We start from the raw sequence: 57,462 nt of genomic DNA, 5'->3' as shown, positions 1-57,462 counted from the left end.
GCCGGCGGTCAGCCGAGGCCCGCAGCGAGCCAGTCGACCACCTCGGCGGCCGCGTACGGCCGTGCGCCCGGTGACAGTTCCGGCAGGAAGGAGAGGCCCTTGCCGATCGTCACCAGCGGCGGTTCCACCCGGCCGCCCGGGTCGCCGGTCTGGAGCACCCGGGGCCAGGACGACGTCGAGGGCGGTGCCCGAGACCACGCCCAGCCGGCCGGTCCGTGCCACGGCACGGGCGAGCCGCCGGCCCGAGACGGCGACGCCCATCCCGCCCTGGATCAGATGGGGCGGCTCGGCAGCGGATCGGTTCTCGGGCTTGGCGCATCCTCCGGTCACCCGAACCCACCGGTTCCGTAGGTTCGCTCGGTCCGGTCTCCCGCCGCAGCGGGCGGACCGAGCCGAAGGTCCCGGGCACACGGGCGGAACGGCCCGGGGACGAGGGTCCCCGGGCCGTTCCGCTGGTGTTCCGGCTTGCTACCGCTGTCGGTTCACCCGTGGATCAGAAGGTGAGCTTCCAGCTGTTGATGTAGCCGGTGTCGGCGCTCGCCGTGTCGCGGACCCGGAGCTTCCAGGTGCCCTGGGCGGCCTCGGAGGAGGCGTTCACCGTGTACGACTTCACGACGTTGTCGGCGCTGTCGCTGTTCGTGATGTCCTCCAGGAGGTACACCGTGCCGTCGGGGGCGACGAGCGAGAGCACCAGGTCACCGCGCCAGGTGTGGACCACGTTCACGTCCACCTTGAGAGCGCTCGGGGCGTTGCCCGCGCGGTTCACGGCGATCGGCGAGTCGGTGGTCGCGTTGTCCGAGATCGCGTAGTCCGTGGTGTTCTCGAAGACGTTCCCCTGGGTGCCGACCGTCCACGAGAAGGACGCCGTGCCGGTCTGGCCGGCCGAGTCGGTCACCGTGACGGTCACGTTGTACGTGCCCGCGGTGTTCGCGGTGCCGGTGATCAGACCCGTGGAGGAGTTGATCGACAGTCCGGTCGGCAGGCCGGTGGCCGCGTAGCTCAGCGCACCCGCGTTGCTGCTGCTGGCCTGGATCTGCAGGCTGACCGCGCTGCCCGTGATGGTGCTCTGCGGGCCCGGGTTGGTCACCGAGACGCCGTTCGGGATGCGGGCGCCGACGTTGATGGCCGCCCAGGCGTTGGCCGCGTTGTTGTACGTGGCCGAGCCGGCGCCGTAGAGGTCCGCGGCCGCCTGCAGGGTGGCGACGCGGGCTGCGGCGTAGTTGGTGTTCGACTTGAACAGACCGGTGGTCAGCGCGCGGAACCAGATCTTCTCGGCCGCGGCGCGGCCGATCGGGGTCACGGGCAGACCGTCGGAGGTCGGCGAGTCGTAGCTGACGCCGTTGACGACCTTGGGGCCGCTGCCCTCGGAGGCCAGGTAGAACCAGTGGTTGGCCGGGCCCGAGGAGTAGTGGACGTCGATGCTGCCGATGCCGGAGTACCAGGCGTCCTTGGAGGAGCCGTCGCGGCTCGGCTTGTCCATGTAGCGCAGCGGGGTGCCGTTGCCGCGGATGTCGATCTTCTCGCCGACGAGGTAGTCGCCGACGTCCTGCGGGTTGTTGGCGTAGAACTCGACCGCGGCGGCGAAGATGTCGGACGTGGCCTCGTTGAGGCCGCCCGGCTCACCGCTGTAGGTCATGTTGCCGGTGACCGAGGTCAGGCCGTGGGTCATCTCGTGGGCGGCCACGTCGATGGACGTCAGCGGCTTGTTGTTGCCCTCGCCGTCGCCGTAGGTCATGCAGAAGCAGGAGTCCTGCCAGAACGCGTTGACGTAGGCGTTGCCGTAGTGGACCCGGGTGTACGGGGCCACACCGTCGTTGCGCAGGCCGTTGCGGCCGTGCACGTTCTTGTAGTAGTCCCAGGTCAGCGCGGCGCCGTAGTGGGCGTCGGCGCCGGCGGTCTCCAGGTTGGAGGGGCTGCCGTTGCCCCAGATGTCGTCCGGGCCGGAGAACAGGGTGCCGGTGCCCGACGTGCCCCGGTTCAGGTTGTACGTCCTGTGGTTGCCGCGCGCGGCGTCGGTCAGCGTGAAGTTGCTGCCCGAGGCCGAGGTGCCCAGCGTGACCTGGCCGCTGTACATGGTGTTGCCCGTGCCGGTCTCGACGGCCTGCCACTCGGTGATCTTCGCGCCGGTCTTGGCGTTGGTGACCACGTGCAGTTCGTTCGGGGTGCCGTCGTGCTGGAGTCCGCCGACCACGGTCTCGAAGGCGAGGACCGGGGTGCCGGTGGCGGCCCAGATCACCTTGCGGGCGTTCCGCGAGGCCTTGGTGTTCTTGGAGCCCTCGGCCTTGGCCGCGGACAGGGCCTGCTTCTCGGCGCTGGCCGGGGTGACCGCCGGGCTGGTGTCGGCGACCTTGATCGTGTGCTGCGTGGCCTTCGTGACGGACTGCGTCACGCCGCCCTTGGCGTGGACCGTCAGGTCACCGCCGAGCACGGGCAGTCCGGCGTAGGTCCGCTCGTACGTCGTGTGCGTGGTGCCGTCGGCGTCCTTGGAGACGTCGCGGACGACCAGCTTCTCCTGGCTGCCGAGCCCGAGGCCCCGTGCGGCCTGCGCCGTGGTGGCCGTGGCGCCGGCTATGAGGTCGGCGCGCTGGGACGGGGTGAGCTTGACCAGGGTCTTGCCCGGGTCGGCCTTCGGTGCGGGTGCGGCGACTGCGGCCTGTGACGCGGTGGCGTCGGCGGTGGCCGTTCCGGTCTGGATGCCTACGGCGAGCATGGCTGCGGCGGCAACGAGGGCGCCGGCCGCGGTGGCACGCCGCTGGGGGGTGGCTCTCAACGCAGACTCCTTCTGCAAGGGGGGTTCCGGACGGCTGGGTGGGCCTCCGGGCAGAACAGGGCTGGTGCGATGAACGGACTGAGAGTGCCACCCGACTTGACCGGATGTCAGGGCCGCGTCAAATGATTGGCCGGAAATGGTCCGTTGTCCGAAGATGCATGTCCGATATACGAACAATTCATCTGGGTGTGCGAGAGGGGCGTCCGGGATCCGGAACGAGAGGTACCGCCCGTTAACGAACGAGCAACGAGGGATCTCGTTCCCGTAAACGTGGCTAACCGTACGGGTGTTTGTCGTACTGTTTCCCGGTGCGTCAGTCGCACGTCGCCAGGGGAAGCGATGAGCACGCCGCACGGTCCACCAACCAAAGTGCCAGGGGGGCCCATGAGGCATGTCCATCTTCCCGCTCCACAAGTGGCCAGATCAGGCCCTGTGTCAGATGTGATCCGGCGTGGCCTGGGTGACAAGGCCCGCTGGTACCTGCCCACGGCCGTCGCCGCCGACCTCGTCGGCGCGGGCGTACCGGTGGCGCTCGTCTTCGAGGCGGCCCAGCAGGCGAGGCCCGTGTACTGCGCACTCGGCGCCGCGCTCGCCTGGACCGGCGTCCAGGCACTGCGCCGCCGCTACGCGTCGCGTTCGCTGGGCGAGTCCCGCGGGGTCCTGCCCGTCCTGCACGACTGGCTGATTCTCATCGGCGTACTCGCCGTGGCCCGTGCCGCGATCGACGAGAGCACCCCGCGACTGGCCGCGCTGGGCGCCCTCCTGCCCGCCCTGCTGATCACCGTCGCCTGCCACAAGCTCACCTACCGGCACCTGAGCGCCGCCCGCCGCGAGGCCCAGGCGGTCAGCCGGGTCCTCGTCGTCGGCGAGCCCGGCGCCGCCGAGAGCGTGATCGGCCACCTCGCCGCACGGACCGACCACCCGTACGTCGTCGTGGGCGTGATACCGGTCGGCTCCGGCGCCCTCACCAGCGGCGTGCCCGAAGCCGCGCGGATCGCGGGAGCGATGCCGGCGGCCCCCGGCGACGACACCGTGCCCGTCCTGGCCGCCGCCGCCGACTACCACGCCGACCTCGTGCTGGTCGCACCCGGCGCACGGATCGCCGGGGAGCGGCTGCGGCGCGTCGCCTGGGCCCTGCACGACGAAGGGCTCGAGCTGGCCGTCTTCCCGGGACTGGTCGAGGTGTCGCCCAAGCGGCTGGAGACCGTGTCCGCCGGCGGCCTCGCCGTGCTCCGGGTCGCGCCCCCGGTCAGCCGCGGCATACAGCCGGTGCTCAAGTCCGTGCTCGACCGCGCCGGAGCCGGCCTGGGCCTGCTCGTCCTCGCCCCGGTCTTCCTGGGCATCGTCGCGGCGATCCGGCTGGGCTCGCCCGGTGCCGCCTTCTACCGGCAGCGGCGCATCGGCCGGGGCGGGGTGCCGTTCACGATGTGGAAGTTCCGCACCATGGTCGTCGACGCCGACAAGCTCAAGTCCGATCTGGCCGGAGCGAACGAGAACGACGGCCACATGTTCAAGATGCGCCGCGACCCGCGGATCACCCGGGCCGGCCGGCTGCTGCGCCGCACCTCGCTGGACGAGCTGCCGCAGCTGATCAACGTCCTCACCGGCGACATGTCGCTGGTCGGCCCCCGCCCGCCGCTGCCCGAGGAGGTGGCGCAGTACGACGAGGTCGAACTGCGCCGGCTCACCGTGCGTCCCGGCATGACCGGGCTCTGGCAGATCAGCGGCCGGTCCGACCTGTCCTGGGACGAGACGATCCAGCTCGACCTGCAGTACGTCGACAACTGGTCCTTCACCAGCGACGTCGACGTCGTGGCCCGTACGTTCCGCGCCGTCGTCGACGGCCGCGGAGCGTACTGAGGGGCCACGCGTGAGATCAGCCCTGCTCGCGCCACCACCGGTAGGTGGCGGCGATCCCGTCCCGCAGGGGGATGCCCGGCTTCCAGCCGAGGGAGGTCAGCCGGGACACGTCCAGCAGCTTGCGGGGCGTCCCGTCCGGCTTGCTCGTGTCCCAGGCCAGCCGGCCCTGGAAGCCGGTCACCTCGGCGACCGTCTCGGCGAGCTCCCGGATCGTGAGGTCCTCGCCGCAGCCGATGTTCACCGGCTCGTCCCCGTCGTACGAGTTCAGCAGCGTCACGCAGGCCGCCGCGAGGTCGTCCACGTGCAGGAACTCCCTGCGCGGGGTGCCCGAGCCCCACAGCGTGACCTCGTCGCGGCCCTCGGCCGCCGCCTCGTGGAAGCGGCGGATCAGCGCGGGCAGCACGTGCGAGGTCTCCAGGTCGAAGTTGTCGCCCGGCCCGTAGAGGTTCGTGGGCATGGCCGAGATGTACGAGGCCCCGTACTGCTTCCGGTACGACTGGACCTGTACGATGCCGGCAATCTTCGCAAGCGCGTACGCCTCGTTGGTCGGCTCCAGCGGACCGGTCAGCAGGGCGTCCTCGCTGATCGGCTGCGGGGCCAGCTTCGGGTAGATGCACGACGAACCGAGGAACAGCAGCCGGCCGACCCCGGCAGCGTGTGCTCCGGCGATCACGCTGAGCTGGATCTTCAGGTTGTCCTCGAGGAACTGCACCGGGTAGGTGCTGTTCGCCATGATGCCGCCGACCTTGGCGGCGGCGAGGACCACCGCGTCGGGGCGGACCTCCGTCAGGAAGGCCTCGGTGGCCGCGGCATCGCGGAGGTCGAGGTCTTCGCGGCCACGGGTGATCACCTCGTGGCCCTCGGCGGTGAGCCGCCGGGCGACCGCGGATCCCACGAGGCCGCGGTGGCCCGCGACGAAGACGCGGGCATGCGTGGGCAGGTACGGCAGCGATGCAGTCATGACCCGGATCATGCCAGGCCTGCTCCGACCGCAGGGGACGAACCCCGCAATTCTGTACGAATCACACACTCTCCCTGGGGGAAGAGCCCATGAGCAAGACAGCACTGATCACCGGAGTCACCGGACAGGACGGCTCGTACCTCGCCGAGCTCCTGCTCTCCAAGGGCTACACGGTGCACGGGCTCGTGCGGCGCTCGTCCAGCTTCAACACCGAGCGCATCGACCACATCTACCAGGACCCGCAGACGGCCAACCGGTCCCTGGTCCTGCACCACGCGGACCTGTCCGACGGCGTCGCGCTGGTGAACCTGCTGCGCGACATCCAGCCCGACGAGGTCTACAACCTGGGCGCCCAGTCGCACGTCCGCGTCTCCTTCGACGCCCCGCTCTACACCGGCGACGTCACCGGCCTCGGCGCGCTGCGGCTGCTGGAGGCCATCCGGGCCAGCGGCGTGGACACCCGGATCTACCAGGCCTCGTCCTCGGAGATGTTCGGCGCCACCCCGCCGCCGCAGAACGAGCACACGCCGTTCCACCCGCGCAGCCCGTACGGCGCCGCCAAGGTCTTCGCGTACTGGACCACGGTGAACTACCGCGAGGCCTACGACATGTTTGCGGTCAACGGCATCCTGTTCAACCACGAGTCCCCGCGGCGCGGCGAGACCTTCGTGACCCGCAAGATCACCCGCGCGGTGGCCCGCATCAAGACCGGCCTCCAGGAGCACCTGTACCTGGGCAACCTCGACGCCGTCCGTGACTGGGGCTACGCCCCCGAGTACGTCGACGCCATGTGGCGGATGCTCCAGCAGGACGAGCCCACGGACTACGTCGTCGCCACCGGCGTGCCGGCCACGGTGCGGCAGTTCCTGGAGGCGTCCTTCGCCCACGCGGGCCTGGACTGGAACGAGCACGTGCGCTACGACGCCAAGTACGAGCGCCCCAGCGAGGTCGACGCCCTCATCGGGGACGCGAGCAAGGCGAACGAACTGCTCGGCTGGAAGCCGACGGTCCTGGTGGACGAACTGGCCCGGATCATGGTCGACGCGGACATCCGCCAGGTCGAGGACCAGTTGGCCGGGGTCGCGGTACGGATCGACCGCTGACCCCATAGAGTTTGCATGTTCCGGTCACCACTCACCCGTGGTGGCCGGAAAATGCCGCCGTATGTCCGCAGTGCGCCGATTCGCTGGAGCCCATTGGTATGCAATGGGTCAAGCGGGGTGACCGGGCCCTCGCTTGAGCCCTACTCTGCGCCAGTACATATGGCTGTTCGGATGTTTCCAGCCATTTTTCAAACCGGGCACTGTGCCCTGGGGGGCTCATGCGTAGATCCAGAGGGCTGACTGCCGCCCTCGTCCTCTCCCTCGCCGGTGCGGGTACCGGCATCGGTCTGATGGTGATGCCCGAGGCGTCCGCCATCACCTCGCCGGTGGCCTTCACGGCCGACGACCTGCCCACCTGGCAGCCGAACGGCATCGTCTTCGCCATGGCCGAGGCGAACGGCACGGTCTTCGCCGGCGGCACCTTCTCGGCGGTCACCCCGCCGCAGGGCTCCGCCGGGACCGAGCAGGAGGCCGTGAACTTCGTCGCGCTCGACGCCGCGACGGGCGCCCCGACCTCGTGCAAGCTGTCCTTCACCGTCAGCGAGGGCTCCGCGACCGTGCGCGCCCTCGTGGTCTCCGAAGACAAGAAGACGCTCTACGCGGGCGGCTACTTCGGCGCGGTCAACGACGTCCCGGTCAGCAGCGTCGCCGCGATCGACATCGCGAGCTGCGCCCCCAAGGCATCGTTCCACCCGAGCTTCCCCGCCACCGTGCGCGCGCTGGCCCTGGGCAACGGCGCCCTCTACGCGGCCGGCGACTTCGGCACCGTCGAGGGCCAGAACCGCGAGCGCTTCGCCGCGGTCGACGCCGAGACCGGCGCCCTGAAGCCCTTCACGGCGAACGCCGACGAGCCGGGCCGTGCCATCGAGGTCACCCCCGACGGCAAGAACGTCGTCCTCGGCGGCGACTTCTTCTCGGTCAACAACGCCAACACGCACGCCCTGGCCGTGGTGAACGCCACCACCGGCGCGCTCACCAAGACCTACCCGAACGGCTATTTCCCCACCAACTCGGTCGTCAAGGACATCTCGACCGACGAGACGGGCATCTACACCGGCAGCGAGGGCTCCGGCGGCGGCGTCTTCGACGGCCGCACCGGCCTCAACCTCGACTTCACCGAGAAGTGGCGCGACCGCTGCCTCGGCGCGACCCAGTTCGTGCTGCCGTACCAGGGCGTGCTCTACAGCTCCTCGCACGCGCACGACTGCTCCACCGAGGACGAGTTCCCCGACGGCAAGCGCCACTTCCTGCTGGCCCAGCCCACCGACCACAAGGGTGCACCCCCCGCGCCCAACGGCGGTTACGTGCGCGGCCCCGGCAAGCTCGGCTGGCACCCCACGGCCAACGACGGCATCGGCGAGGGCATCGGCCCGCGCGTGATGGCCGTATCGGAGAAGAACGACGTCCGGTACATGTGGGTCGGCGGTGAGTTCACCTTCATCAACGGCAAGGAGCAGCAGGCTCTGACCCGTTTCGCCTCCACCGGCGACGTCGGCGCCCCGACGACCCCGGTCGGCAGCGCCGCCAGCGTCAAGCCCGGCGAGGCCCAGGTCCGCTGGCGCACCTCGTACGACGCCGACGACAGCAAGCTGACCTACCGCATCTACCGCAACGGCTCGGCGACCCCGATCGCCACCGTCAGCGCCAGTTCCCTGGAGTGGGAGCGTCCGCAGGCCTCCTGGACCGACACCACCGTCCAGGCCGGCCAGTCGTACACCTACCGGGTGCGCGCCACCGACGCGGCGGGCAACAACAGCGCCCTGTCGGCGACCGCCTCGGTCACCGTCCCGAGCACGGTCCAGTCGTACCCGAACCAGGTCCGCGCCGACGGCGCCTCCCTGTACTGGCGCTACGACGACACCGTCATCCCGTACGCCGCCGACTCCTCCAAGGACGGCAACCACAGCGGCGTGCACCTCAACGCCCCCGGCCTGCGCCAGTCGCCCGGTGCCGTCACCGGTGCCAGCACGGCCATCGCCTTCAACGGCACCAGCCAGCAGGTGTACAGCTCCCGCCGCACGACCGTGGGCGCCAGCTACACCCTGGAGACCTGGTTCAAGACCGGCACCTCGCGCGGCGGCAAGCTGATCGGATTCGGGAACAACACCACCCGGAACAGCAGCACGTACGACAAGCAGATCTACATGACCAACACCGGTCGTCTGATCTTCGGCGTCTACAACGGCTCCACCCGCACGATCAGCACCGGCCTGTTCGACACGTACAACGACAACAAGTGGCACCACGTGGTCGCCACCCAGGGCCCCGCGGGCATGGCGCTGTACGTCGACGGCCAGAACAAGGGCACCCTGAACGCCACCACCCACCAGGCCTACACGGGCTACTGGCACGTCGGCGGCGACAACCTGTCCAGCTGGCCGACCCGTCCGACGAGCAACTACTTCGCCGGACAGATCGACGAGACGGCCGTCTACCCGACCGCGCTCACCCAGGCACAGGTGCAGAACCACTTCAACCTGGCCAAGGCCCCCTCCGACACGGTCTCCGAGGTCTCCGCGACCGAGGACACCTACATCAACCAGGGAGCCCCGAGCGCCGCCTACGGCACGTCCAGCTCGCTGGCCGTCCGCGGCAGCGGCTCGCTCTACCAGTCCTACCTGCGCTTCAACCTGCCGGCCGCCCCGGCCGGCCAGGTGCTGAAGGGCGCTTCGCTGCAGATCAAGACCTCGACCCAGGCGAACTCCGGCACCGCCGACACCGTCTCCGTGGTCCCGGTCACCGGCAGCTGGAGCGGGGCGAGCACCTACACGACCCGGCCGACCGTCGGCACCACGCCGCTCGGCTCGGTGAACGGCATCGCGGAGGGCTCGGCGGTCCACAGCGTGGACCTGAACACCGCGACCGTCGCCGCGGCCCTGGGCACGAACTACAGCCTGGCGCTCGTCAGCAACGGCAGCGACCCGCTGTGGCTGTGGTCCTCGGAGTCCACCGCCTCGGAGGGCACTCCGCAGCTCATCCTCACCTTCGGCCCGCAGTAGCGGACCGGTGAACGCAGGTGCGGGGCCCGGCCGGACCGGCGGGCCCCGCACCCGTATCCGGATTCCCCGGTACGGATGAGATCCGCAGTCCGCACCCACACCGAATGACCCAGTACCACTGGAGCCACCTGATGCGTCCCCTGAACCGGCGCTCCTCGGCCGCGGTCCTCCTGGCCGCCGCCCTCACCCTCACCGCCTGCAGCTCCGACGGCGAGGACACGAAGAAGTCCGTGGCCGGCGCGCACGCGGCGGCCCCCTCCGAGGTGGCCGAGCCCGGCACCGACCCCTCCGCCACCCCGGCGGCCAAGACCGCGCCGCCCGCGGCCAAGCCGAGCGGCCCGGTCGTCGCCGACGGCGACCTCAAGCCGGTCACCGGCACCTTCACCGAGGAGGAGAAGGAGTACCTGAGCGGCCGCGTGCCCAAGAAGACGGACCCGGCCGCGGTCCTGCAGACCGGTCAGGAGGCCTGCCAGCGCGTGGCCCGGACCGCCAAGCGCGACAAGGACGCCGCCATCGCCGCGATCATCGCGGGCGAGATCCTGGCCGCCAAGGGCGCGATCCCGCACCTGTGCCCCGAGCTGAAGCCCGTCCTGGCCACGGCCGAGCAGGGCTTCACCGACGGTGTGCTCGAGAACCCCGACGCCGGCAGCTACCGGGCGCTGACGCCGGGCCCCGCCTGCACCTGGCAGGCCAAGGGCAGCGGCGGCAAGAGCCTGGCCGCCGGCCCCGGGATGGGCTCGAAGCCCGGCGCGGAGATCGTCGCCAAGATCCCGTCCGGAACCGCGGAGTTCGTCTCCAGCGGCTGCTACGCCTGGATCCCCGCTTCCTGACGCGCCCCTCGCGCGGCCCGGCGCCGGAGCGGTCGGCACCCGTTGTCAGACCGCTCCGCTACGGTCCGGATCATGACGGATTTCGTACTGGTTCCCGGCTCCTGGCTCGGCGCGTGGGCATGGGACGAGGTGGTCCCGCAGCTGCGCGCGGCGGGCCACGGCGCCCATCCGCTCACCCTGTCCGGTCTCGCGGAGCGGCAGGGTGAGCCGGCCGGGCAGCAGACCCACGTCCGGGACATCGTCCGCGAGGTGGAGCGCCTCGGCCTGCGGGACGTCGTCCTCGTCGGCCACAGCTACGCCGGGATCCCGGTCGGGCAGGCCGCCGAGCGGATCGGCGACCGGCTGGCCCACGTGGTGTTCGTGGACTCCAACGTCCCCGCGGACGGCGAGTCGTTCTTCTCCGCCTGGCCCGAGGGCCGGGCGATCGCAGAGGCCCTCATCGCCGCCAACGACGGCTTCTGGCTGCCCCTGACGGCCGAGGAGTACGACGGCCAGGGACTGACCGGCGAGCAGACCGCCCGCCTCGTCGGCGGCTCGACCCCGCACCCGGCCGCCACGCTCACCGAGCCGGCCGCGCTCGCCCGCCCGCTCGGCGGGCTCCCCGCCACCTACGTGAAGTGCCTGCTGGACGGCGCCGAGCCGAACCCCGACGTGGCCGCGCTGCTCACGAGCGAGCGGTGGCGGCTGGTCACGATGGACACCGGCCACTGGCCGATGTTCTCCCAGCCGCGCGAGCTGGCGGGGATCCTGCTCGACGCCGCGGCGCGCGGCCGCGGTCAGCGGCCGCCGGCCAGCGTCGCGTAGGTCGCCAGCAGGGTGTCCAGGACCGCGTCCATCGAGAAGGACTCGGCCGCCAGCTTCCGGGCGGCCGTGGACGCGGCCTGGTTCGCCTGCTCGTCCAGCAGCTCCAGTACCGCCGCGGCGACGCCCGCGGCACCCGGCTCCACGGCCCGGCCCGCACCCGCCGCCGCGATGTCCTTCGCGAGCCCGTTGGAGTGCGTGACCACCGGCGGGACGCCCACCGACAGCGCCTCCAGCACCGACATCGGGAACGGCTCGTCCACCGACGGCAGGACGTAGACGTGCGCCCGCCGCAGCTCCTCCAGGACCCGTTCGCCGGGCAGCGCGCCCGTCACCGTGACCCGGTCCGCGAGCCGAAGGGTGTCGATCCGGTGCCGCACCGCGCCGAGCTCGCCCTCGTCCGGCCCGGCCAGCACGAACTGCGCGTCCGGGCGGGTCCGCAGGACCTCCGCGGCCGCGTCGACGAAGTCCACCGGCCGCTTGCGGGCCTGGAGCCGGGCCGCGAACAGGATCCGCGGCGGCCCCGACAGCGGCGGCCGCTCCTCCTGCGCGGGGGTGCCGTTCACCAGCCTGACCGCCGTGGCGAGCGGGTGGCCCACCACCGCGTCCAGCCCGGCCCGCTCGTGCGGGGTCAGGTACAGCACCGCGCCGGCGCCGCGCAGCAGCCGGCGTACGGCCACCGCGTCCAGCACCTTGGCGAGCAGCTTCTCGCTGGGGTCGACCATGCCGTGGGTCTGGAGCACCAGCGGCTTCCCGGCGCGCAGCGCGGCCAGCGCGACGGGCAGGGTCACCAGGTCCCGGGCCAGGTGGACATGGACCAGATCGGCATCGCGTACGAGCTTCCCGGCCCGTGCCAGCAGCGCGGGCGAGGTCATTCCGCTGAAGCCTAGGGGCAGCAGCCGCCGGGCCGGGTAGAGCTTCGCGGGCACTCCCTCGACCTCGGTGGGCCAGGGGCCCTCGAAGCCGTCGCCGAGCGCCAGCAGGGCGGCCTGATGGCCGCGTGCCCGCAGGCCCTTGGAGAGGTTCAGGGCGACCCGCACGGGCCCGCCGAAGGCGTGGGTGGGGGAGTGCAGGGTGACGGCGTGCAGGACTCTCACTTGGGCTCCTCCACGGGCCGGCGGGTGCCGTCGGCCGTCTGCAGGGTCAGTTCGGGCAGGTCCTTGTGGACGACGGACCCGGCCCCCGCGACGGCGCAGCGGCCCACGGTGACGCCGGCCAGCACGGTTGCCCGGGTGGCCACCCAGGCGCCGTCCTCGACGGTGATCGGGGCGTTGCGGTAGCGGAAGTCGGCCGCGCGGTGGTCGTGGCTGCCCGTGCACAGCAGGGCCTCCTGGGACACGCACACGTGCGCGCCGAGGGTGACGGGCTCCAGGTTCAGCAGCCAGGCGCCCTCGCCGATCCAGGTGTGGTCGCCGACCGTGAGCTTCCACGGCCACAGGACCCGCACCCGGTGCCGGATCAGCACGCCGGTGCCGATCTGCGCCCCGAAGGCGCGCAGCAGGGCGACCCGTACCCGCGCCGGGCAGAACCAGGCCATGAAGACCGTGTTCATCACGGCGAACCACAGCGCCTGCGTCAGCAGTCCGCGGCCCTTGTCGTATCCGGCCAGCGTGAAGGCCGGGAGATCACGCATCTTTCACCCCCACCGGCACCACCCCGGGCGCCGACCGCTCACATTATCGGTTTACGGCGCACTAGACTGCGGCCGAACTCATGGCACGGGCGGGGGCACGGTTGGCAACGGACACACGCAGGCCGGCACCCGCGCCCGCTCGCGTTCCAGGGATCGGGCCCGAGGCTCCCGGTACGGACGCGGGCGCCGCACAGTGGGGCAAGGTCACCACTCCGCGGACCCTGCTCTCGCGCGCCCTGTCGGTGCCGCTCGCCCTCGGCTTCACGGTCTTCCTGCCGCTGATGGTCGCGGTGCAGGCCGGGGCGGGTGCCAAGGACGGCGCCTTCTACCTCCAGCTCGCGCTCGCCATGTACTCCGGAGCCCGGCTCTCGGCGATGGTCCTCACCAGCCGCCGCAAGCTGCTCCAGGGCTCCTTCTGGCTGTTCGTCTACATGGCGATGGGCGTGGCCCCGCTGGCGCAGGCGGTGCTGGGGCAGGTGCCCACCCCGGTCGTCGGGCCGCGTACCGACCTGACCGCCGCGATCGCCCTCGTGCTGCTGGGCTGCATCTGCTTCGACGTGGGCGCGCTGCTGGCCCGCCACCGGCCCTCCGGGCGGGCGCAGGGCGGCCGTGCGGAGCCGAAGCCGATGATGGTCCACAAGCGGCGGCTCCAGCTGCTGACCCTGATCGCCTTCCTGTGCAGCGGGGTGTTCGTGATGAAGCTCGGCGGTCCCGCCGTCTTCTTCAGCAGCCGCCAGGAGATCATCGCGGGCATCGCGGAGGCCGGTGTCTCGGCCGACGACGGCCAGGCGGGCCAGGCCTTCCTGCGCGGCTTCGGCACCGTGCCGGCCCTGCTCGCCCTGCTGATCTACACCCGCTGGCTGGTCACGTCCGTCCACGCCCGCCGGACGCCCTGGGTGATCGCCACGTGGGCCGCCCTCGCCGCGCTCAACATGGTCGTCAACAACCCGATCTCGAACCCGCGGTACTGGTTCCTCACCGTCATGTTCGCCATGCTCTTCACGGTCTTCCCGGTGAGCGCGGCGATGTACCGGGTGGCGCTGTCCATGGGCGTGGTCGTGGCTCTGGTGATCTTCCCGTTCGCGGACCGCTTCCGCTACGACGAGAAGAACTACAAGCCGGTGGAGACGACGTCCGTCCTGGAGCCGATGGCCCTCAAGGACTACGACCAGGTCGGCATGTTCGCCAACACCATCACCTTCGTCGAGTCCGGCCCCGGCCACTTCTACGGTCGCCAGCTCGCCGGTTCGGTCTTCTTCGCCGTCCCCCGCTCGGTCTGGCCCGACAAGCCTCGCGACACCGGCGTGATGGTCGGCCAGTGGATGGGCACGGTCAACACCAACCTCTCCTCCCCGATCTGGGCGGAGCTGTGGATCGACTTCGGCCCCGTCGGCATGGGCGGAGGCCTCCTCGGCCTGGGCTACGCGGCCTCCCGGGTGGACCGCCGCTACGCCAAGCGCGCCACCCGCCGGACCCCGCCGGGCAGCCTGATCTCCGTCGTGGTGCCGCTGGTGGCCGGGTACTCCTTCATCCTGCTCCGCGGCCCGCTGCTCCAGGCCTCGGGCCGGGTGGCGATCGCGATGCTGTGCCTGGCGCTAGTCGCGACCTACCGCACCGACAGGAGCAAGGTCCTGCGCTGAGGCGTCCTGCGGCCGCAGGCGGGCGACCTTCCACCAGGCGGCGAGCGCCTTGAGGGCCGAGCCCGCGGCCAGGCCCCAGGCCGCGCCCGCCACTCCCCACAGGGCGTACCCGGCGAGCAGGAGGGCCACCGAGAGCAGCGAGAAGACCACCTGGACCGACAGGGTGGCCTTCGGGGCCAGGACGCGCAGGGTGAGCAGCGCGCAGGTGCCCAGGCCCATCACGGCGTACTGGGCGCCCGTCGCGGGCAGCAGGGCGGCGGCGGAGGTCCAGGTCTCGCCGAGGAGTTCGCGGCCGGTCCGGGCGGGCAGCGCGTACAGGACGGCGGCCCAGGAGGCGCCGACGGCGGAGAGGAACAGGCCGAGGGCGGCGGTCGCCCGGACCACGCGCCGCTTGCCGCCGAGCCTTCCGAGGAAGGGCGGGCCGAAGGCGCCGGCGGAGTTGAACAGGACGTTCAGCGGCCCGAAGAGGGTGGTCGCACCGCGCAGCGCGCCGACCGCGAGCGGGGTGGCGAAGAGCCCGAGGCCGAGGACGGCGAGCTGGCTGGAGCCGTTGCCGACGGCGAACTCCACGGCGAAGCGGCGGCCGAGGTGGTCCCGGTGCAGGAAGCGGCGCAGATCGGTGCGGTGACCGGCGGTGAACGGGCGCAGCAGCAGGAGCCCGAGGGCCAGCGCGGGCAGCGCGGACAGTCCCCAGACCAGTACGAGCCGGGCGGGCCCGGCGCCCTGCGGCTGGACGGCCAGCGCACCCACCGCGCAGGCCAGCCGCAGCAGGTCCGCGGCGAAGGCGCGGTGCGGCTGGTGCAGCGCGGAGAAGCAGTACCGCATCCCGTCCTGGAGCAGCACCAGGGGCAGGACGAGGGCCAGCGCGAGCAGCGCCCGCCCGCCGTCGCCGGGCAGGAACAGACCGGTCAGGAGCAGGAGCACGGAGGCGGCGGCCGCGGCGAGGGCGGTGAAGGAGACCGCCGATCGGCAGGCCGGGCCGACGGCCGCGCCGCGTTCGAGCACCACGGTCTGGCCGACGTACGCCATGCTCAGGCCGAGCAGCACGCTGAAGGCGACGTACACCATGGAGAAGGCCGCGAAGCCGTCCGCCGAGGACAGCCGTGCGGCCAGGACGAGCACCAGGATGTTGGTCAGGCTGGACGCGGCCTGGTCGCCGACGGAGGCCAGCAGGGCCACCGCGCGCCGCGGTTCGCGGGGCGTGGCGGCGCGCTCGGTCCGGGGCCCGGGGATCCGGGCCCCGTCGGGAGCATCGGTCACCGCTGGCCCGTGCGTACGGTGCGCAGCGCGACGGTGTCGCTGCCGTCGCCCGGGATGTGCTGGGTCGGGTCCGGGATGCGCTGCTCGGGCCGCGGCGGGGGGTCGACGCGCGGCGCGGGCGCGGGCGCGGCGCCGCCCCGGCGCTGGCTCTTCTTGCCGTTCCTGCCGCGGGGCTCCTTCGGCTGGCTGGCGTGCAGGACCGCGCCCAGGACCGTGCCGCCGGCGCCGCTGATCAGTTCGCGGATGCGGACCAGGTCGGTGCGGTGCACGGCCCGCGGGTCGCAGACCACGAGCACGCCGTCGACGCGGTCGACGAGCGCGAGCGCGTCGGCGTACGACAGGACGGGCGGCGCGAGCACGACCACGGTGGAGTTGGGGGAGTCGGCCTCGGAGATCAGCCGGGAGGCCCGCTGCGAGGTCAGTGCGCGCGGGACGTTGCGCACCCGCTCGCCGGGGATCAGGTCGAAGGAGCCCGACTCGCCCGCGTCGACGGCGAGCTGGCGGCCGTCGGGCCACTCGGTCTCGGTGGCGCCGCCGGTCGTGTGGCTCCAGCGGGGCCGGGCACCGGTGTCGGTGCGCAGCTGGCTGGCGAGCACGGGCGTGCGCAGGTCCGCCTCGATGAGCAGGACGTCCTTGCCGGTCTCGGCGAAGGAGGCGGCGAGGTTCACGGCGGCTGCGGCCGCGGTCTCGCTGCTGCCGCGCGGGGCGACGACGAGCAGTCGACGGCGGTCGGCGAACCGGGAGTCGTAGGCGAGCCGGAAGGCCACCGACCGGTACTCCTCCGCGAGCCGCGGGTCGGCTTCGCCCGCAGCGAGCAGCGGTCCGCCGCCCGTCTTGTCGCGGGGCAGGGTGCCGAGCACGGGCGCGCGCAGGGCACGGGCGACGTCGCCGTCGGAGCGCGGCGCGGGGTCGAAGACGAGCCGCACCCAGGCGGCGAGCAGGCCGAGGGCGAGGCCCACGGCCGCGCCGAGCGCCAGGGACATCGGCAGCCCGGGGCCGTCCGGCACGGTCGGCGGGGTCGCGGTGCTGGTGACCCGGCCCGGGCTCATGTCGAGGGCTTCGAGCTTGGTGATGCTGCCCTGGAGCTGGCTGATCCGGCCGAGCAGGTCGCTCTTGGTGGCGTAGGCGGAGTCGCGCGCGGTGCCGTCGGGCAGCCGGGAGATCTCCTTGACGAGCTCGTCGTGCTTCTTGGCGATGGGGTCGCGCTGGTCCTTGTACCCCTTGACCATCTTGTCGCGGATGGCCTCGATGTTCTGCTCGCGCTTGGTGAGGTACGCCTTCGTCATGGCGTTGGCGCGCTTCGCGGCCTCCTTGGGGGAGGCGGCGGTGTACGTGAACCGCAGGACGAGGCTCTGCGGGGGGTTGGTGACCTGGAGGCCGCTGCGCAGTCCGGCGAGCCCGGAGTCCGGTATGCCGAGCTTCTCGGCCGCCTCCTGGGCGACGGAGTTGCTGAGCGCGGTCTGGCGTTCGGAGCCGACGTTGATCGCCTTGTCCGGCGAGATGCTCGGGTTGAAGGGGTCGTCGGTCGGCGTGCGGAGCACGACGTCGGCCGTGGCCACGTACGTGTCCGCCGTGCTGATGCCGAGCCAGGCGCCGCCGAGCAGTCCCACGCCGACGCCGCCGGCGATCAGCCGCCGGTACCGCAGCAGCTGCCGGAACTGGTCTCTGAGGAGATCCGGTTCGTCTTCGCCCGCGGTCGCCGCGGCGCGGTTCGTCTCCGTCACGGCCGGGGACCCCCAAGTGCTTCGTCTATCAGTGCGTCGATGCGGGCCAGACCCGCGTCGCGGCTCAGGTGGGCCGCAACGTGGCGGGGACCGGCCGCACCCAGTGCGTCGGCCGCCGCAGGATCCTCGGCGAGGATCCGTACGGCCTTGAGCAGGGCGTGCGGGTCCTCCGGCGGTACGAGCACCCCGGCGCCCGACCGCTCGACCTCCTGGGCGGTGCCGCCTTCGGCCGCCACGGAGGCGACGACGGGACGGCCGGCCGCGAAGTAGGAGGTGAGCTTGGAGGGCACGCTCATGTCGAGTACGGCCGCGTGCTGGGTGACGGCGAGTACGTCCGCCGCCGCGAGGATATCCGGGAACGCCCCGTCGGCGGCAGGGGGGATGATGTCCAGGTTCGGCACGTCCGCCGCCAGCTCCGCCAGAGCGCCGCGCTGGCTGCCGTCTCCCATGAGGACGAAGCGGACGTCGGGGTCCAGCCGGGCGGCCCCGACGAGGACCTCCAGGCCCTGCTTGAGGCCCATGTTGCCGGAGTGCAGGACCACGGTCTGGCCGGGCGCCCAGCCGAGGTGCTGCCGGGTCTCGCCGCGCGGCCGGGACGGACCGGGCACGTGGGACCAGTTGGGGACGAGCCGGATCTTCTTCGGGTCCACGCCCATGGCCACGACCTTGTCCACGAAGGTCTCGTGGATGACGCCGACGAGGGTGGCCCGCTTGAGCGCGTACGCCTCGGCCTTCGCGGCGAGCGCGGCGGCCTTGTCACCTCCGCTGATCCCGCTCTGGGCGGCCGCGGCCCCCATCAGGTCCTGGACCACCGGGACGTACGGGACCTTCCAGCGCGCGGCCAGCCGGGCGGCCAGCACCCCGCCGGCCAGGCTGGGCATCTGGGCCAGCACCGCGTCGGGCCGGGGCATCCGGGGCGGGGCCACGGCGCCGTGCAGCAGGATCGATCCCTCGAACAGGGCCCGCTTCACGGCGGTCTGGCGGGCGGGCACGGTGTGCCTGCGCCGGTGCAGGGTCACGCCCGCGCGCTCCTCCCTGTGCCGGAGCGCCCCCTTGTACTCCGGGTCGAGCGACCACGAAGGGTAGTGGGGCATACCGGTGAACACGTGCGTCTCATGGCCGGATTCCGCCCAATGTTCCGCAATCTGGGTCGCATAGGGACCGATCCCTGCGTGCTCGGGAGCGTAATTCGTCGAAACGAGCAGCAGCTTCTTGCGGCCGGATCTGGACACTGAGCTTCCCCTTCCCCCTGGGTAGTGCGCAGGCCACCCTAATCGTTCACCAACACGGCTCGGAATGTGCACGCTATCGTCTGATAATCCGCCGCACTGGGGAGTGCGGCCTGTGGGGGGTACCGATGACGGAGCGAGACATGTCCGAGCACAGAGCGTCCGCGCGCAAGCCGTACCGAGTCGGCTATGCGCCCGGGGCCTATGACCTCTTTCACATCGGACATCTCAACATCCTCCGCCATGCGCGCAGTCAGTGTGACTACCTCGTCGCCGGAGTGGTTTCGGACGAAATGGCCGAACTTGCCAAGGGTCGCCGCCCGATGATCCCGCTCGTCGAGCGCCTGGAGATCGTCCGCAGCGTCAAGTACGTCGACGCGGCATTCGTGGAGACGGTCCCGGCCAAGCTGGAGACCTGGAAGCAGGTCCGCTTCGACGTGATCTTCAAGGGCGACGACTGGCGCGGGACCCCCAAGGGCGACAAGCTCGAATCGGACTTCGCCTCGGTCGGCGTCGACGTCGTCTACTTCCCGTACACCGTGCACACGTCGAGCACCCAGCTGCGCCGGGCCCTCGACGCGCTCGCGCAGCCGACGGCCCAGTCGCTCCCCGAGTCCGTCACCGCCGAACTGCGCTGAGCTCCCGGAACCACTTGGCCAGGAACGCCACCAGGAACAGCACGGCGACCGCGCCGAATCCCGCGTAGGCCCACCGGAACGCCTCCCCGCCGCCCAGCAGCAGGAACACCAGGCAGAACACCCCGTAGTCCACGGGCAGCAGCGCGACCGCACGCAGCGTGGACGGGGCGGCGGCGGAGGACCCGGGCGCGGGCTTCGGCTTCAGCTTCTCCGTGAGCAGTCCGCCGAAGAAGGTGACGATCGAGGCGAACTGGAACACGAGCGGCACCAGCAGCCAGCCCTCTCCCGGTATCCCGTACGCGTCGGGGAACCGGTAGAAGGCGATCAGGACACAGGTGTGCAGGGCCGTGATCTTGGCGCAGTCCACCACGTGGTCCAGCCACTCGCCGGCCGCGCTGCCGCTGCCGCGCAGCCGGGCGAGCTGGCCGTCGGCCGAGTCGAAGGCGAAGCCGACGGCGAGCGCCGCCCACACCGCGATGCCCAGGGCCCACGAGGGCGGGGTCAGCGCGACCGCGGCGATCGGCGCGAAGCTGAACGCGGCGCTGACCAGCGTCACCTGGTTCGGGGTGAGGCCGAGCGCGTACGAGCCGGCGGCCAGGTACCGCCCCATCGGCCGGTTCACGAACCGGGAATAGAGCGACACGCCCTTCGCGGACTTCTGTGCCCCGCGCAGCTCGTGCAGCGCGGTCCCGACTCTGCCCATGGGCACTCGTATCCCCTCATGTCATGGAACGCGGGTGCGAACCGACCCGCGTTGGCGCACATCATCGCAGGACGAGGGGGGCCGTCCTGCGCGGGTTCGTACGGACGTCCGGAAGCAGCAGCACGGAGAGGTTCGCGGCGGCCGTGAGGGCGGCCGCGACCAGCAGCGGGGCGGTGGTGCCGGTGACCCCCGCGAGCGGGGCGGCGACCGCCAGGCCCAGCGGGCGGGCGGCGAACGAGATCAGGGTGTCGAAGGAGCCGACCCGGCCCAGCGCCTCGGCCGGGATGCGGCGCTGGAGCTCCGTCTCCCACAGCGGGATCAGGACGCCCAGCCCGAACATGGCGGCGAAGAAGGCGGCGGCGGTCGCGGGGAGCGGCAGCCGCAGTGCGAAGGCCGTGAGCGGGAGCGCCTGTACGGAGGCCCCCAGCGCGACCCCGTACAGCGGGCGGCGCAGCGACAGCCGCCCGGCGGTCCACACGCCGGCGAGCATCCCGGCCGTGCCCACCTGGGCGATGATCACCCAGGACCGCTCGCCGCCCAGGCTCTCCACGGCGATCAGCGGGCCGAGGGTGAGCAGCAGGCCGGCCGCGAGGTGCCAGACGCCGTGGGCCAGGACGTTGGCCAGGAACCACGGGTGACGCCGGGTCTCCGTCCAGCCCGCGCGCAGTTCCTCGCGGAAGCCGCCGGACCCGCCGGGGGCCCGCGACCCGGTGCGGGCGGCGGTGGCGGCGGTGGCGGCGGTGCGCAGGCCGCCGAGGGTGAACGCCGAGGCGGTGAACAGCAGTCCGGTCAGCAACGAGGACCACCCGGCGCCGGCCGCCAGGACCAGCCCGCCCGCCGCAGCCGGTGCGGCCAGCTGCGCAACGCCCTGGGCCATGCCCAGCCGGGCGTTCGCGCGCAGCCGCCCCTCGGCGGGGACGGTCGCCGCGACGAGCGTGCGGACCGAGGGGGTGCCGAAGGCCACGGCCGCCCCGGTGACCGCGGCCAGTGCCGCGAGCGCGGGGATCCGCACCGGGCCGGTCAAGAGCAGCGCGCCGGTCGCCAGCTGGGCGGCGGCGCGTACGAGGTCGGCCGCGAGCACGACCCGCTGCGGCGGATGGCGGTCGGCGGCCACGCCGGCGACGGGCAGCAGGAGCAGCATCGGCAGGAGCTCGCAGGCGAGTACGAGGCCGAGGTCCCCGGCGGAGCCCTCGCCGAGCACGGCGAGGGTGAGGGTGGTGGGGACGAGGGCCGTCGCGAAGGCGGCGACGGTACGGCCGGCCAGCAGCCGCCACAGGGCCGGGGTCATGTCAACCGAGGTCATGATCGCGAATGTATTTCGTCAGCGAATTATTCGTCAACGAATTAATGTGTGGTCCGGTGCCGGAGCAGCGCGCCGATAATGGGGCCATGGAGGATTCGGTCGACCGTCACATCGCCCGCTGGCGCGGCAAGGCGCCCTTCGACGAGCGGGTGGAGGGCATCGTCACCAGGGTCCAGCTGCTCACCAAGCATGTCAGGCAGGAGAAGAACCGCGCGCTCGCGGAGGTCGGGCTCCAGGAGTTCGAGTTCGAGACCCTGCACCGGCTCGCCTCCCGGGGCAGGCCCTGGCGCGCCACCCCGTCCGAGCTCGCCGCCGAACTGCTGGTGTCGCCCGCCGGGATGACCGGCAGGCTGGACACCCTGGAGCGCTCCGGCCTGGTCCGCCGGGTACGGACCGCCGCGGACCGGCGCCGGGTGGACGTCGAGCTCACCGACACCGGACGCAGCCGCTGGACGGCGGCGATGGAACTGCGCTCCGTCGCGGAACAGGCCATGGTCGAGCCGCTCGACGCCACCGAACAGGACGCCCTGTCGGACCTGCTCAAGCGGATGCTGCTCTGCGTGGAGGACCGCGCCTGACGGTGCCCGACGGCTCCGGGCGGACCCCGGCGGCCCTGGCGGGTCAGTTCGCCGGTTCGATCGCGAACAGCTGGCCGCCCCGGCCCACGCAGCGCTCCATCACCGCCTCCGTGCCCGCCGTCTTGGCGGATCCCTTGATGCCGACGCAACCCTGCCCGTCCACCCGCAGGACGTAACGGCCGCTGCCGCGCGGCCCGGAGGGCTCGACGTGGAAGCGGCTGCCCAGCGTGCAGTCGTCCATGGGCTCCAGCAGCCCGGTGCCCGGCCCCTCGGGGAGCGCCTTGAGGCAGCCCGCGCCGTAGTCGGGGTGGTGCCACTGGATCCGGAACCGGTCGCCGCCCATCGGCTCCAGCAGCGTGGTCTGCGGTCCGCTCTGCGCGCACGGCCGCTGCACGGCGACCAGCGGGGTGTACCGCCCGTCCGTCACCCGGCCGTCGGTCAGGCACATGCCCTCCGCGGTGAGCGGGACGATCCGCACCCAACCGCTGGGCAGCGGGCCGGACTTCACCGCGGCCCGCGGGGTCGGCGGGCCGCCCGGCCGGTCCTGCCAGGTCGTCGCGACGGCCACGGCCGCCGCGACCGCCAGCAGCGCCGCGGCCCCGGACGCCACCGCGGTCCGCGGGGCGAGCCCGAGCACCCGGCGGCCCTGCCCGGACCCGTCCGGTGCGGCGGCGGCCGGCGCCGGCGTCAGCTCGAAGGCGAGGGAAGAAGGGTCCTGGGCGACGACAGCGCCGTCGGCGCCGGTCGTGCCGGACGTGCCGCCGGTCGTGCCGTCCGGCGTGTCGTCGGCGGCACCCGCCGTGGCTCCCGTATCCGCCTGCTGCCCCGCCGGCCCCGGCCCCGGCTGCGGCGTCGGCTCGTACGTCTGCTGCCCGGCCAGCGCCCCCCACGCCTGCAGCCAGTTCGCGACCTGCTCCCCTTCCCCGCACGCCCGGACGAACGCGGCCAGCAGCTCCGGCCGCGGCAGGCTCCGCCCGCTCAGCACCCCCGCGAGCGTGCTGCGCGCCAGCACCTCCCCGCGCTCTGCGGCCCGTTCCTCCAGTTGACGGTACGTCAGTCCGGAACGGTCCTTGAGCGCGCGCATCAGGGTGATGAACTCCGCCGCATCCCGCGCCCGTTCGGGCGCCAACTCCCCGTGGATCTCCGCCATGCCGGTCATCCTGCCCGAGCACGCCCCCGAGTGAAGGGCCATATCGAGACGCGGGCGACGGGACGGGACCCGCGCGCGCAATTCCGGACAGGCGCTGACCAGGGCGGACACATGTCCGGTGTCCGGGACGTCCGCAGGATGTCGAGAAATCGCGGCGGCCGTGCCAATGTCTGTTGCGCGACGAACGCCGGATATCGCCGCCCCACGGCGATCCGGCCGAATCCCGTTCCCCCCACCGGCCGGGGTGCCCCCCACACACGGGCGCCCCGGCCCCGGAGGGATCCCCTGCGGGATGTCGCAGCCGTCGCGGCACGGGGGTCCGCGACGGCCCAGACCCTGGCCTCGGCGGACTCCCGTGCCGCGGCCGTCCCGTGGACCCGGCTCAGACGAGGCTGTCCCGCCAGGCGCGGTGGAGGTCCGCGAACCTGCCCGTGCCCGCGACGAGCTCCGCCGGAGCGCCGTCCTCGACGATGCGGCCGGCCTCCATCACCAGGACCCGGTCCGCGATCTCCACCGTCGACAGCCGGTGCGCGATCACCACGGCCGTACGGCCGCGCAGCACCGTCTGCATGGCCCGCTGCACGGCCCGCTCGCCCGGGACGTCCAGCGAGCTGGTCGCCTCGTCGAGGATGAGCACGGCCGGGTCGGCCAGCAGCGCCCGCGCGAACGCCACCAGCTGGCGCTGCCCGGCCGAGATGCGGCCGCCGCGCTTGCGCACGTCGGTGTCGTAGCCGTCGGGCAGCGCGCTGATGAAGTCGTGCGCGCCGATGGCCTTCGCCGCGTGCTCGATCTCGGCGCGGGTCGCGTCCGGCCGGCCCAGCGCGATGTTGTCCGCGACGCTGCCCGAGAAGAGGAACGCCTCCTGGGTCACCATCACCACACCCCGCCGCAGTTCGGGCACCGGCAGGTCGCGCAGGTCCACCCCGTCCAGCAGCACCCGGCCCTCGGTCGGGTCGTAGAAGCGGGCCAGCAGCTTGGCGAGCGTCGACTTCCCCGCGCCCGTCGCCCCCACCACGGCCACCGTCTGCCCGGCGGGCAGCGTCAGCCCGAACCGCGGGAGCACCTCGCGGCCGCCCTCCCGGTAGGCGAAGCGCACGTCATCGAACACGACCTCGCGGCCCGGGTGCTCCCGGTCCTGCGCGGGCAGCTCCCGCGGCGCCTGCGGCTCCGGCACCGAAGGCCGCTGGGCCAGCAGCCCGGCGATCTTCTCCAGCGAGGCCACCGCCGACTGGTACGAGTTCAGGAACATCGCCAGCCGGTCGATCGGGTCGTACAGCCGCCGCAGGTAGAGAACCGCCGCGGCGAGCACGCCCAGCGCCAGCGAGTCGGTGGCCACGCGGTACGCGCCCCACAGCACGATGCCCGCGACCGCGGTGTTGGCGACCAGCCGCGAGCAGACCACGTAGCGGGCCATCTCGATCAGCGCGTCGCCGTTGGTCCGCTCGTGACGGCGGTTCAGGACCTGGAACTCCGCGTCGTTCGCGCGCTCGCGCCGGAAGACCCGCACCGGCCGGATGCCGTTCATCGTCTCCGCGAACTTCACGATCACCGACGCCATCGCCGTGGACCGCTTCGAGTAGATCAGCGTGGAGCGCCGCCGGTAGCTCCGCACCAGCAGGTACAGCGGTACGAACGACAGCACCGCGACCCCGCCCAGGCCCAGGTCCAGCCAGAGCAGCAGGGCCGCGATGAACACGAACGACAGGACCACGCCGAGCAGTTCCTGGAGCCCCTCGCTGAGCAGCTCGCGCAGCGACTCCACGTCCGTCGTCGACCGCGAGATCAGGCGCCCCGAGGTGTAGCGCTCGTGGAAGTCCAGACTGAGCGCCTGCGCATGCCGGAAGATCCGCCCGCGCAGGTCGAGCAGCGCGTCCTGGTTCACCCGGGCCGCCGCCCGGATGTAGCCGTACTGGAAACCGCCCGCGCCCAGCGCGCAGACCAGGTAGCCGAGGCCGACGGCCACCAGCGGCCCGTTGTCCCCGCTCCGGAAGGCCGGCACCCCGCGGTCGATGGCGAACGCCACCAACAGCGGCCCGCCCTGGGCCGCGGCCTGCTGGAGCAGCAGGAGCAGGGCGGCCAGCACCACCCCGCGGCGCCGCTCGCGCAGCAGCGACCCCAGCAGTGCCCGGGTCGCCCCGGCCGGGGCCGGCAGCTCGTCCCGCTCGACCGCGTCCGTGACGTCGCCGCCGCCCGCGGCGGTACCGTTGCCGCCCGTCGTCACCGTGCTCATCGCGCGTTCCCCTCCGCGTCCAGCGGACCGGACCCCGACATCAGCCATGCGTACTCGGCGCTGTCCCGCAGCAGTTCCTGGTGCGTGCCCACGGCCGCGACCCGGCCCTGCGACAGCAGCGCCACCCGGTCCGCGAGCAGTACGGTCGACGGCCGGTGCGCCACCACCAGGGCGGTGGTGTCCGCCAGCACCTCCCGCAGGGCGGCCTCGACCAGCGACTCCGTGTGCACGTCCAGCGCGGACAGCGGGTCGTCGAGGACCAGGAAGCGCGGGGAGCCCGCCACCGCCCTGGCCAGCGCCAGCCGCTGCCGCTGACCGCCCGACAGGCTCAGCCCCTGCTCGCCCACCTGGGTGTCCGCGCCGTCGGGCAGGCCGGCGACGAAACCGGCCTGCGCGGTGTCCAGGGCGCGCGCCAGCTCCGGCCCGCCCATCGCGACGTTCTCCGCCACGGTCGCCGAGAAGAGCGTCGGCTCCTCGAAGGCCACCGACACCAGCGAGCGCAGCCGCTCCCGGGGCATCGCGTGGATGTCCTCCCCGTCCAGGGTGATCCGGCCGGCCGTCAGCTCGTGCAGCCGCGGCACCAGCGCGGTCAGCGTGGTCTTGCCGCTGCCCGTGGCGCCGACCAGCGCCATCGTCTCGCCGGGCCGGATGTGCAGGTCGATGCCGTCGAGCACGGGGACGGACTCCGGGGGCGCGTCCGGGAAGCGGAAGCGCACGCCCTCGAAGCGCAGCCCGCCCTCCGGCCGGGCGTCCCGGCCCGGCCCCCCGGCGGCGCCGTCGTGCGGCCGGTCGCTCTCCTGCTCCTCGTCCAGCACCTCGAAGTACCGCTGGGTGGCCGTCGCCGCCTCCTGGCTCAGCGCCAGCAGGTAGCCGAGGGAGTCGATCGGCCAGCGCAGCGCCAGCGCCGTCGACAGGAAGGCCACCAGCGTGCCCGCCGACAGCTGCCCGTCGGCGACCTGGACGACCCCCAGCACCAGGGCGCTGCCGATCGCCAGCTCCGGCAGCGCGGTCATCACCGCCGAGATCCCGGCGAGCTGCCGGGCCTTGGTCAGTTCGGTGCCGCGCAGCTGCTGCGCCAGCTCGCGGAAGGCCCGCGCCTGGCTGCGGTGCCGGCCGAAGCCCTTGATGATCCGGATGCCGAGGACGCTCTCCTCGACGACCGTCGTCAGGTCGCCGGCCTGGTCCTGCGCCTGCCGGGACACCAGCGCGTACCGCCGCTCGAAGACCCCTGCGATGAGGAACAGCGGGACCGCCGGGGCGAGCAGGACCAGCCCCAGCGTCCACTCCTGCATCAGCAGGATCACCGCACCGACCAGGATGGTGACTCCGTTGACCAGCAGGAAGGTCAGCGGGAAGACCAGGAACAGGCGCAACAGCATCAGGTCCGCGGTGCCCCGCGAGAGCAGCTGGCCCGAGGGCCAGCGGTCGTGGAAGGCCACCGGCACCCGCTGGAGGTGCCCGTAGAGGTCGCCGCGCATGTCCGCCTCGACCCGCGACAGCGGCCGCGCGACCAGCCACCGGCGGAAGCCGAACAGCACCGCCTCGGCGATGCCGAGCAGCAGCAGGTACAGCGCCCCGAGCCACACCCCGGCCGTGTCGCCTTCGGCCACCGGCCCGTCCACCAGCCACTTCAGGACCAGCGGGATCGCCAGGCTCAGACAGGACGCCACGATCGCGATGAAAGCGGCACTGAACCAGCGCCGGCGCACGGGCCGCACGTAGGGCCACAGCCGCAGCAGTGTCCGAACGGCGGAACGGTCGGTGGAAGTTGCATCTATTGACGGCATCAGGCGCGAGCATACGATTCGCTCCTGACGCTGCCCAGCGAATATCAGAGGGACATCCGGGGGGATCATGTTCTGGCTTCGGCGTACCGTGCCCGCAGTCGTGCTGGCGGTGGTGGCGGGGCCCGCCCTGGCGGGGTGCTGGGGCGGCGAGGACGGCGACCAGGGTGCCGCGGTCTACGGCAAGCCCCTCGCGCAGCAGCTCAAGGCCGCCGTCGCACAGACCCGCGCGGCCGGCGCCGTCCGCTTCACCGAGGCCGTCGAGTTCACCGCGGGCACCGGCACCGCCCGCCATGCCACCACCGGCGCCGTCGACTTCGCCGCGGGCACCGGCCGGGCCGAGCTCACCCGCGAGATCCCGGCCGACTTCCCCGTCGAGGCCGCCCAGGTCCTGGGCGACGGGAAGCACGCCTATCCGCAGACCTACGCCGTCTCCGGCGCCGACGTGTTCGCCCGCACCGACGACGGCGGCTGGCTGCGCTGGTCCCCGGCGGCCCGCTCCGCGCTCGACCCCAAGGGCGAGTCCCCGGCCACCGCGCACGCGCCGGGCCGGGTCCTGCCGTACGGCGGCACCCTCGCCGAGTTCCTCGCCACCGCCGTCCCCGCCCAGGAGCCGATCCGCCGCGAGGACGGCGGCCGGGAGTACGCCGTCACCGTGCCGGTCGGACGCGCCCAGAAGCTGCTTCCGCGGCACCTGGCGCCGTCGTCCCCGGCCAAGGCCTCCATGAAGGAGCCGGTGCCGATGACCGTCGTCCTCGACTCCCGCGGCCGCCTCGCCTCCGCCGACGTCGACCTCGGCCTGGTCCTCGACCGGCTCACCGGGCCGACCGGCAGCCGGTCCCTGCGCGGGGTCACCGCGCTCCACGCGAAGTTCCACACCTCCGACTACGGCTCCGCCGCCGACGACGACGGGGAGACCGGCGGCCCCGCCCCGGCCGCCGCCTCGGCCGTGGACGCCGGCCGCGCCGTCGTCCCCCTCTTCCGGCAGAAGAAGGGCACCTGCGCCCAGCCCGCCGCCGGGCTCGGCGACGCCACCCGCGTGCACGTCGTCGACTGCACCCGCAAGCACACCATGCGGCTCTTCGCCGCCGCCCGCAGCGCGGACATCGGCACGCAGTCCGTGGGCCAGTACGTGGAGAAGACCTGCGCGGAACCGCACCGGCGGCTCCCGGCCTCCTGGCGCCGGGGCACGAAGCCGCAGTACGACCACATCACGTCCGTCCGCATGGGCACCTTCAAGGTGAAGTTCGACTCCGCCGGGAACTTCTCCGGGAACGACCCCAAGCTCGGTGCCGACGTCGCCTGCCTCCTGATCACCTCCTGATCACGTCCTGACCTTCAGCAGCAGCACCGACCGGGCCGGCACCGTCACCGTGGTGCCGGCCCGCAGCACCTCCTCCGGCGCGTCCGCCTGCTCCTCCCGCGAGGTGTCCACCACCAGCTCGTACTCCTGCGCCCACGGCGGACCGGGCAGCACCCACGGCACCGGCCGGTCCCCGGCGTGCAGCAGTGCCAGGAAGCTGTCGTCCGTCACCTTCTCGCCGCGCGCGTCGCGGCCCGGGATGTCCCGCCCCGACAGGTACAGGCCCAGCGCGGCCGCGGGCGCGTACCAGTCCTGCTCGGTCATCTCCCCGCCCGCCGGGGTGAACCACGCCAGGTCCCGCAGCCCGTCCGCGCCCTGCGCGCGCCCCGAGAAGAACGCCCGCCGGCGCAGCACCGGATGCGCGTGCCGCAGCGCGATGAGCCGGCGGGTCAGGTCCAGCAGCGGGCTCCACTGCGGGTCCGAGGCCAGCGACCAGTCCACCCAGCCGGTTTCGTTGTCCTGGCAGTAGGCGTTGTTGTTGCCGCCCTGCGTCCGGCCCAGCTCGTCGCCGGCCACCAGCATCGGCACGCCCGTCGACAGCAGCAGGGTCGTCAGGAGGTTCCGCAGCTGACGGCGGCGCAGGGCCAGGATCCGCGGGTCCGTGCCCTCGGGGGGCTCGCCCTCCACGCCGCAGTTCCACGAGCGGTTGTCGTTGGTGCCGTCCTGGTTGGCCTCGCCGTTGGCCTCGTTGTGCTTGCGCTCGTAGCTCACCAGGTCCCGCAGGGTGAAGCCGTCGTGCGCCGTGACGAAGTTGACCGAGGCGTACGGCCGCCGCCCGCCCCACGCGTAAAGGTCGCTGGACCCGGACAGGCGGTAGCCGAGGTCCCGTACGTCCGGCAGCGCGCCCCGCCAGAAGTCCCGCACCGCATCGCGGTACCGGTCGTTCCACTCGGTCCACAGCGGCGGGAAGGCCCCGACCTGGTAGCCGCCCGACCCCACGTCCCACGGCTCGGCGATCAGCTTCACCCGCCGCAGGACGGGGTCCTGCGCGATGACCGCCAGGAACGGCGAGAGCATGTCCACGTCGTGCATCGAGCGGGCCAGCGCCGCCGCCAGGTCGAAGCGGAAGCCGTCGACCCCCATCTCGGTCACCCAGTACCGCAGCGAGTCCGTGATCAGCCGCAGCACGTGCGGGCGCCCGGCGTGCAGGGTGTTGCCGCAGCCCGTGTAGTCGGCGTACCGGCGCTGGTCGGACTGGAGCCGGTAGTAGCCCCTGTTGTCGACGCCGCGCAGCGACAGCGTCGGGCCGAGCTCGCCCGCCTCCGCCGTGTGGTTGTAGACCACGTCGAGGATGACCTCGATGCCGGCCGCGTGCAGCGCCCGCACCATCCGCTTGAACTCGCCCACCTGCTGTCCGGCCGTCCCCGAGGCCGAGTAGCCCGCGTGCGGCGCGAAGTAGCCGATGGAGTTGTAGCCCCAGTAGTTGCGCAGCCCCCTGCGCAGCAGGTGGTCCTCGTGCGCGAACTGGTGTACCGGCAGCAGTTCCACCGCCGTCACCCCGAGCCCCGTCAGGTGCGCGATGGCCGCCGGGTGCGCCAGGCCGGCGTACGTGCCGCGCAGCTCCGGCGGGATGTCCGGGTGGCGCCGGGTGAAGCCGCGCACGTGGAGTTCGTAGATGACCGAGTCCGCCCACGGGGTCTTGGGCCGCACGTCGTCGGACCAGTCGTCGTCGTCGTGGACCACCACCCCCTTGGGCACGTGCGGGGCCGAGTCACGGTCGTCGCGCACGGTGTCCGCGATGTACTGCTGCGGCCAGTCACGGACGTGCCCGTACACCTCCGGCGGCAGGGAGAAGTCCCCGTCGACGGCACGGGCGTACGGGTCCAGGAGCAGTTTCGCCGGATTGAACCGGGCCCCCGTCCACGGGTCCCAGCGCCCGTGGACCCGGAAGCCGTACCGCTGACCGGGCCGCACGCCGGGCACGAAGCCGTGCCAGATCTCGTGCGTGAGCTCCGGCAGCGCACACCGCGTCTCCGTGACGACACCCGTACCGGAGCCCTGCTCGTCGAAGAGGCACAGCTCCACGCGCTCCGCGCCGCCCCCCGCCCACAGCGCGAAGTTCGTGCCCGCCACCCCGTCCGGGCCCGCCCGGTACCGGGCGCCCAGCGGATGCGGGGCCCCCGGCCACACCGGCGGCCCCGGCACCGGGGGCGCCGCGCGCCGCACCTCGCCGTTCGCCCGCGGGGCGGTCGCGGTCCCGGGCGCGGCCCGTCCGCCCCGTACCGCACCCACCGCCTGCTGCTCTGCTGCGCTCGACACTCTCCGGCCTCCCGCGGCTCTCGGTACCGGCGGGGTGCGCGGGCCGCGGCGTCCCGGTCGCGGCCCACCCCCGTCTGGTCCTTCCCCCTGTTCTGCCCGCAACCGGGCCCGCACTCACGTTTCCCCCGGAGGGGCGCAGTCGTTGCAGGTGCGTGAGCTACGTGAAGAGGCGGCTGCTGGCCGCCACGGTGGTGTGGGCGGGGCTGATCGCCGGGCTGGCGGGGTGCACCGGATCAGGCGTCCCCGGCATCGATGTGGACCTGCCGGGCAAACCGAGGGCGCCGCACGAGGCCATCCGGATCACCCCCGCGGACGGCGCCAAGGCGGTCCCGGCCGAGGGCCCGCTGACGGTCTCCGTCCCGGAGGGCCGCCTGGAGCGGGTCGTCGTCACCAAGGTCGAGGACGCCCAGGAGGAGCAGGTCCCCGGCAGCATCGCCGCCGACGGGCTGAGCTGGAGCCCCGACCCGGCCGCCGGAAAGCTCGCGCTGGCGGCCAAGTACACCGTCGACGCCGTCGCCCTCGACGGCCACGACCGCCGCCAGGCCCGGCACACCAGCTTCACGACCTTCGTGCCCGAGGAGCGCTTCATCGGCTACTTCAAGCCGGAGAACCGCTCCACCGTCGGCACCGGGATGATCGTCTCCTTCCGCTTCAACCGGGCCATCGAGAACCGCGCCGAGGTAGAGCGGGCCATCACCGTCACCGCCGAACCGGACGTCGAGGTCGTCGGCCACTGGTTCGGCGACGAGCGCCTGGACTTCCGGCCCCGCTCGTACTGGGAGCCCGGCACCCGCGTCACCGTCGCCATGAAGCTCCGCGACGTCGAGGGCGCCCCCGGCTCGTACGGCATCCAGAGCAAGACCGTCCGCTTCACCGTGGGCCGCCACCAGATCTCCAGGGTGGACGCCGCCGCGCACACCATGGAGGTCCGCCGCGACGGCAAGCTGCTCTCCACCGTCCCCATCAGCGCCGGAGCGCCCAAGACCACGACGTACAACGGCAAGATGGTGGTGACGGAGCTCTTCGACGTGACCCGGATGAACGGCCAGACCGTCGGCTTCGGCGGCGAGTACGACATCCCCGACGTCCCGCACGCGATGCGGCTCACCACCTCCGGGACCTTCCTCCACGGCAACTACTGGGCCTCGCCCGACACCTTCGGCAGCCTCAACACCAGCCACGGCTGCATCGGCCTGCGCGACGACAAGGGCGGCGGCTCCGACACCCCGGCCGGATGGTTCTTCGACCGCACCCTCGTCGGCGACGTCATCGAGGTCGTCAACTCCAAGGACAAGACGGTCGCACCGGACAACGGCCTGGGCGGCTGGAACCTCAGCTGGGCCGACTGGACGGCAGGCTCCTCGCTCACCTAGGTGATTGTGTGATCGGAATGCCGTAGCGGGCGAGTGTCGCCCCGCCCTCCTCCAGAGCCCCCGTCCAGCCTGTCAGGTGCACAGCACCAGGCAACGGACGGAGTGTCATGACAGCAAGGAAGGGCAGGGCGGCCGCGGTACGCCGGCCCCTCGGCCTCGTGATCGCGGCAGTGATCGCGGCGACGGCCCCCGGCTTCCCGGCGAGCGCAGGCGAACAGCCGCCCGCCGGGCGGGCCGCGGCAGCCGCCCGCGCCCCGCTGCCCGGCGGCCTCGGGCCGTGCGTGCCGGGCGACTGCCCGCGGTTCTACCCGGAACCCAACAGCCTCCCCTTCACCGGCCGCGACGACGCGGTGAACATCTTCGTCGGCGGGGACTTCCGGGTGCGCCAGTCGGCCGCGGAGGCCGAGGGCCGGGTCGTCGTCCTGGGCAGTTTCGACCAGGAGAAGGCCACCGGCGTCAGCTCCGTCTACAACGTCGGGATCGTGGGGGCGGGCTCGCGCGTCCCGCCGTCCGACGGCGCGGACTTCCTCACCACCGGCGCCAACATCAGGGTCGCCCCCGGACAGGGGCTCCTCGCCGACGGCGGAAGGGTCCGCTTCGCGGGCACCCTCACGGGCCGGGTCACCGGCCTCCAGACGCCCGACCCCGCCGCCGTCGTCCCGTACGCCGGACTGCGGGAGCAGCTGACGGACGCGAGCAAGTGCTACGCCCGGGTCGACGGACGCCCCCGCACGGCGACCGGTTCCGTCACCAACCTCGGCTACGAAAGCCGGTTCAGAGGCGACGGCTCCGCTGCCCTCCAGGTCTTCAACGTCACCGGCAACATCGCCTCGGCGGCCCTCGCCGCCCAGAGCGTCGTCTTCGAGAACGTCCCGCCGAACGCCACGGTCCTGGTGAACGTGTTCGGTACGGACCCGCTGGTCAGCATCAACAGCGGCGTGCTCAGCGTGCCCCGCGAGCGCCTGCTGTGGAACTTCCCCGACGCGAACACCGTCCGGCTGCACGGCAGCGGTCAGTTCCAGGGCTCCACGCTGATCGCCGAGCCGGGCTCCGAGGCCTCGGTCCAGCTGCCCGGCATGAACGGCCGCTTCTTCACCGCCGGCAGCGTCACCCACACCAGCTCTCCGCTGGGCGGGGGCGGGCAGGAGTTCCACGCCTACCCGTTCACCGGCGACCTCCCGGACTGCAACGGCACCGTCCCGCCGCCCACCGGCATCGTCTCCGTCCTGAAGACCGATGCCGCGACCGGGGACGCGCTGCCCGGCGCCGCGTTCGAGCTGTGGCGCGAGACCAACGGCACCGCCGGCCTCCAGACCGACGCCCAGGGCGGGGACACCCGCGTGCCGGGCGGCCGCTGCACCACCGGCGCCTCGGGCCTGTGCACGTTCACCGTGCCGGCCGGCACGTACTACTGGCGGGAGACGGACGCACCGGACGGGTACGAGCTGCCCGCCGACCCGGTGGCCGGACCGCTGCTCATCGACCCGGAGAACGGCCGCGACGTGGCGAGGGTGACGGCGCGCAACGAGCGCACCGTCCTGCCCACCGGAGACGTCGGCGTCGTCAAGACCGACTCCGTGACCGGGGCCCCGCTGGCCGGGGCCGTCTTCGAGCTGTGGCGCGAGACCAACCGCACCGCCGGCCTGCAGACCGCCGGACGCGGCGCCGACGAGCGCGTCGTCCCCCGCTGCGTGACCGGCACGACGGGCGAATGCACCTCGACGGTCCCGCTGGGCACGTACTACTGGCGGGAGACGGACGCACCGGACGGTTACGACCTGCCCGCGAACCCGGTTGCCGGACCCCTGGTGCTGACCGAGGAGAACGCCTCCGCCGGCGTGTCGGCCGGGCTGGACAACACCCCCGCCCGGCCCGTGGTCTCCGGCGTCGTCTCCGTCCGCAAGACCGACTCGGGCACGGGCGCCCCGCTGGCCGGCGCCACCTTCAGCCTGTGGCGCGAGACCAACGGCCGGCCGGGCCTGCAGACCACCGGCGGCGCGGACACCCAGGTGAGCGCCGGATGCGTCACCAAGGCCCGCGGGGAGTGCGGGGCGAACGTCCCCCTGGGCACGTACTACTGGCAGGAGACCGCGCCGCCGACCGGCTACGACCGGCCCGCGAACCCGGTCTCCGGGCCGCTGGTCCTGACCCCGCAGAACGCCTCGGCGGGCGTCGTCGTGACGGCCGTGAACCGCAAGACGACCGAGCCGCCGTACACCGGTGACATCAAGGTCCACAAGAAGGACGCGAAGACGGGCCGGGCGCTGCGCGGAGCGGTGTTCGAGCTGTGGCAGGAGACCAACGACACCCGCGGCCTCCAGACCCGCGGCATCAACGCCGACCGGCGCATCGGCTACGGCTGCGCCACCGACCGCCAGGGCCTGTGCACGTTCGAGGGCCTGCCGGAGGGTTACTACTACCTCCTCGAGACGGACGTCCCGGAGGGCTACGTCCTCCCGGACAACCCGGTCACCGGGCCGCTGCACCTGTCCGCGCAGAACACGAAGGGCCACCTGAGCGTCGACGTGAAGAACAAGCGCGGCGAGGGCGACCAGGACGGCTCGGGCAAGGGCGGCGGCAGGGACGAGGGCAAGGACGAGGGTGAGGACGGAGGCAAGGACGAGGGCAAGGACGGCGGCCGCCCCTGACGGCCCTGCCCTTGCGCCGGGGGAGTGGCGGTGTCACCGCATCGGCGCAGGCGGGCGCGCCGTCCCGCGCCCGCCTCTGTTAGCTGGCCGCAAGGAGGCCAGCATGGAGACACCCCCGATCCCCCTTACACCCCCGATATCCGCGCAGTCCCCGGCGCCCCGGACACACAGGGCGTCGGGACGGGCGGCGAGGCTCGCGGCGGCCGGGGCGATGGCCCTGGCCGCCTTCGCCCCGGCCCCGGCCGCCGCCGCGGAGGAGCCGTGCACCGCGAACACCGGCCCCTACCAGCGCGAGCTGGAGGAGTACCTCGGACGGCCCGTGGACGGACGGCAGTCACCGGCCGACTGCACCGCCATCCGCGCCTTCCAGCAGCGCCACGCCGTCACTCCCGCCGACGGCTACCCCGACCTGCTGACGTACCGCACGACGGTCGCCCTCGCCGCCCGGGCCGACCCCAACGCCGCCAAGCGGTGCCCCGTCCGCCCCCACCGCGTGACCTGCGTGGACCTGGACCGGCAGCTGCTCTGGGTCCAGCGCGACGCCCGCGTCGTCTACGCCCCCGTAGCCATCCGCACCGGACGGGACGAGCTGGAGACCCGCCTCGGCTGGCAGGAGATCTACTGGCGCAACCGCGACCACGTCTCCACCCTCTTCGACACCCCCATGCCCTTCGCCCAGTTCTTCAACGACGGGCAGGCCCTGCACGGCCGGTACGGCGACCTCTACGACAGCGGCGGCTCGGCCGGCTGCGTCAACCTCACGGTGCCCGACGCGGAACGCCTGTGGAACCTGCTGACCGAGGGCGACGCCCTCTACATCTGGGGCACCAAGCCCGGCACGGAGGACTGAAGGGGCATCACGAACCGGCCACTCTCACGCCCGGCCCTTCTCCTCTCCCCAGTTGGGACTGAACGGTGACAACTCCGTTGCACGCCGTGATCTGCCCATGTGGTTTCCTTTCGCCATGCGCGCGACTGCCCGCGCGCGGGGGACATGGGGAGAAGAAACAACGTGAACGTGCAGCCGATACCGGCCGCGCCGCGCGCGCGGCGCGGCCGTGCCCGTACCGGGGCGGCCGCCCTCCTGCTGAGCGCGGCTCTGCTGCTCACCTCCGCCTGCAGCGGCGGAACGGGCGGCACCGGGGGCGACGATGCCAAGGGCGGCAACAAGAACGCCGCCCAGGGCGGCACCGAGGCCTCGCAGGCCGTCGTGACCATCGCGCCCAAGGACGGCGCGAAGGAAGTCGCCACGAGCGGCGTCCTCAAGATCACCGCAGCCAACGGCAAGCTGGCCACCGTCACGGTGGTGGACACCAAGGGCAACGCCGTCGAGGGCAAGGTCGCCGCCGACGGCCGGAGTTGGGAGCCCGTACGGCACCTGGGCGCGGCCACCGAGTACAAAGTGCACGCCGTCGCCAAGGACGCGGCCGGCCGGGAGTCCGCCAAGGACATCACGTTCACCACGCTCACCCCGAAGAACACCTTCATCGGCCACTACACCCCCGAGAACGGCGCGACCGTCGGCGTGGGCATGCCGGTGTCCATCAACTTCACCCGGGGCATCACCGCCCCCGAGGCCGTCGAGAAGGCCATCACGGTCACCGCCGTGCCGTCGGTCCCGATCGAGGGCCACTGGTTCGGCAACGACCGCCTCGACTTCCGGCCCGAGAAGTACTGGGCCCCGGGCACCAAGGTCACCGTCAAGCTCAACCTCGACGGAGTCGAGGGCCGCCCCGGCGTCTACGGGCAGCAGACCCGCACGGTGAACTTCACCATCGGCCGCTCCCAGGTCTCCACGGTGGACGCGAGCAGCAAGCGGATGCAGGTCGTCCGCGACGGCAAGGTCCTCAAGAACATCCCGATCACCGCGGGCGCCCCGACCACCACCACGTACAACGGCCAGATGGTCATCAGCGAGAAGTACAAGGTGACCCGGATGAACGGCGCCACCGTCGGCTTCGGCGGCGAGTACGACATCAAGGACGTCCCGCACGCGATGCGGCTGTCGAACTCCGGCACCTTCGTGCACGGCAACTACTGGGCGAACGCGGGCACCTTCGGCACGGAGAACGTCAGCCACGGCTGCGTCGGCCTGCGCGACGTGCGCGGCGCCTGGGACGAGGAGGCCCCGGCGGCCTGGTTCTTCAACAACTCGCTCATCGGTGACGTGGTCGTCGTGAAGAACTCGAAGGACAAGCAGATCGCCCCGGAGAACGGCCTCAACGGCTGGAACATGCCGTGGTCGGAGTGGACCGCGTAACACCCGCGGCATTGGGGCCCGGAGCTGTGACCGACAGCACCGGGCCCTTCGCCGTGCCGTGCTTTCCCGGGGGAGACCCCCGGACCCCCTGGTACTAACCTTCCGGGCATGACCCTCTCTCTCGAAGTCTCCGAAGGCGTCGGCACCATCCGCCTGGACCGGCCGCCCATGAACGCCCTGGACATCGCCACCCAGGACCGGCTGCGCGAGCTGGCGGTGGAGGCGACGGAGCGCGCCGACGTGCGCGCCGTGATCCTGTACGGCGGCGAGAAGGTGTTCGCGGCGGGCGCGGACATCAAGGAGATGCAGGTGATGGACCACGCGGCGATGATCGCCCGGTCCCGTGCCCTGCAGGATTCCTTCACCGCGGTCGCCCGGATCCCCAAGCCGGTGGTGGCGGCGATCACCGGGTACGCCCTGGGCGGCGGCTGCGAGCTGGCCCTCTGCGCGGACTACCGGATCGCCGCCGACAACGCCAAGCTCGGTCAGCCCGAGATCCTGCTCGGCCTGATCCCGGGTGCCGGCGGCACCCAGCGGCTGTCGCGCCTGATCGGCCCGTCCCGGGCCAAGGACCTCATCTTCACCGGCCGGATGGTGAAGGCGGACGAGGCGCTCACCCTCGGCCTGGTGGACCGGGTCGTGCCGGCGGCCGAGGTGTACGAGCAGGCCCACGCCTGGGCCGCGAAGCTCGCCCAGGGTCCGGCGATCGCGCTGCGCGCGGCGAAGGAGTGCGTGGACGCGGGGCTCGAGGCGGACATCGACACCGGCCTGACCATCGAACGCAACTGGTTCGCCGGGCTGTTCGCGACCGAGGACCGCGAGCGCGGGATGCGCAGCTTCGTCGAGGAGGGTCCGGGCAAGGCGAAGTTCGTCTGAGTCACGCCGGGGTCCCCCCTGTGGGTGGCTTAGGGGCGACTTAAAGGAACCTTAAGAATCCATGGAGATCCACTCTGGGTGATGATCTCTCAACACAGTGTCACCGCAGGTCAGATTCGGTTTTTTCCTGTGAAGATTGCCGACTGCATATGACAAAGCGCCCCCTCGGAGCCGGTGGTTCCGGGGGGCGTTTTCGCGCGGAACGGCCCGGAGGAGCGCCCTCGCCGTCCATGATGGGTGCATGGCGGGCCTGGAGGGTGTGGAGCAACCGCGGCAGCGCAGCAGCGCTTCCGCCGTACGGCCGGCGGCGGCCGTTGAGGACGAACAGGGCCTGAAAGCACTGGAGTTGCACGGGAATCCTGCCGAGGCGGAAGTGACGTTCCCGTCCCGTCCCGAATCGGCGGGCGTCGCCCGCAGGCTCACCCAGTGCGTGGTGGTCCGCCAGTGGGGACTGTCCGCGACGGTCGCCGAGCACGCGGTGCTGCTGGTCTCCGAGCTCGTCGGCAATGCGGTCCGGCACACCGGGGCCCGCTCCTTCGGCCTGCGGATGCTCCGGCGCCGGGGCTGGATCCGGGTCGAGGTGCGCGACCCCTCGCGCGGGCTCCCCTGTCTGCTGCCGGTCCACGAGCTCGACGTCAGCGGCCGCGGACTCTTCCTCGTGGACAAGCTCTCCGACCGGTGGGGCGCGGACCTGCTGCCGCGCGGCAAGATCACCTGGTTCGAGATGCGCGTGGCGGACCGCCACTGACCTCCCCGGATACGCAGAAACCCCCTGTCGCCGGTGGTGGGGCGCTGCGGGGGTTTCATGAGTGCGCCGAGGACCGGAAGGGGTGTGGTCCTCGGCGGCTGGCGACCTCGCTCGGGTCAACGGGAAGTCGTGGTTCCGACTATGGCAGAAGAGCGCCATGACTCCAAAAGTCCCTACTCGGACATAAGTGTGCAAATAGTAAGACTTTCTAGCTAAAACCTAGGTGAGATGGACCACTGGCCTCTCAATCCATGAATACATATGGGGTCTGCCGGTTGAATCGTTGATCACATGGTGGACAGGCTGTCGTCCGGGTGACTTCGGGTGAACCTCCCTAATTGGGTCAATCATTATCTTTCACCCCATCCAGCCCTTAAATGGGCCCGTGCTCTCTTACCCGGACCGCCGGGCCGCCCTGCGCGCCGGTGCGGCGGTCGCCGCCGGGGCCCTCACCGCCGCCTGCGGTACGGGCCGCCCCGCCACCCCGCCCACCGCGCCGCCCGGACCCGCGGCCCCCCGCGCCCCGGCGGTCGCGCCCGCTCCCCGGACGTTCCCCGGGCAGCCCGCCCAGATCGCCCACGGCCCCCGCACCCGCCCCCGCGTCGCCCTCACCTTCCACGGCAACGGCGACCCCGCCACGGCCCGCTCGGTGCTCGCCGAAGCCGAACGGGCCGGCGCCCGGCTCACCGTGCTGGCCGTCGGCGACTGGCTCGACGCCCACCCCGCGCTCGCCCGCCGGATCCTCGACGGCGGCCACGAACTCGGCAACCACACCCAGCGCCACCTCGACGTCTGCGCCATGCCGGAGGCGCAGGCACGGGCCGAGATCACCGAATGCGCACGCCGGCTGCGCACCCTCACCGGCTCCATCGGCACCTGGTTCCGGCCCTCCCGGGCCCAGTACGCCACCCCGCTGGTCCAGAAGCTGGCCCAGCGGGCCGGGTACCCCCACGTCCTGTCGTACGACGTGGACTCCCTCGACTTCACCTCGCCCGGTGCCGCGGCCGTCGTCCGCAACGTCACCGGCACGGTCCGCGAAGGATCGGTGGTGAGCCTGCACTTCGGCTACGCGGACACGGTCGACGCCATGCCCTCCCTCCTCGAAGAACTCGCGCGCCGCGGACTGCGCGCGGTGACCACCACGGAGCTGCTGACCCCATGACCACCACCCGTCTTCCCCGGAAGACCACCGTGCTGCTGGCCGGACTGGTCCTCGCCGCCCTCGCCGGCTGCGGATCCGCCGACAAGGGAAAGCCCGAGGCCCTCGGCACCGGCGGCGCGGCCCGCCCCGTGCGCGCCGTGCCCGTCGCACCCCCCGGCCTGCCCGGCATGCCCCCCGTGCTCGACCCCGAGGACGTCTACGCGGCGGACCGTCCGAACAAACTCTCCCCGGTGGTCAAGGACTTCCCGTCCCGGGTCTACGTGCCCAACACCAGCTCCAACACCGTGTCGGTCATCGACCCGGCGACGTACAAGGTCATCGACACGATCCCCGTCGGAATCCAGCCACAGCACGTCGTGCCGTCCTGGGACATGAAGACCCTGTGGGTCAACAACAACCGCGGCCACACGCTCACGCCCATCGACCCGGCCACCGGCAAGGCGGGCAAGCCGGTCGAGGTGCACGACCCGTACAACCTGTACTTCACGCCCAACGGCAAGTACGCCGTCGTCATGGCCTCGATGGACAGGGAACTGGTCTTCCGCGACCCGCACACCATGGACCGCGTGAAGACCGTGCCCGTCTCCTGCTACGGGGTCAACCACGCGGATTTCTCGGCGGACGGCCGGTACTTCATCGTCTCCTGCGAGTTCTCCGGAGAGCTGCTCAAGGTCGACACGGAGAGGATGGAGGTCATCGGCCAGCAGAAGATCCCCTTCGAGGGTGCGATGCCGCAGGACGTGAAGATCTCGCCGGACGGAAAGACCTTCTACATCGCGGACATGATGGCCCACGGCATGTGGGTGCTGGACGGTGCGAAGTTCACCACGCCCAAGCTGCTGCCCACCGGAAAGGGCTGCCACGGCCTGTACGTGAGCCGCGACTCCAAGGAGATGTACATCTCCAACCGGGGTGAGGGGACCGTCTCCGTCTTCAACTTCCCGGAGAACCGCCTCACGAAGAAGTGGGAACTGCCCGACGGCGGAAGCCCCGACATGGGCGGCGTCTCGGCCGACGGCAAGGTCCTGTGGCTGTCGGGCCGCTACGACGGCGAGGTGTACGCGATCGACACCACCACCGGCAAGCAGCTGGCCCGGGTCCCGGTGGGCGGCGGCCCGCACGGCCTGGCCGTGTACCCGCAGCCCGGCCGCTACTCCCTCGGCCACACGGGCATCTTCCGGTAGCCGGGCCGGTCCGCACACGTCCGCACGGCTCCGCACACGGCGGTGCCCCGGGGGTCCACACCACCCCCGGGGCACCGCGTCGTTCACCAGGCGACCGGAAGCCGTTCCGGCAGTCGCTTGATGAAGCCCGTACGCCACACCAGATTCTCGGCCGGGACGGCGAGGCGCAGGCCGGGAAGGCGTTCGACCAGCACCTCCAGCGCGATCTCCGCGTGCGTACGCCCCAGCGCGGAAGCCGGGCAGAAGTGCCGGCCCGCGCCGAAGGACAGGTGCGGGTTGTCGGCCCGCTCCAGGTCGAGGAGGTCGGGATCGCCGAACACCTCGGGGTCGAAGTTGGCCCCTTCGACCAGGACGAGCACCAGCTCGCCCTTCTTCACGAGGACGTCACCGACCTGGACGTCCTCCAGGGCCAGCCGCGGAAGCCCGTCGCCGATGGACAGGTTCCAGCGCAGCAGCTCGTCCACCGCCGGGCCCATCCGCTCGGGATGGGCCCGCAGCCAGCCGACGAGCTCCGGCCGCTGCAGCAGCGCGAGCACCGCGAGGACGAGGAAGGAGGAGGTCGAGACCGCCCCCGCGCCGAACAGCGACACGGCGACGGTGGCGAACATGTCGTCCGTCAGGTGCGCCGACTCCGGGTCCGCCTCCTTCAGCCCGGCGAACTTGCCGAGCAGCCCGGTGCGCTCCTCGGCCGGCAGGCCGAGCTGCGCGTTCAGCCGGTCGACGAAGTAGCCGACGTCCTTGTACCAGTTGAGCGCGGAGTCCGCGAACGGTTCGGCCGCCGTCATGAAGGCCACGTCCAGGCCGGACATCAGTCGCCGCCAGTCCTCGAACGGCGCGCCCAGCACCTCGCAGTGCAGGGCCGCGGAGAACGGGTCCGCGAAGCCCGCCCGCAGGTCCGCCGGCCCGCCCTCGGCCTCGATCGCGTCGATCAGCCCGTGCGCCGTGGCCCGCAGGAAGTCCTGGAGCCCGGCCTGGCGCGGGTTGAGCGACTTCATCACGGCGTTGCGCAGCCCGGCGCTGTTGATGTTGCCCATGTTGTTGACGACCTCGGGCGGGATCGTCAGCGCGTACTGCCGGGGCACGCCGGCGTTGGCGGTGTCCTTGAGGCTGAAGCGCTCGTCCTCCAGTACCTGCTTGGCGAGCGCGTAGCTGCTCACCAGCCAGGCGGGGTCGCCGGTGAGGGTGCGCACCCGGGCGACCGGTGCCTTCTCGCGCAGCCAGGTGCACTCCTCGGGGAGCACGTCGCCGCGCCGGGAGAGCGGGAAGTCGATGAGTGCCCCGCCGTCCGCGGTGGGTTCAAGCTGCTCGACGCTCATCGGCGTTCCTTTCGGCCGTTCCCGACGGTGCTTCCGGACGCACGACGGCGTAGGCCTGGTTGCGGGTGGCGCGCAGGCCGCCGCCCCGGGCGTAGAGCACCTCGGTCAACGGCATGTTGACGTGGTAGGCGGAGACGGAGGAGGGCACGTCCAGAATGCTGGGAGTGTCCAGGAAGAAAGGGAGCTCCGCGGCGATGTAGTCGAAACACACCTGGAGCTGGTCGTCGGTGATGGGCTCCCCTTCGGGGAGTTTCGAGCCGACGAAATGAAGGGCCATTCGCTCGCAGCCCTTGCGAAAGACGTCATCCGTCTCCAGGAAATGCAGCACACGTCGGTGCAGCAATTGGTACACGCTGTTGTCCTGGAATTCCGAGAGTGCCCTCACCCGGATCTCCGTGTGGGGTGTACGGGATTCCTCGACCCCCTTGAGTATCCTGCGCCGCACTGCCTTGATCTCCTTGGAGGCACGCTTCTCGGCGTGCTCCCTGGTGTAGCCGAACGCGGCGAACATCCGGTCCACATGGAGGTCTGCGTAGACGAAGTCGACCTGTGCGAAACGCTCGGTCGCCCACTGGGCCAGCCCGGCTATTCGCTCGGCGCTGAAGTAGCTGTTCCCAGGACTCACGCCGATGAGGACATGGTCTCCGTCTTCCCAGATGTGGTGGCAAGTGCGGGTGAAGGGCAGGACCTCGAACGATGCGTCAAATGATGCGTCAGTAGTGATCGTCACCTGTGTGATCGCCCTTGTTGCCGCTTGTCCCTGGGAGCCCTGCGCTCCTGGTGTGGCGGCAATGTCGCTAAGTTATCCCGTATAGCCGGAGCGTGACAAGTGCACACCTGATTTGTTGGCTGGAATTATCGCTTCCGTATTACGGAAGGGTAATTGAATATCTGTCGGATGCTCGGTCCGGACCCCCGGGCCCCGTCCGGGCCGCGCCGCCGCTACCCTGAGCCGGTCAACAAGCACCAAGAAGGGGTGGATCCCAGTGGCGGACATCGAGAGCGCACGCGAGACCTTCGGCCGGTTCGACGTGAACGGCGACGGCTTCGTGACGGCCGACGAGTTCAAGCAGGCCATGGCTCAGATGGGCGACCCGTTCGTCACCGGCCCCGTCGCCGAGGCGGTCATCGCGGCCAAGGACAGCAACCACGACGGTCTGCTGAGCTTCGACGAGTTCTGGGCCGCCCTGAACAAGTAGGCCTCCCGCGGGGGCCCGGGGCTGCCCTGGGCCCCGTCAGCGTTCGCCGGTCCCGTCAGCGTTCGTCGGGGGTCTCCATGCCGGAGACCTCGCGGACGGCCTCCTCGAGCCAGCGCAGCCAGAAGGTCTCCAGGCCGGTGCCGCCGTGCAGCACGACCCGGCGCAGCCGGTCCTGCTCGCTGTTCCGCTCCGGCGGGAAGTCCCGCTCCTCGATGGCCTCGTACATCTCCAGCTGCCGCCGGTGCAGCTCCGCATGGCGCCGCAGCTCCTCGGCGAGCCCCTGCGGCCCCACCACGCCCGCCGCCCGCAGCCGCAGCAGCAGCGGGTCCCGGATCGGCTTGGGGTCCTGGCGCTCGCCCACCCACCGCGTCAGCTCCGCCCGCCCGGCCGGCAGTACCTCGAACTCCTTCTTCTGCCCGCGCGTCGGCTGCGCACTGGGCAGCGCCCGGATCAGCCCGGCCTCCTCCAGCTTCCCCAGCTCGCGGTAGATCTGCTGGTGCGTGGCGGACCAGAAGAACCCGATCGACTTGTCGAACCGCCGGGTCAGCTCCAGTCCCGACGAGGGCTTCTCGAGCAGGGCGGTGAGGATGGCGTGCGGGAGCGACATGCCGCCATCGTAGATCCGCCCCTTCTCAGCCGTCCGCCGGCCGTACGTCCGCGTCCGCCCAGGCGGACAGCGACTCCGGGGTGCGCGGCCCCGGGGCGTCCGGGGCCAGCAGGCCCCGCCCGCGCAGGAACGACGCCACCGCCGGCGCCCAGGCGGGCCGCAGCCGGGCGGAGACCAGCAGCCCGGCGTCCGCGAGCAGGTCGGCGGCCGGCCCCACCCGGACTCCGTCCCCGGTCAGCACGGCCGCGTCGTCCGCCCAGCGCACCGCCAGCTCCACGTCGTGCGTGGACATCACCACCGTCGTGCCGAGCTCCCGCAGCCCCGCGAGCGTGTCCAGGAGCCGTTCCTGGCCGTCCGGGTCCAGCCCGGCCGTCGGCTCGTCCAGGATCAGCACCCGCGGCCGCATCGCGACCGCCCCCGCGATCGCCGCCCGCTTGCGCTGGCCGTACGAGAGCAGGTGCGTGGGCCGGTCCCGCAGGGCCTCGATGTCGAGCGCGGACAGGGCGGAGTCCACCCGCGCCCGCACCTCGTCCTCCGCGAGCCCGAGGTTCAGCGGCCCGAACGACACGTCCTGCTCCACGGAGGCCGCGAACAGCTGGTCGTCCGGGTCCTGCACCACCAGCTGCACCGCCGACCGCAGCCGGGTCAGCCCCGCCCGGTCGTAGCGCACCGGCTCGCCCTCCAGGCGCAGTTCCCCCGCCCCCTTGGGCAGCCGCAGCCCGCCGGTCAGCAGCCGCAGCAGCGTCGTCTTGCCGCTGCCGTTGCGCCCGAGCAGGGCCAGCGCCCGGCCCGCGGGGATGGCGAAGCCGATCCCGTCGAGCACCGGCGGCCCGTCCTCGTACGCGTAGCGCGCGTCGACCAGTTCCACCAACGGCTTCACAGCCAGAGCCCCTTCGATACGAGAGTGACGGCGACGACCGTGCCCAGCAGCGCGGCCGTCGCGGCCAGGAAGCGCCAGGACAGTGCCGCCTGCGGCACGAGCACCCGCAGCGTGCCGTCGTACCCGCGCCCGGCCAGGCCCGACTGGAGCCGTCCCGCGCGGTCGAAGGCCCGTACGAACGCCGTGGCGCCCAGCCCGGCGAGCGAGCGCCAGGCCGCGGCCCGGGACGCGTGCCCCAGCCGGGCCGCCTGCGCCTGCCGGACCTGCGCCAGCGAGTCCAGCAGCAGGAAGCCGATCCGGTACATCACCAGCGCCACGTCCACGACCGGCGCCGGCACCCCGGCCCGCACCAGCCGCGGCAACACGTCCGACACCGGCGTGGTGAAGGCGAACAGCAGCACCCCGAGCGAGGCGGCCGACGTCCGGAGCAGGAGGTCGGCGGCATTCCGCGGACCGTCCGGCGCAGCCGACACCCAGCCCGCCGGGCCGCCCACCGCGAACAGCAGCGGCACGGCACCGGTGAAGCAGAAGCCGAGCGGGATCCTGAAGGCACGCCACAGCTGCCGCGCCGGAACCCCGGCCGGCCCCAGCAGCACCGCCAGGGTCACGGCCGCCACCAGCGGCCCGCCGGGCCACGGCGGCAGACAGACCGCGCACAGCGTCAGGCCCAGACCGAGCAGCGCCTTCTCCAGCGGATGGCGGCGGCGCCAGCGGCTGCCGTGCGCCGCCGCGTCGATCGGCAGCACGGGCTACGCGTCCGCGGACGTGCCGGCCTCTGCGCGGGCCTCACCTTGCCGGCGGCCGCGGCGCAGCCCGAAATAGTACGCGAGCACGCCCGCGCCGATCGCCGCCTGGAGGGCGAACAGCGCCGACTCGATCTCGCCCGACGGGGGTTCGTACAGCGGCGAGAACCACGGCTCGTAGTCGGGCTTCAGCTCGGTGATCGCCGCCTCCGCCTGCGCGTCGGCGCCCACGAACGGCTCCTCCTTGCCGTCGCCGAGACCCAGCGCGAGCGGCAGCACGGCCAGCGCGGCGACGAGGAGCAGCAGCAGTGTGTTGATCTTCGCGTTACGGCTCATCAGACCGTCGCCTCCTGGGTCTTGCCGGCGTCCTTGGTGCCCTTGCCGCCGAGCACTCCGAGCCGGATCAGGTCGGACTTGCTCGACTGCGTCAGCAGCCGCACCACCAGTACGGTCAGCAGGCCCTCGCTCACCGCGAGCGGGATCTGCGTCACCGCGAAGATGCCGCCGAACTTCGCGAGCGCGCCCGCGAAGCCGGTACCCGGGTCCGGGAAGGCCATCGCCAGCTGCACGCTGGTGACGCAGTACGTGACCAGGTCGGCGAAGAAGGCGCCGAAGAACACCGACACCATCAGCGGCGAGCCCGACCTGCGCAGCAGCCGGTACACGCCGTAGCCCGCCCACGGCCCGGCGATCGCCATCGAGAAGACGTTCGCGCCGAGCGTGGTCAGCCCGCCGTGCGCCAGCAGCAGCGCCTGGAAGAGCAGGGTGATCGTGCCGAGGACGGCCATGATCGGGGGCCGGAAGAGGATCGCGCCCAGACCGGTGCCCGTCGGGTGCGAGCAACTGCCCGTCACCGAGGGGATCTTCAGGGCGGACAGGACGAACGTGAACGCTCCGGACGCGCCCAGCAGCAGCGTGCTGTCGGGGTTGGCCTTGACCTCGCGGGTCAGGGCCCGGACCCCGTGGACGACGAAGGGAGCGGATGCGGCGCCCCAGGCGGCCGCGTGCAAAGGGGGCAGAAACCCCTCGGCTATATGCATGGGTAGGGAGACCTCTCCAGCACCTCGTGGATGGACAACGCGCCCCGGCCGGTCTCCTGGCTCACGGGTGCTGATGCCCTGGCTCCGCCTTCCCGGGCCGCGCGGTCGCCCGCAACAGCCCAGTGGCTTCCCGCAGGAGTGGAGCCGGACTTCCCGATCACAGTGGCGAGGGCCGCACCGGTTTCCCACCGGTTTCCCGAACACCAAGGCCCGCTGACCCTAGTCGTCCTCACGCTCCCCTCACAACCCGCCCCCGGTGCCGTCTTCACCACTGTGACCTGCCGGTACGGATTCCAGCGCGGCCAGCAACTGTTCCGTCAGGGGCCGGGCGTTCATCCGGCGGCACGTCGTCAGCGCTTCCTCGATCAGCCTCCGCGCGGTGTCCGCCTCGCCCTCCGCCACCAGCGCCTGGGCCAGCGGTGGAACCGCGAGCACGTGCACCAGCGTCTGCCCCGACCGGCGGCCCAGCTCGTCGGCCGCCCGCAGCTGCGCGAGCGCCTCACCGGTCCGGGAGCGGGCCAGCGCGATCCGGCCCAGCCCGATGAGGGCCGCGCACTGTCCCGCCAGATCGCCCGACGCGCGCGTGTGCGCGAGGATCTGCCCGAACCCGTCCTGCGCCTCGTCGAGCCGGCCCAGGATCCGCTGCGCGTCGGCGACCCAGCGCAGCATGCACATCCGTGGCCAGGCCGCGCCGTCCAGCTCCGCCACGGCCAGCGCCTCGCGGAGCACCGCGAGCGCCTCCTCCGGCTGCCCCTCCGACAGCAGGACCTGGCCGATGCCGCGCAGCGAGTGCGCCTGCCCGTACCGGTCCCCGGCCGCCGCGAAGACCGGGGCGTTGCGGCGGCACCGCTCCAGCGCCTGGGCCCGGCGGCCCTGCAGCCGGTCCAGGTACGACAGCACCCAGCCCGCGTACGCCGCCCCGTGCGCGTCCCCGAGCGCGCCGAACGCCCGCTCGGCGGCCTCCAGTGTCGCGCGCGCCGGTCCCCACTCCTCCCGGGTGGCCCGGTGCCGGCCCAGCCCGACCAGCATCAGCGCCTCGCCGTCCCGGTCCCCGGCGGTCCGCGCGGCGGCCAGGCCCAGCTCCTGGGTGGTCTGCCAGCCCGTCAGGTCGCTGCGCAGGTCGAAGAGGTACTCGCCCGCCGCCGCCAGCTCCCAGCAGACCGCCGGCGCGACCGCGGCGGCCTGCCGCACGGTCGCCACCAGCGCCTCCCGCTCGGCCCCGAGCCAGCGGACGGGCTCGGCCCGCGGCAGCTCCAGCACGGCCGGGTCCGGCACGTACGCCGGGGTGCGGCGCGCCAGCCCGGGGCGGTCCAGCCCCTGGTGCGCCCGCCGCGCCTCACGGACGAGGGTCACCCAGCAGCGCAGTACGCGCTCCAGCGCGGCGGTGTCGGAGCGGCTCCCCCCGCCCTCCTCGCCCTCCTCGCGGCCCTCTCCGCGGCTCTGCTCCCGGCCGAAGGCCCGTACGAGGTCGTGCAGCCGGTAGCGGAGCTGCCCGGCCTCGTCACGGCCGGCCACCTCCAGGAGGTGGGCCTCGGCCAGGGTGTCCAGGGTCCGTTCGGCGGCGGTCGGCGGCCGGTCGAGCACGGCGGCCGCGACCCAGCCGGTCACCTCGGGCGCCGCCGTCAGGGCAAGCCCGCGCAGCAGCGCGCGGGCGTCGGCGGGCAGGGCCCGGTAGCTGAGCAGCAGGCCCGGGCGGACGCCCAGTTCGTCGAGCCGGGCCTGCTCGTCGCCGAGCCGGGTGGCGAAGGCCGCGAGGTCCCGGTGGGGGAGGGCGGCGAGCTTGGCGGCGACGATCCGCAGCGCGAGCGGCAGGTTGCCGCACAGCCGGACCAGCTCCCGGGCGGCGCCGCGCTCGGCGGCCACCCGGCCGCCCCCGGCCACCCGGTCCAGGAGGCCGAGCGCGGCCCGCTCGTCGAGCAGCGGGAGCGTCAGGCAGAGCCGGTGGTCGACGCCCGTGAGGCGGTGGCGGCTGGTGACGAGCACGGCGCTGCCCGGTGCGCCGGGCAGCAGCGGGCGCACCTGCGTCTCCGTGGCGGCGTTGTCGAGGACGACGAGCATCCGGCGCCCGGCCAGCAGGCTCCGGTACAGCGCCGCCCGCTCGCCCGGGTCGGCCGGTACGGCCCGCCCGTCCACCCCGAGGGCCCGCAGGAAACCGGCGAGCACCTCCGCGGGGTCGGCGGGCTCCGGGTCCGCGCCCCGCAGGTCGACGAACAGCTGCCCGTCGGGGAACGCCCCCCGGACGGCATGCCCGGCCCGCACGGCCAGAGCGGTCTTCCCGACCCCCGGCTGCCCGGTGACCAGGCAGACCCCCTCCCCGCCCCCGCGCAACGCCCTGCCGAGCGCGTCGGCTTCGCGCTCCCGCCCCACGAACGCCACCGCCCGCGCGGGCAGCTGCGCCGGCCGGGCCCCGGGCCCCGCGAACTCGCCCGCGCTTCCCGGACTGTCCGCCCTGCCCGTCCCGCCGGTGTCCGGCGCCTGCGGGAGCCGGGCCCCGGTCGCGGCGTCCCGGACGCCCGGGGTCGCGGCCCCGGGCGCGGCGGGGAGCGGGTGCCACTGCAGGGCGGGGGAGTCGGCGAGCACGGCCGCGTGGAGGGCCAGCAGCTCCGGGCGGGGATCGAGACCCGAACCGGCGGCCAGCGCGCGGCGCACCCGGTCGAACGCCGCCAGCGCCTCGGGGCGCCGCCCCGACCGGTACAGGGCCAGCACGTGCAGCTCCGCCGGCCGCTCCCGCAGCGGGTGCGCGGCCGCCAGCGCGGCCAGCTCCCCGCACACCTGGGCGTGCCGGCCCAGCGCGAGATCCGCCGCCACCCGGCGCTCCAGGCAGTCGAGGCGCTCCTCCTCCAGCCGGGCCGCCGCCGCCTCGAAGATCCGGCCCCGCAGGCCGCCCAGCGCCGCGCCGCGCCACAACTCCAGCGCCCGGCAGAGCAGTTCCTGCGCCGGTGCCGGGTCCGCCGGACCCGCCTCGGCCCGCAGCTCGGCGAACCGGCGTGCATCCAGGGCGTGTTCGGCCGCGCCCGGGTCCAGTACGAAGCCCGCCGGCACCCGGGCGAGCACCCCGGCCGGCAGCCGCCTGCGCAGCGCCGACACCGCGTTCTGCAGCTGCTCGCGAGCCGTGGCCGGCGGGTCCTCCCAGACCGCCGCGGCCAGCCCGGCCGCCGGGACCACCCGCCCCGCCTCCAGCAGCAGCGCGGCCAGCACCCGCCGCCCGCGCGGCCCGCCCCCCAGCTCCAACGGCACGCCGTCCAGGGTCACTTCGACCGGACCCAGGAGACGGAACTCCAGCATGGGCGACACCTCGCACGACGACGGTGGCGGACGAGTGGCATGCGCGTGGCGGACGCGGGGCACAGCGGTGGCGGCCGATCGTAACGTCTGCCCGGCCGCTCCACCCCCCACTCCCCGAGAGGATCTCGTCATGCGCATCCGCAGGCGCACCGCCCCCTACGGCGCCGCGCTCCTGACCTTCGCACTCCTCGGACTCGCCGGACTCACCGCGCCCCCGTCCCGGGCCGCGCCCGCCGCGGACGACCCGCGCCCCACCGCCGCCGTCGCCATGGGCGACAGCTTCATCTCCGGCGAGGGCGGCCGCTGGCTCGGCAACACCGACCGCTACGACCGGAGCCGCAACGGCACCGACCGCGCCTGGACGGCCGGATCGCACTACGACCCGGCGCGCGTCTACGGCAGTACGGCCGCGGTCGGCGGCTGCCACCGCTCCGACGTCTCCGAGATCGCCACCGCCCCGCTGCCCGGCATCGACGAGCGGATCAACCTCGCGTGCTCCGGCGCCGAGACCCGGCACGTCCTGCGCGCGGCCGACGGCGGCGAGTCCCTCCAGGGCGAGGCCCCCCAGACCGACCGGCTGGCCGGGATCGCCCGTACCAAGCGGGTCAGGCTGATCGCGCTGTCCGTCGGCGGGAACGACCTCGGCTTCGGGCAGATCATCGGCGACTGTGCGTACGACTGGTACTTCGCCCGGCTCTGCTGGAAGAAGCAGGCGCCCGTGGCCGACCGGAAGATGCCCGGGGTGAAGGCGCGGGTGACGGCCGTCGTCGACGGCATCCGGGCCACGATGCGGGACGCGGGCTACGCCGACGGGGACTACCGGCTCGTCCTGCAGTCCTACCCCTCGCCGATCCCCGGCGGGGAGTGGTTCCGGCTGCGCGAGAGCGACTCGGACCGCATGTTCAAGGACGGCTGCCCCTTCAACGACCGGGACGCGACCTGGGCGGCCTTCACCCTCGTCCCGCAGATCGCCGGCATGGTGAAGTCGGTGGCCGTCGCGAGCGGCAGCGACTACCTGGACCTGCGCGAGACCATGGCCGGCCACGAGGTCTGCTCGGTGGGGGTGGAACAGGTGGGCCGCAGCGGCCCGGACTCCCGCAGCCACGAGTGGTTCCGCTTCCTCGACTACGCGAACACCCAGGGCACGCCGGAGGAGTCCATGCACCCCAATGCCTTCGGGCAGCGGGCGCTGGGCGCCTGCCTCGGCCTGGTGGGCGCCGCGGCCCCGGGGCGGTACTCCTGCGTACAGGACTGGTTCGGCGACGGCGACCCGACCGCGATGCGGCTGCGCCCGGCGGGCTGAGCCGCGCCGGGCGGGTGCGGGGGCGGCGAGCGCCGGCCCCGCACCCGCGCCGCCCGTCAGCAGACGTTGGCGTGCTTGACGTCGAGGACGAAGCGCTCCGGGTTGTGCAGCTTGAACGTGCTGAACTGGGGCTTGGTGTTGAAGGCGGCCCCGAAGGTCACGTACCCCTCGAAGTCGCCGGTGAGGGCGAGCCCCTTGAGCTTGGGCAGCCAGATCTTGATCAGCTTGGGGCCCTTGTAGACGGACTGGCCGGCGTCGTTGTGCGCCTGGGCCGGGTTCAGCCGGATCTCCAGGAAGTACTTCCCGGCCAGCGGCACCTTCTTGCCGGATCCGTCGTACCGCAGCTCGGCCACCCGCTTGACGGTGACGGAGGGTATGTAGCCCTTCACGTCGATGACGACGCGGTCGAAAGTGCAGTGCCCGCCCCAGCGGGCGTTGACCACGAGCGGTGTCTGGGTGGCGGTGGTGAGCTTCGGCGTGACGGCGGCCGGAGCCGCCGCGGAGGCCGGGGCCGCGAGCGCGACACCGGCGGTGAGCAGCACTCCCGTGGCCACGGCCACGAGACGCTGACGGTGGATGGAACGGTGAGGCATGACGTCCCCCCGGTTTCCTGAGACGGGGACAATGGTGTCATCAGAAGAGACATTCCTCACACCCGTACGGTTGCACCGCCGGCGGGATTGTTTTCCCGGCTCTCCCCGTCAGCGGGCGATCACCGCGACCGGGGCGTCCCAGTCGTTGCGGTCGACGGTCAGGGTGTACCCCGCCCGGGTCTCCTTGCTGTTCACCCAGTACTGGTGGGCCCGGCGGTGGCCCGTGTACAGGGCCTTGTCCCAGGGCCAGTCGCGGGTCGTGGTCTTGTCCTTGTTCCACAGCGCGTACCAGAGGATGTCCGGCAGGTCCCGGCGGTCCCGCGCGGTCGCCACCACGGCGGCGCTGCTGCTGCGGAAGCCGTAGTACCCGGCCCAGTAGCCCTTGGCGTGCACGGCCCGGTCCCAGGCCCGCACGTACGTCAGCACGGCGTTCACGCACGCCGTGTCCGCGATGTCGAAGGGCTCCATGTCCAGGTACAGGGCGCTGCCGGACTTCATGCCGAGGGCGCCGGCCCGCGCGACGGCGTCCGCGCCGTTCGCCGTGCCGACCGAGGCGGCGTTCGCCGCGGTGAACTTCTCCCGGCCGATCCGCGTCTGGCAGGGCGGCTGGGCGCCCACGTACAGCGGGACCAGCTTCCAGCCCGCGGCGTCCACGGACTTCACCCACGAGCGCGTCAGCTGCGGCTGGGCGCAGGCCCGGTTCTTCCCGCCGAAGTAGACGGCCGCGGCCCCGTAGAAGCCCGTGGTCTTCCACGCCTTCATCGCGGGCAGCGACGGAGCGGTGCAGGTGTCGAAGGCGCGCCCGGTGTACACGCTGGGCGCGGGCAGGGCGACCGGCGGGGCGGCCGTGCCGGCCGCCCCGGTCACGGCCTGCGCGGTGACGCCCCCGCCCAGCAGCACGGCGGCGCCGGCGGCGGCCCAGGCGGCGCGGCGGCCGCGCTTCGACAGACGACGGTGTCCGGACACGGTGGATCCCCCCGAGGGAAGCGACGACGGAGCCCGCCGCACGCAGCCAGGCACGGGCGGGCGGGACTTCGACGATACGACCCAGGGGCCCGGCACGCCGTGCCGGGCCCCTCCGGGTGCTGGGGACTGCCGGGAAGCGAACCGCAGGGAGCGGCTCCTCAGCACTCGATGACGTTCACGGCGAGACCGCCGCGCGCCGTCTCCTTGTACTTGACCTTCATGTCGGCGCCCGTCTCCTTCATGGTCTTGATGACCTTGTCGAGGGAGACCTTGTGGCTGCCGTCGCCGCGCATCGCCATCCGCGCCGCCGTGACGGCCTTGACCGCCGCCATGCCGTTGCGCTCGATGCACGGGATCTGGACCAGGCCGCCGACCGGGTCGCAGGTCAGGCCCAGGTTGTGCTCCATGCCGATCTCGGCGGCGTTCTCCACCTGCTCCGGGGTGCCGCCCAGCACCTCGGCGAGGGCGCCGGCCGCCATCGAGCAGGCCGAGCCGACCTCGCCCTGGCAGCCGACCTCGGCGCCGGAGATGGAGGCGTTCTCCTTGAACAGCATGCCGATCGCGCCGGCGGCGAGGAGGAAGCGGACCACGCCGTCCTCGTCCGCGCCCGGAACGAAGTTCATGTAGTAGTGCAGCACCGCCGGGAGCACGCCCGCAGCGCCGTTGGTGGGAGCGGTCACCACCCGGCCGCCGGCGGCGTTTTCCTCGTTCACCGCCATCGCGTAGATGGTCGTCCACTCGCTGCGGTGCATCATCGGGTCGCCCTCGGTGCGCAGCTGGCGGGCGGTCGAGGCCGCACGCCGCTTGACCCGCAAGCCGCCCGGCAGGATGCCCTCGCGGGACATGCCGCGCTGCACGCAGGCCTGCATGACGCCCCAGATCTCCAGCAGGCCCGCGCGGATCTCGTCCTCCGTGCGCCAGGCCTTCTCGTTCTCCAGCATCAGCGAGGAGATCGACAGGCCGGTCTCGCGCGCCAGCCGCAGCATCTCGTCACCGGAGCGGAAGGGGTACTTCAGCACGGTGTCGTCGAGCTTGATCCGGTCCTCGCCGACCGCGTCCTCGTCCACGACGAAGCCGCCGCCGACGGAGTAGTACGTCTTCTCCAGCAGCGGGGCGCCGGACTCGTCGTACGCGAAGAGGGTCATGCCGTTGGCGTGGTACGGCAGCGAGCGGCGGCGGTGCAGGATCAGCTGGTTCGGCTCGTCGAACGCGATCTCGTGCACGTCCCCTATCTCGGCGCCGAGCAGCCGCAGCCGGCCGCTCTGCCGGATCCGCTCGACCTCGTCGTCGGCGGTTTCCACGTTCACGGTCCGGGGGGAGTGGCCCTCCAGGCCGAGCAGCACGGCCTTGGGCGTGCCGTGCCCGTGGCCGGTCGCACCGAGGGAGCCGAAGAGCTCGGCGCGCACCGACGCGGTCTGGGCGAGGACGCCGTCCTTCTTCAGCCGGTTCACGAACATGCGGGCGGCCCGCATCGGGCCCACGGTGTGGGAGGAGGACGGGCCGATGCCGATGGAGAAGAGGTCGAAGACGGAGATGGCCACTGGCGGACTCCCTTGTCAGCTCGTGGGGCGGGAGGGGCAGGAGAAGTGGGACGTAAGCGGATTTTGTCCGACAGACGAGCCTAACGTGCCGAGGTGAACGCCTCGGCTGTCGAGCGGGGCCTGGGGGTCAGGCGTGGGACAGCTCACGTTCGCCGGCCGCCGGTGCCTCCCCGGGCTCCGCGCCGTCGCGGAGGGGAGGGACAGTGGCCGTGAAGAGGTCACGAAAAGGGGTCCGGGCCTGGAAGACGGCAGGCTACCGGACCCCTTCGGGCGTCTGACCTGAGTGCCGCTAGAGCGACGGGTACAGCGGGTGCTTCGCGGCGAGCGTCGAGACGCGGGCCTTGAGGGACTCGCTGTCGTACGACGGCTTCAGGGTCTCGGCGATGATGTCCGCGACCTCGGTGAAGTCCTCCGCGCCGAAGCCGCGGGTGGCCAGGGCCGGCGTACCGATCCGCAGACCCGAGGTGACCATCGGCGGCCGCGGGTCGTTCGGGATGGCGTTGCGGTTGACCGTGATGCCGACCTCGTGGAGCCGGTCCTCGGCCTGCTGGCCGTCCAGCTCCGAGTTGCGCAGGTCCACCAGGACCAGGTGCACGTCGGTGCCGCCGGACAGCACGTCCACGCCCACGGCCTTGACGTCGTCCTGCACCAGGCGCTCGGCGATGATCTTCGCGCCGGCCAGGGTGCGCTCCTGGCGCTCCTTGAACTCGGGCGAGGCCGCGACCTTGAAGGAGACGGCCTTGGCCGCGATCACGTGCTCCAGCGGGCCGCCCTGCTGACCCGGGAAGACCGCGGAGTTGATCTTCTTGGCGAGCTCCTGCGTGGACAGGATCACGCCGCCGCGCGGACCGCCGAGGGTCTTGTGCGTGGTCGTGGTGACGACGTGGGCGTGCGGCACCGGGTTCGGGTGCAGGCCCGCGGCGACCAGACCGGCGAAGTGCGCCATGTCGACCATCAGGTACGCGCCGACCTCGTCCGCGATGCGGCGGAAGGCGGCGAAGTCCAGCTGGCGCGGGTACGCGGACCAGCCGGCGACGATCAGCTGCGGCTTGGTCTCCTTGGCGAGGCGCTCGACCTCGGCCATGTCCACCCGGCCGGACTCGTCGACGTGGTACGGGACCACGTTGTAGAGCTTGCCGGAGAAGTTGATCTTCATGCCGTGGGTCAGGTGACCACCGTGGGCGAGGTTCAGGCCCATGATCGTGTCGCCCGGCTTCAGCAGCGCGAACATCGCGGCGGCGTTGGCCTGCGCACCCGAGTGGGGCTGCACGTTGGCGGCCTCGGCGCCGAAGAGCGCCTTGATGCGGTCGATCGCGATCTGCTCGACCACGTCGACGTGCTCGCAGCCGCCGTAGTAGCGGCGGCCGGGGTAGCCCTCGGCGTACTTGTTGGTCAGGACCGAGCCCTGGGCCTCCATGACCGCGACCGGAGCGAAGTTCTCCGAGGCGATCATTTCCAGGGTCGACTGCTGGCGGTGGAGCTCGGCGTCGACGGCGGCGGCGACGTCGGGGTCCAGCTCGTGGAGGGGGGTGTTCAGAAGCGACATCGGATTCCCTCTAGGTGTGGTCAGCCCGCGAACTGGGTGTACTCGTCGGCGGAGAGCAGGTCGGCCGGCTCCTCCGCCACGCGCACCTTGAACAGCCAGCCGCCCTCGAAGGGGGCGGTGTTCACGAGCGCCGGGTCGTCGACCACGTTCTGGTTGGCCTCGACGACCTCGCCGGTGATCGGGGCGTACAGGTCGCTGACCGACTTGGTGGACTCGAGTTCGCCGCAGGTCTCGCCCGCGGTCACGGTGTCGCCCACCGCGGGGAGCTGGGCGTAGACGACGTCACCGAGCGCGTTGGCCGCGAACTCCGTGATGCCGACCGTCGCGACGCCGTCCTCGGCGACCGACACCCACTCGTGCTCCTTGGTGTAGCGCAGCTGCTGGGGGTTGCTCATGACCTGATTCTCCTGGATACGGGGGAGTGCATGCGGACAGTGGTCTTGCAGAGGTCGTGCGGGAGGTGCCGGAAGGTCACTTCTGCCGCTTGTAGAACGGCAGCGCCACGACCTCGTAGGCCTCATGCGTACCGCGGATGTCGACGCCGACACCGGAGGTGCCGGGCGCGGCGTGGGCCGCGTCGACGTACGCCATGGCGATCGGCTTGCCCAGCGTCGGGGACGGGGCGCCGGAGGTGACCTCGCCGATGACGGCGCCGTCCGCGACGACCGGGAAACCGGCGCGCGGGACGCGGCGGCCCTCGGCGATCAGGCCGACCAGCTTGCGCGGCGGGTTGTCCGCGGCGCGCTCGGCGGCGGCCTCCAGGGCCGCGCGGCCGACGAAGTCGCCTTCCTTCTCGAACTTCACGACCCGGCCCAGGCCCGCGTCGAACGGCGTCAGGCCGGTGGTCAGCTCGTGCCCGTACAGCGGCATGCCCGCCTCCAGGCGCAGCGTGTCGCGGCAGGACAGGCCCGCCGGGACCAGGCCGACGCCCTCGCCGGCCTTCAGCAGGGCCGTCCACAGCTCGACCGCGTGCTCGGGCTTGACGAACAGCTCGAAGCCGTCCTCACCGGTGTAGCCGGTACGGGCGATCAGCGCGGGGACCCCGGCGACGGTGCCCGGCAGGCCGGCGTAGTACTTCAGGCCGTCCAGGTCGGCGTCGGTGAGGGACGCGAGGATGCCGGGGGACTCGGGGCCCTGCACGGCGATCAGCGCGTAGGCGTCGCGGTCGTCGCGGACCTCGGTGTCGAAGCCGGCGGCGCGCGCGGTCAGGGCGTCGAGGACGACCTGCGCGTTGGAGGCGTTCGCGACGACCATGTACTCGGTCTCGCCGAGGCGGTAGACGATCAGGTCGTCGACGATCCCGCCGTCTTCCTGGCAGATGTGCGTGTAGCGGGCGCGGCCGACGCCCACGGTGGAGATGTTGCCGACCAGTGC

47 protein-coding genes and 1 riboswitch (1 of these 48 cut by a window edge) are annotated in these 57,462 nt (G+C 72.6%); of the genes, 19 read left to right on the top strand and 28 right to left on the bottom strand.

Annotated elements, in window-relative coordinates; translation table 11 throughout:
* Positions 1-8 precede the first annotated feature (8 nt).
* Entirely contained in the window at positions 9-158 is a 150-nt protein-coding gene (locus tag ACZ7H1_RS02900) for a hypothetical protein (RefSeq protein ID WP_470783140.1), read from the bottom strand.
* Positions 159-493: 335 nt separating this feature from the next.
* Positions 494-2,710 (bottom strand): M4 family metallopeptidase, encoded by a 2,217-nt coding sequence (locus tag ACZ7H1_RS02895; protein ID WP_470783183.1) that lies wholly within the window; start codon positions 2,708-2,710, stop codon positions 494-496.
* A gap of 444 nt (positions 2,711-3,154) precedes the next feature.
* On the opposite strand from ACZ7H1_RS02895, the gene ACZ7H1_RS02890 reads away from it, so the two are divergent.
* Positions 3,155-4,630 carry a sugar transferase gene (locus tag ACZ7H1_RS02890; RefSeq protein ID WP_470783138.1) on the top strand — a complete coding sequence of 492 codons (1,476 nt, stop codon included), beginning with the start codon at positions 3,155-3,157 and terminating at the stop codon, positions 4,628-4,630.
* 16 nt (positions 4,631-4,646) lie between these two features.
* Here ACZ7H1_RS02890 and ACZ7H1_RS02885 read toward each other — a convergent pair whose 3' ends face one another.
* Positions 4,647-5,591: a GDP-L-fucose synthase family protein gene (locus ACZ7H1_RS02885; protein ID WP_470783137.1), complete on the bottom strand. Its 945-nt coding sequence runs from the start codon at positions 5,589-5,591 to the stop codon at positions 4,647-4,649.
* A gap of 89 nt (positions 5,592-5,680) precedes the next feature.
* On the opposite strand from ACZ7H1_RS02885, the gene gmd reads away from it, so the two are divergent.
* The 4 genes from gmd to ACZ7H1_RS02865 all read left to right on the top strand — a co-directional run bounded on the left by gmd (position 5,681) and on the right by ACZ7H1_RS02865 (position 11,327).
* Positions 5,681-6,694 carry a GDP-mannose 4,6-dehydratase gene (gmd, locus tag ACZ7H1_RS02880; RefSeq protein ID WP_470783135.1) on the top strand — a complete coding sequence of 338 codons (1,014 nt, stop codon included), beginning with the start codon at positions 5,681-5,683 and terminating at the stop codon, positions 6,692-6,694.
* Positions 6,695-6,912: 218 nt separating this feature from the next.
* Complete coding sequence (locus ACZ7H1_RS02875) at positions 6,913-9,693, top strand: DNRLRE domain-containing protein (RefSeq protein WP_470783134.1); 2,781 nt, start codon at positions 6,913-6,915, stop codon at positions 9,691-9,693.
* Between the two features lie 104 nt (positions 9,694-9,797).
* A complete protein-coding gene (locus ACZ7H1_RS02870; RefSeq protein ID WP_470783132.1) occupies positions 9,798-10,523 on the top strand; it encodes a hypothetical protein in 726 nt (241 codons plus the stop codon).
* Between the two features lie 72 nt (positions 10,524-10,595).
* Positions 10,596-11,327 carry an alpha/beta fold hydrolase gene (locus ACZ7H1_RS02865; protein WP_470783131.1) on the top strand — a complete coding sequence of 244 codons (732 nt, stop codon included), beginning with the start codon at positions 10,596-10,598 and terminating at the stop codon, positions 11,325-11,327.
* On the opposite strand, the gene ACZ7H1_RS02860 is transcribed toward ACZ7H1_RS02865, so the two are convergent.
* On the bottom strand, positions 11,300-12,421 hold the full coding sequence (locus ACZ7H1_RS02860; protein ID WP_470783129.1) for a glycosyltransferase: 1,122 nt from the start codon (positions 12,419-12,421) through the stop codon (positions 11,300-11,302). The genes ACZ7H1_RS02865 and ACZ7H1_RS02860 overlap by 28 nt on opposite strands.
* A complete protein-coding gene (locus ACZ7H1_RS02855; RefSeq protein ID WP_470783127.1) occupies positions 12,418-12,957 on the bottom strand; it encodes a WcaF family extracellular polysaccharide biosynthesis acetyltransferase in 540 nt (179 codons plus the stop codon). The genes ACZ7H1_RS02860 and ACZ7H1_RS02855 overlap by 4 nt, the downstream gene beginning before the upstream one ends.
* Before the next feature lie 101 nt (positions 12,958-13,058).
* Here ACZ7H1_RS02855 and ACZ7H1_RS02850 point away from each other — a divergent pair, with 101 nt between their 5' ends.
* Positions 13,059-14,597 (top strand): hypothetical protein, encoded by a 1,539-nt coding sequence (locus ACZ7H1_RS02850; RefSeq protein WP_470783126.1) that lies wholly within the window; start codon positions 13,059-13,061, stop codon positions 14,595-14,597.
* On the opposite strand, the gene ACZ7H1_RS02845 is transcribed toward ACZ7H1_RS02850, so the two are convergent.
* From ACZ7H1_RS02845 to ACZ7H1_RS02835, 3 genes are read right to left on the bottom strand one after another with little or no spacing between them, the layout of a single operon-like run.
* Entirely contained in the window at positions 14,553-15,857 is a 1,305-nt protein-coding gene (locus tag ACZ7H1_RS02845) for an MATE family efflux transporter (RefSeq protein ID WP_470783124.1), read from the bottom strand. The two genes, ACZ7H1_RS02850 and ACZ7H1_RS02845, sit on opposite strands and share 45 nt — an antisense overlap.
* Positions 15,854-17,581: a lipopolysaccharide biosynthesis protein gene (locus tag ACZ7H1_RS02840; protein WP_470783123.1), complete on the bottom strand. Its 1,728-nt coding sequence runs from the start codon at positions 17,579-17,581 to the stop codon at positions 15,854-15,856. Before ACZ7H1_RS02840 ends, ACZ7H1_RS02845 begins: the two co-directional genes overlap by 4 nt.
* Positions 17,578-18,786: a glycosyltransferase gene (locus ACZ7H1_RS02835; RefSeq protein WP_470783181.1), complete on the bottom strand. Its 1,209-nt coding sequence runs from the start codon at positions 18,784-18,786 to the stop codon at positions 17,578-17,580. Before ACZ7H1_RS02835 ends, ACZ7H1_RS02840 begins: the two co-directional genes overlap by 4 nt.
* A gap of 167 nt (positions 18,787-18,953) precedes the next feature.
* On the opposite strand from ACZ7H1_RS02835, the gene ACZ7H1_RS02830 reads away from it, so the two are divergent.
* Positions 18,954-19,448, top strand: a complete 495-nt coding sequence (locus tag ACZ7H1_RS02830; protein ID WP_470783121.1) for an FAD synthase family protein — start codon at positions 18,954-18,956, stop codon at positions 19,446-19,448.
* Here ACZ7H1_RS02830 and ACZ7H1_RS02825 read toward each other — a convergent pair.
* Positions 19,429-20,151, bottom strand: a complete 723-nt coding sequence (locus tag ACZ7H1_RS02825) for a CDP-alcohol phosphatidyltransferase family protein (protein ID WP_470783120.1) — start codon at positions 20,149-20,151, stop codon at positions 19,429-19,431. The two genes, ACZ7H1_RS02830 and ACZ7H1_RS02825, sit on opposite strands and share 20 nt — an antisense overlap.
* A gap of 61 nt (positions 20,152-20,212) precedes the next feature.
* The gene (locus tag ACZ7H1_RS02820; protein WP_470783118.1) at positions 20,213-21,454 is read right to left on the bottom strand and encodes an MFS transporter; all 1,242 of its coding nucleotides are present in this window, start codon (positions 21,452-21,454) and stop codon (positions 20,213-20,215) included.
* 86 nt (positions 21,455-21,540) lie between these two features.
* On the opposite strand from ACZ7H1_RS02820, the gene ACZ7H1_RS02815 reads away from it, so the two are divergent.
* Positions 21,541-22,032 (top strand): MarR family winged helix-turn-helix transcriptional regulator, encoded by a 492-nt coding sequence (locus ACZ7H1_RS02815; protein ID WP_470783116.1) that lies wholly within the window; start codon positions 21,541-21,543, stop codon positions 22,030-22,032.
* A gap of 43 nt (positions 22,033-22,075) precedes the next feature.
* Here the strand turns inward: ACZ7H1_RS02815 and ACZ7H1_RS02810 are convergent, their stop codons facing one another.
* The 3 genes from ACZ7H1_RS02810 to ACZ7H1_RS02800 all read right to left on the bottom strand — a co-directional run bounded on the left by ACZ7H1_RS02810 (position 22,076) and on the right by ACZ7H1_RS02800 (position 27,199).
* Positions 22,076-23,182: a helix-turn-helix domain-containing protein gene (locus ACZ7H1_RS02810; RefSeq protein ID WP_470783114.1), complete on the bottom strand. Its 1,107-nt coding sequence runs from the start codon at positions 23,180-23,182 to the stop codon at positions 22,076-22,078.
* A gap of 382 nt (positions 23,183-23,564) precedes the next feature.
* Positions 23,565-25,412, bottom strand: coding sequence for an ABC transporter ATP-binding protein (locus ACZ7H1_RS02805; RefSeq protein ID WP_470783112.1), 1,848 nt, complete (start codon positions 25,410-25,412; stop codon positions 23,565-23,567).
* On the bottom strand, positions 25,409-27,199 hold the full coding sequence (locus ACZ7H1_RS02800) for an ABC transporter ATP-binding protein (RefSeq protein ID WP_470783110.1): 1,791 nt from the start codon (positions 27,197-27,199) through the stop codon (positions 25,409-25,411). The genes ACZ7H1_RS02805 and ACZ7H1_RS02800 overlap by 4 nt, the downstream gene beginning before the upstream one ends.
* 67 nt (positions 27,200-27,266) lie before the next feature.
* On the opposite strand from ACZ7H1_RS02800, the gene ACZ7H1_RS02795 reads away from it, so the two are divergent.
* Positions 27,267-28,520: a hypothetical protein gene (locus tag ACZ7H1_RS02795; RefSeq protein ID WP_470783109.1), complete on the top strand. Its 1,254-nt coding sequence runs from the start codon at positions 27,267-27,269 to the stop codon at positions 28,518-28,520.
* Here ACZ7H1_RS02795 and glgX read toward each other — a convergent pair whose 3' ends face one another.
* Positions 28,521-30,818 carry a glycogen debranching protein GlgX gene (gene glgX, locus ACZ7H1_RS02790; protein WP_470783108.1) on the bottom strand — a complete coding sequence of 766 codons (2,298 nt, stop codon included), beginning with the start codon at positions 30,816-30,818 and terminating at the stop codon, positions 28,521-28,523.
* A gap of 152 nt (positions 30,819-30,970) precedes the next feature.
* On the opposite strand from glgX, the gene ACZ7H1_RS02785 reads away from it, so the two are divergent.
* The 8 genes from ACZ7H1_RS02785 to ACZ7H1_RS02750 all read left to right on the top strand — a co-directional run bounded on the left by ACZ7H1_RS02785 (position 30,971) and on the right by ACZ7H1_RS02750 (position 41,069).
* Entirely contained in the window at positions 30,971-32,191 is a 1,221-nt protein-coding gene (locus ACZ7H1_RS02785) for a L,D-transpeptidase (protein ID WP_470783107.1), read from the top strand.
* A 107-nt stretch (positions 32,192-32,298) separates the two neighbouring features.
* Complete coding sequence (locus ACZ7H1_RS02780) at positions 32,299-34,839, top strand: SpaA isopeptide-forming pilin-related protein (RefSeq protein WP_470783105.1); 2,541 nt, start codon at positions 32,299-32,301, stop codon at positions 34,837-34,839.
* A 211-nt stretch (positions 34,840-35,050) separates the two neighbouring features.
* Entirely contained in the window at positions 35,051-35,689 is a 639-nt protein-coding gene (locus tag ACZ7H1_RS02775; protein ID WP_470783104.1) for a L,D-transpeptidase family protein, read from the top strand.
* Between the two features lie 162 nt (positions 35,690-35,851).
* Positions 35,852-37,099, top strand: a complete 1,248-nt coding sequence (locus ACZ7H1_RS02770; protein ID WP_470783102.1) for a L,D-transpeptidase — start codon at positions 35,852-35,854, stop codon at positions 37,097-37,099.
* A gap of 108 nt (positions 37,100-37,207) precedes the next feature.
* A complete protein-coding gene (locus ACZ7H1_RS02765) occupies positions 37,208-37,975 on the top strand; it encodes an enoyl-CoA hydratase/isomerase family protein (protein ID WP_470783101.1) in 768 nt (255 codons plus the stop codon).
* Positions 37,976-38,216: 241 nt separating this feature from the next.
* A complete protein-coding gene (locus ACZ7H1_RS02760; RefSeq protein WP_470783099.1) occupies positions 38,217-38,723 on the top strand; it encodes an ATP-binding protein in 507 nt (168 codons plus the stop codon).
* A gap of 385 nt (positions 38,724-39,108) precedes the next feature.
* Entirely contained in the window at positions 39,109-39,885 is a 777-nt protein-coding gene (locus ACZ7H1_RS02755) for a polysaccharide deacetylase family protein (protein ID WP_470783097.1), read from the top strand.
* Entirely contained in the window at positions 39,882-41,069 is a 1,188-nt protein-coding gene (locus tag ACZ7H1_RS02750; RefSeq protein WP_470783095.1) for a YncE family protein, read from the top strand. Before ACZ7H1_RS02755 ends, ACZ7H1_RS02750 begins: the two co-directional genes overlap by 4 nt.
* An 83-nt stretch (positions 41,070-41,152) precedes the next feature.
* On the opposite strand, the gene ACZ7H1_RS02745 is transcribed toward ACZ7H1_RS02750, so the two are convergent.
* Both ACZ7H1_RS02745 and ACZ7H1_RS02740 read right to left on the bottom strand, forming a co-directional pair.
* Positions 41,153-42,385: a cytochrome P450 gene (locus tag ACZ7H1_RS02745; protein WP_470783093.1), complete on the bottom strand. Its 1,233-nt coding sequence runs from the start codon at positions 42,383-42,385 to the stop codon at positions 41,153-41,155.
* Entirely contained in the window at positions 42,366-43,115 is a 750-nt protein-coding gene (locus ACZ7H1_RS02740) for a tRNA-dependent cyclodipeptide synthase (protein ID WP_470783091.1), read from the bottom strand. Before ACZ7H1_RS02740 ends, ACZ7H1_RS02745 begins: the two co-directional genes overlap by 20 nt.
* A 256-nt stretch (positions 43,116-43,371) precedes the next feature.
* Here ACZ7H1_RS02740 and ACZ7H1_RS02735 point away from each other — a divergent pair, with 256 nt between their 5' ends.
* Complete coding sequence (locus ACZ7H1_RS02735; RefSeq protein WP_470783089.1) at positions 43,372-43,584, top strand: EF-hand domain-containing protein; 213 nt, start codon at positions 43,372-43,374, stop codon at positions 43,582-43,584.
* Between the two features lie 55 nt (positions 43,585-43,639).
* Here ACZ7H1_RS02735 and ACZ7H1_RS02730 read toward each other — a convergent pair whose 3' ends face one another.
* The 6 genes from ACZ7H1_RS02730 to ACZ7H1_RS02705 form a co-directional block, all read right to left on the bottom strand.
* The gene (locus tag ACZ7H1_RS02730) at positions 43,640-44,191 is read right to left on the bottom strand and encodes a PadR family transcriptional regulator (RefSeq protein ID WP_470783087.1); all 552 of its coding nucleotides are present in this window, start codon (positions 44,189-44,191) and stop codon (positions 43,640-43,642) included.
* A gap of 25 nt (positions 44,192-44,216) precedes the next feature.
* Complete coding sequence (locus tag ACZ7H1_RS02725) at positions 44,217-45,077, bottom strand: energy-coupling factor ABC transporter ATP-binding protein (protein ID WP_470783180.1); 861 nt, start codon at positions 45,075-45,077, stop codon at positions 44,217-44,219.
* Positions 45,068-45,817, bottom strand: coding sequence for a cobalt ECF transporter T component CbiQ (cbiQ, locus tag ACZ7H1_RS02720; RefSeq protein WP_470783085.1), 750 nt, complete (start codon positions 45,815-45,817; stop codon positions 45,068-45,070). The genes ACZ7H1_RS02725 and cbiQ overlap by 10 nt, the downstream gene beginning before the upstream one ends.
* Before the next feature lie 3 nt (positions 45,818-45,820).
* Positions 45,821-46,150, bottom strand: a complete 330-nt coding sequence (locus ACZ7H1_RS02715) for an energy-coupling factor ABC transporter substrate-binding protein (protein ID WP_470783083.1) — start codon at positions 46,148-46,150, stop codon at positions 45,821-45,823.
* Positions 46,150-46,854 carry an energy-coupling factor ABC transporter permease gene (locus ACZ7H1_RS02710; protein ID WP_470783081.1) on the bottom strand — a complete coding sequence of 235 codons (705 nt, stop codon included), beginning with the start codon at positions 46,852-46,854 and terminating at the stop codon, positions 46,150-46,152. The genes ACZ7H1_RS02715 and ACZ7H1_RS02710 overlap by 1 nt, the downstream gene beginning before the upstream one ends.
* A 29-nt stretch (positions 46,855-46,883) precedes the next feature.
* A riboswitch (cobalamin riboswitch) is annotated at positions 46,884-47,077 on the bottom strand.
* 17 nt (positions 47,078-47,094) lie between these two features.
* On the bottom strand, positions 47,095-50,139 hold the full coding sequence (locus ACZ7H1_RS02705; RefSeq protein WP_470783079.1) for an AfsR/SARP family transcriptional regulator: 3,045 nt from the start codon (positions 50,137-50,139) through the stop codon (positions 47,095-47,097).
* 130 nt (positions 50,140-50,269) lie between these two features.
* On the opposite strand from ACZ7H1_RS02705, the gene ACZ7H1_RS02700 reads away from it, so the two are divergent.
* A complete protein-coding gene (locus tag ACZ7H1_RS02700) occupies positions 50,270-51,442 on the top strand; it encodes an SGNH/GDSL hydrolase family protein (protein WP_470783078.1) in 1,173 nt (390 codons plus the stop codon).
* 56 nt (positions 51,443-51,498) lie between these two features.
* Here the strand turns inward: ACZ7H1_RS02700 and ACZ7H1_RS02695 are convergent, their stop codons facing one another.
* The 6 genes from ACZ7H1_RS02695 to gcvT all read right to left on the bottom strand — a co-directional run.
* A complete protein-coding gene (locus ACZ7H1_RS02695; RefSeq protein WP_470783076.1) occupies positions 51,499-52,035 on the bottom strand; it encodes an AMIN-like domain-containing (lipo)protein in 537 nt (178 codons plus the stop codon).
* 108 nt (positions 52,036-52,143) lie between these two features.
* On the bottom strand, positions 52,144-53,001 hold the full coding sequence (locus ACZ7H1_RS02690) for a glycoside hydrolase domain-containing protein (protein ID WP_470783074.1): 858 nt from the start codon (positions 52,999-53,001) through the stop codon (positions 52,144-52,146).
* A gap of 158 nt (positions 53,002-53,159) precedes the next feature.
* The gene (locus ACZ7H1_RS02685) at positions 53,160-54,542 is read right to left on the bottom strand and encodes an L-serine ammonia-lyase (protein ID WP_470783073.1); all 1,383 of its coding nucleotides are present in this window, start codon (positions 54,540-54,542) and stop codon (positions 53,160-53,162) included.
* A gap of 289 nt (positions 54,543-54,831) precedes the next feature.
* On the bottom strand, positions 54,832-56,088 hold the full coding sequence (gene glyA / locus ACZ7H1_RS02680; protein ID WP_470783071.1) for a serine hydroxymethyltransferase: 1,257 nt from the start codon (positions 56,086-56,088) through the stop codon (positions 54,832-54,834).
* A 20-nt stretch (positions 56,089-56,108) separates the two neighbouring features.
* The gene (gene gcvH, locus ACZ7H1_RS02675) at positions 56,109-56,483 is read right to left on the bottom strand and encodes a glycine cleavage system protein GcvH (RefSeq protein ID WP_470783069.1); all 375 of its coding nucleotides are present in this window, start codon (positions 56,481-56,483) and stop codon (positions 56,109-56,111) included.
* 76 nt (positions 56,484-56,559) lie between these two features.
* Positions 56,560-57,462, bottom strand: partial view of a glycine cleavage system aminomethyltransferase GcvT gene (gene gcvT / locus ACZ7H1_RS02670; protein ID WP_470783067.1) — the 3' portion only. It continues 213 nt past the right edge of the window; the window shows 903 of its 1,116 coding nt (coding positions 214-1,116); the start codon falls outside the window, past its right edge; its stop codon occupies positions 56,560-56,562.

The sequence above is a fragment of the Streptomyces sp. NPDC037401 genome, assembly GCF_055602345.1.
This window is presented reverse-complemented; position numbering and strand designations above follow the sequence as displayed.

Bases quoted from the DNA above. Each gene is read 5' to 3' on its own strand.
- ACZ7H1_RS02895 (WP_470783183.1), bottom strand. From the start codon at position 2,710: ATGCTCGCCGTAGGCATCCAGACCGGAACGGCCACCGCCGACGCCACC.
- ACZ7H1_RS02890 (WP_470783138.1), top strand. From the start codon at position 3,155: ATGAGGCATGTCCATCTTCCCGCTCCACAAGTGGCCAGATCAGGCCCT.
- ACZ7H1_RS02885 (WP_470783137.1), bottom strand. From the start codon at position 5,591: ATGACTGCATCGCTGCCGTACCTGCCCACGCATGCCCGCGTCTTCGTC.
- gmd (WP_470783135.1), top strand. From the start codon at position 5,681: ATGAGCAAGACAGCACTGATCACCGGAGTCACCGGACAGGACGGCTCG.
- ACZ7H1_RS02875 (WP_470783134.1), top strand. From the start codon at position 6,913: ATGCGTAGATCCAGAGGGCTGACTGCCGCCCTCGTCCTCTCCCTCGCC.
- ACZ7H1_RS02870 (WP_470783132.1), top strand. From the start codon at position 9,798: ATGACCCAGTACCACTGGAGCCACCTGATGCGTCCCCTGAACCGGCGC.
- ACZ7H1_RS02865 (WP_470783131.1), top strand. From the start codon at position 10,596: ATGACGGATTTCGTACTGGTTCCCGGCTCCTGGCTCGGCGCGTGGGCA.
- ACZ7H1_RS02855 (WP_470783127.1), bottom strand. From the start codon at position 12,957: ATGCGTGATCTCCCGGCCTTCACGCTGGCCGGATACGACAAGGGCCGC.
- ACZ7H1_RS02830 (WP_470783121.1), top strand. From the start codon at position 18,954: ATGTCCGAGCACAGAGCGTCCGCGCGCAAGCCGTACCGAGTCGGCTAT.
- ACZ7H1_RS02825 (WP_470783120.1), bottom strand. From the start codon at position 20,151: ATGGGCAGAGTCGGGACCGCGCTGCACGAGCTGCGCGGGGCACAGAAG.
- ACZ7H1_RS02820 (WP_470783118.1), bottom strand. From the start codon at position 21,454: ATGACCTCGGTTGACATGACCCCGGCCCTGTGGCGGCTGCTGGCCGGC.
- ACZ7H1_RS02815 (WP_470783116.1), top strand. From the start codon at position 21,541: ATGGAGGATTCGGTCGACCGTCACATCGCCCGCTGGCGCGGCAAGGCG.
- ACZ7H1_RS02810 (WP_470783114.1), bottom strand. From the start codon at position 23,182: ATGGCGGAGATCCACGGGGAGTTGGCGCCCGAACGGGCGCGGGATGCG.
- ACZ7H1_RS02805 (WP_470783112.1), bottom strand. From the start codon at position 25,412: ATGAGCACGGTGACGACGGGCGGCAACGGTACCGCCGCGGGCGGCGGC.
- ACZ7H1_RS02800 (WP_470783110.1), bottom strand. From the start codon at position 27,199: ATGCCGTCAATAGATGCAACTTCCACCGACCGTTCCGCCGTTCGGACA.
- ACZ7H1_RS02795 (WP_470783109.1), top strand. From the start codon at position 27,267: ATGTTCTGGCTTCGGCGTACCGTGCCCGCAGTCGTGCTGGCGGTGGTG.
- ACZ7H1_RS02780 (WP_470783105.1), top strand. From the start codon at position 32,299: ATGACAGCAAGGAAGGGCAGGGCGGCCGCGGTACGCCGGCCCCTCGGC.
- ACZ7H1_RS02775 (WP_470783104.1), top strand. From the start codon at position 35,051: ATGGCCCTGGCCGCCTTCGCCCCGGCCCCGGCCGCCGCCGCGGAGGAG.
- ACZ7H1_RS02765 (WP_470783101.1), top strand. From the start codon at position 37,208: ATGACCCTCTCTCTCGAAGTCTCCGAAGGCGTCGGCACCATCCGCCTG.
- ACZ7H1_RS02760 (WP_470783099.1), top strand. From the start codon at position 38,217: ATGGCGGGCCTGGAGGGTGTGGAGCAACCGCGGCAGCGCAGCAGCGCT.
- ACZ7H1_RS02750 (WP_470783095.1), top strand. From the start codon at position 39,882: ATGACCACCACCCGTCTTCCCCGGAAGACCACCGTGCTGCTGGCCGGA.
- ACZ7H1_RS02745 (WP_470783093.1), bottom strand. From the start codon at position 42,385: ATGAGCGTCGAGCAGCTTGAACCCACCGCGGACGGCGGGGCACTCATC.
- ACZ7H1_RS02730 (WP_470783087.1), bottom strand. From the start codon at position 44,191: ATGTCGCTCCCGCACGCCATCCTCACCGCCCTGCTCGAGAAGCCCTCG.
- ACZ7H1_RS02715 (WP_470783083.1), bottom strand. From the start codon at position 46,150: ATGAGCCGTAACGCGAAGATCAACACACTGCTGCTGCTCCTCGTCGCC.
- ACZ7H1_RS02710 (WP_470783081.1), bottom strand. From the start codon at position 46,854: ATGCATATAGCCGAGGGGTTTCTGCCCCCTTTGCACGCGGCCGCCTGG.
- ACZ7H1_RS02705 (WP_470783079.1), bottom strand. From the start codon at position 50,139: ATGCTGGAGTTCCGTCTCCTGGGTCCGGTCGAAGTGACCCTGGACGGC.
- ACZ7H1_RS02700 (WP_470783078.1), top strand. From the start codon at position 50,270: ATGCGCATCCGCAGGCGCACCGCCCCCTACGGCGCCGCGCTCCTGACC.
- ACZ7H1_RS02695 (WP_470783076.1), bottom strand. From the start codon at position 52,035: ATGCCTCACCGTTCCATCCACCGTCAGCGTCTCGTGGCCGTGGCCACG.
- glyA (WP_470783071.1), bottom strand. From the start codon at position 56,088: ATGTCGCTTCTGAACACCCCCCTCCACGAGCTGGACCCCGACGTCGCC.
- gcvH (WP_470783069.1), bottom strand. From the start codon at position 56,483: ATGAGCAACCCCCAGCAGCTGCGCTACACCAAGGAGCACGAGTGGGTG.